Source organism: Methylobacterium persicinum (genome assembly GCF_022179525.1).
GTDB classification, from domain to species: domain Bacteria; phylum Pseudomonadota; class Alphaproteobacteria; order Rhizobiales; family Beijerinckiaceae; genus Methylobacterium; species Methylobacterium persicinum.
In genome coordinates, this window is the sequence record NZ_BPQX01000015.1 from 57,672 (window position 1) to 113,619 (window position 55,948).

Genomic DNA, 55,948 nt, shown 5'->3' on the forward strand with positions numbered 1-55,948 from the left:
TGCCGCACGCCATCCTCTGCGACCGCGACGGACACTCAGCGCGAATCAGGGAGTGACTCCATGGCCGGTGATCCGGGCGCCATCGATGCGACGGCGCAGTCGCGTCTGGGCGCCATCTTCCGCGCCACGAGCGGCAACTTCCTGGAGATGTTCGACTTCTTCCTGTTCGGGTTCTACGCGAGCGCGATTTCGAAGGCGTTCTTCCCGGCGGGCAACGAGAACACCGAACTGCTGCTCACCTTTACGACGTTCTGGCTCGGCGCTTTGATGCGGCCGCTGGGCGCCATCGTCCTCGGCGCATATATCGACCGGATTGGCCGCCGGAAGGGCCTCATCGTCACCCTGGCGATCATGGCCAGCGGCACGGTGCTGATCGCGTTCTGCCCCACCTATGCAACGCTGGGCCTCGCCGCGCCGATCATCGTCCTCATCGGCCGCCTGCTGCAGGGTTTCTCCGCGGGCGTCGAGATCGGCGGCGTGTCGATCTACCTGTTCGAGATCGCCACGCCGGGCCGGCGGGGATTCTACACCTCGTTCCAGTCCGCGAGCCAGCAGGTGGCGATCATGTTCGCGGCCCTGATCGGCTACGTCCTTAATGCGATGCTGACGAAGGCGCAGATCGCCGATTTCGGATGGCGGATCCCGTTCTTCATCGGCTGCCTGATCGTGCCGTTCATCTTCCTGATCCGCCGGTCGCTGCAGGAGACCCAGGCCTTCGCGCAGCGGCGCCACCATCCGACCACGCGGGAGATCCTGACCACCGTGGCGGCGAACTGGAAGATCGTGCTGCTCGGCATGATGCTGACCACCATGACCACGGTGACTTTCTACATGATCACCGTCTACACCCCGACCTTCGGCAAGACCGTCCTGAAGCTGAGCGAGACCGACAGCCTGATCGTCACCCTGTGCGTGGCCCTCACCAACTTCATCTGGCTCCCGGTTGGTGGGGCGCTGTCCGATGCCATTGGCCGGAAGCCGGTGCTTCTGACGATCTCGATCCTGTCGCTGGTGACCACCTACCCGGCTCTGAACTGGCTGACCGCGGACGCCACCTTCGCCAAGATGCTGATCGTCGAACTGTGGCTGTCGTTCTTCTTCGGCGTCTACAATGGCGCGATGGTCGTCAGCCTGTCCGAGGTCGTGCCGGCCCATGTGCGGGCGAGCGGATTCTCCCTGGCCTACAGCCTCGCCACAGCCCTGTTCGGAACGGCGACGCCCCTCGTCTCGACCTACCTCATTGACGTCACCAAGGATCGGGCGGCACCGAGCTACTGGCTGATGTTCGCGGCCGCCTGCGGCATCCTCGCGACCCTCGGCCTGTTCCGGGGCGGCGGCCAACCGGCCGCAGTCACGGACGCGGCGCGGGCCTAAGCCCGCCTCTCATACCTCCTGCAGCATCATGATCCGCGCCTTGAAGGCCGCGCGGATATGGCCGCGAGCCGCCGCCTCAGCAGCGTCCCCGTCATGGGCGCGGATGCCGGCGACGATCCGCTGGTGCTCGTCGAGGGCCTCCCGGGCACGCTCGGGCGCCGCAAGAGTCGTCGTTCCCGGGAGAAGGACGAGGGACAGGCGCATCGTCTCCAGCATGCCCTGCAGGAACCGGTTTCGGGCGCAGGCGTGGATCTGCCGGTGGAACTGGCGATTGGTGCGGGCCAGCAGGATCGCGTCGCCGACATGGGGGCGATCCCGGGCGACCATCTCTTCCAACACCTCGACCTCGACTTCGCTGGCATAGATCGCCGCGAGCCGGGCCGCCGTCCCCTCCAGCACCTCCCGCAGGTCGTAAAGTTCGCTGACCTGCCCGTAGTCGAGTTGCGCGACGCTCGCACCCCGGTGCGGTTCGTGCACCACGAGACCCTGGGTCTCGAGCCGCCCGAGGGCCTCCCGAACCGGCGTGCGGCTCATCGCGAAGCGCTCAGCCAGTTCCGCCTCGCGGAGGCGGCTGCCGGGCGGGATCTCGCCCTCCTCGATGGCCCGCAGGAGCCGCTCGTAGGCGCCCGTCGCGCTCGATCGCTCGGCCTCCAGGTTCCGCATGGCTCGCCCCCTCCGTCGCGCATGGCCCGAGCCATTCCCAAGCGGAAAACCGAAGACGGTGCAACAAGGGCGAACCCTTGAACATCATTGCATGCGCTAGTATACAAACTTGAAGATCAGATGGGAGGATGGCGGTGGCGAAGCAGCATGATGTGATCGTGGTCGGCTCCGGCAACGCCGCGATGAGCGCCGCCCTCGCCGCCCTTGAGCGCGGGGCCTCGGTGCTCGTCATCGAGAAGGCGGGGGAAGATCTCGCTGGAGGGAACACCGCCTACACGGCGGGTGCCATGCGCTTCGTCTATGAAGGCAACGACGACCTCGTGCCGCTTCTCGCCGACCCGGGCGATCCGCGCCTGCCGCGTACGGATTTCGGCGCCTACACCGCGGCGCAGTTCGAGTCCGATCTGCTCGGCTTCAACGATGGCCGGCCGCTTTCGCGGGAGCAGCGCATCCTCATCGACGAATCTGCGCCGGCCCTCCGGTGGCTCTCGGCGCAGGGCGTGAAGTTCGAGCCCATCTACTCCCGGCAATCCTTCGAGAAGGATGGCCGCTTCGTCTTCTGGGGCGGCCTCACCCTCGCGACCCATGACGAAGGTTTTGGGCTGGCGCGGGCCGAACTGGAGGCCCTGACGCGGGCCGGCGGCGAGATCCGTTACAATTGCCCGGCCACCGGCCTGATCGTGGAGGACGGCGCGGTCGTGGGCGTCGAGACGCCGGATGGGCCCCTGCGGGCCAAAGCGGTGGTGCTGGCCTGCGGCGGCTTCGAGGCCAATGCCGACATGCGCACCCGCTACATCGGCGAGGGATGGGACAAGGCCCGGGTGCGCGGGACGCCGCACAACCAGGGCGACGGTCTGAGCATGGCCCTGGCGCTGGGCGCCAAGGCGCACGGCTTCTTCGGCGGCTGCCACGCCACGCCCATGGACCGGCAGATGCCGGAATACGGCAACCTCGACCTGCCCCACGGGGAGCGGAAGCATTACCGGAAGATCTGCTACTTCCTCGGCGTCATGCTGAATGCGGAAGGGCGCCGCTTCGTCGACGAGGGCAAGGATTTCCGCAACTACACCTACGCCCAGTTCGGCCGGGCGATCATGGAACAGCCCGGCCACGTGGCGTGGCAGATCTTCGACGCGAAGGTCGATCACCTGCTCTACAGCGAGTATCGCTTCCACGACGCGCATTTCGTGCAGGCCGACACCCTGGACGGATTGCTCGATGAACTCGACGGGATCGACCGCGCGGCGGCGCGGGCGACCCTCGCGACGTTCAATGCGGCGGTGGACGCTGACGTGCCCTTCGACCCCACCGTCCGCGACGGGCGCGGCACGAGGGGGCTGCCCCTGCCGAAATCGAACTGGGCGCAGGCGATCGATACCGGCCCGTTCAAGGCCTATCCGGTGACGGGCGGCATCACCTTCACCTATGGCGGCGTGGAAGTTGGTGAGGCCGGCGGCGTCCGGCGCGAGGATGGCGGTGAGATCCCCGGCCTCTTCGCCTGCGGCGAGATGGTCGGCGGGGTGTTCTTCAACGGCTATCCGGGCGGGTCGGGCCTCACCTCCGGCGTGGTCTTCGGCCGCCGGGCGGGCTACGGCGCCGCGGCGGCCGCCGGGAGGGGCTGACCCCCCTCCCCGCCCCTCACGCGACGCTGCGCTCGATCTCCTCCTCGTCGCAGATCACGCCGGCATTGCCTTCGAATTCGGCCGCGAGATCGACGGGGGCCTGGGCCGGCGGAGCAGAGGCGCGATGCTTGGCGAAGGTGGACAGGAACAGCCGCATCACGTGGCGCACGCCGGCATCGTTGATGGTGCGCTGGTCGTCATTGTAGTAGCGCCCCGCATTCACGTTACTGGTGACGATGTCGTAGGCCGGGAAATACACCGCCCGGGGATCGTTGCGCGCCACGACCTCCCCTGCCGCCACCCGCAAGACCGACTTGGAGTAGCTGTTCGACTCCATGACGTGCCGGTCCATGTAGGTCGCGATCATCGGCACCGGGGAAACGGTGAAGATCACCCGCGCCTTCGGGTTCACGCTCCAGAGCCGGTCTAGGAAGCCGTTCAGGTCGGCGAGCACCTCGGCCGCCCCCGCGTTGACGCATTCGTACAGGTCCGGGTCGAAGGTTCCCCCCGCGACGCCCGGCGCCAGGGGCAGGGCCGCCCCGTCCGCCCGCCAGCGCCAGCCCTCCGTGAGCCCGAGGGTCAGCACGAACACGTCGAGGGTCTCGAAGAGGTGCCGGACGGCGGCCAGATGCGCGTCGCGGGCGGCGATCACCTCCGCCTCGCTGGCGAAGCCCTCCGGCTCGACCGTGGGACGGAACGGATCGACGTAGCGCCCGTCATCCCGCAACCACGCCTTCAACTCCGGCTCGAACCGGCAATAGGCCCTGTCGAAGAGCTGCACGAACTGGCGCGTGTAGTAGAGGTTGCCGTATCGGGCGGAAAAGGTCCCGAACTGCCGGGCCGCCGCCTGCGCCTCGGTCATGCCGGGGAGCGGCGGCTCGGTCAGATAGTAGTTGAAGCCCGCACCGCGCACCGCCTCGGCCACCCGCTGCGCGAAACACGAGCCCCCCGTCGCGACCCGATCGCCGGGGGCGATGGTGAAGGCGCCCTTGGGATGAGGATCGACCGCAAAGGGCGGTACGTTCGTCACGACCTTGCGCCAGAATCGCTCGGCCGGTAGACCGGTATACGGATTTGTCGCCATCGCCGACCCTTCTCAACGCGGTGGCGGACTACGCCTCCACTGCCTTCCGCTCAAGACCAGCGCGCATCGTGGCCCTGACCGATCTGCCGAGGCGCGCCCGCCAAGCCTTCTCCCTGTCGGCCCCTTCCTGGGCGACAGCGTGGCGGGACAGGTCCCGTCGAGCCCCCCCGCGCACCGGACCCTCCATCGCCGTCATCGGGAACTGCCAGGCGAGGGTCCTCGCCCAGGCCATGCGGCTGCTCGCGCCTGAGAGCCCCGTCCGGTACCTGTCGATGGGGACGCTGAAGCGTGACCACGGTCATCTTGACGGTCTCGCCCGCCTGCTGCGCGGCCATGATCACGTCTTCAGCCAAGCATTCCCGGCCGGGCTCATCCCGGGCGGCGACAGCGCGCAGCTTCGGGAAGCAGTGCCGCGCCTGACGCTGGTGCCCTCGATCGTCTTTTCCGCCTTCCATCCCGACATGGTCTACGCGGGCGCTGCCTCCGACCTCGCGGCTCTCAAGCTCGCGCCCTCCCCCCTCGGGCAGTATCACTCGGCCATCGCCCTCTTCGCCCACAGGCTCGGTCTCGATGCCGGGAAGACGGTGGCACTCTTCCGAGAGGAGGTGTTCGGCCGCCTCGGCTATCTCGACCACTGGGATCCCGCGGTCCGGGAACTGGCGGCGGCGGCGGCGCAGGTCGGCTTCCCCCTCGACCGGGAATTGACGCGCTGGGCCCGGCGAGGCGCGTTCATGCACCTCATGAACCACCCGAAGGCCTTCGTGCTTGGCGATATCGCCAAGCGGCTCCTGCGGGAGGGCGGCCTGAGCCCGGAGCCCGTCGAGGTCGAGGATTACCTCGGCGACGAACTCACGCAGGATGTGGTCTGGCCGATCTATCCGCCCATCGCCGAGCAGTTCGGCCTCACCGGATCGTACCTGTTCAAGGCGAGGGCGACGGCGGGTCACTTCCCGGTCCTCTACGACCTCCCGGGTTTCATCGCGGCGAGCTTCGCGATGTACGACGGCCTGTCGGCGGGGGATCTGCATTGCCCGCGGGTCGAAGCGTGGCTTTCGGCGCCCGACATCGTCGCGATGTTCCGGGCTGGCTAGGGCCGAACCGAAGCCGGGCAGACGGTCAGCCCACGGCGTGCAGCGGCATCGCGCCGAGGCCGGCAACGACCGATTGCACCATCGCATCGACCTCGCGGACCTGGAACGGCTTGCGCAGGAACAGGCCGCCGGGAACCCCGCTGCGTCGCATGGACATCTCGGTCGAGGTGTAGACCACCGGCCGATCAGCATGGATGGCCCGGAACGCCTCGGCCACCGTCCATCCGTCGATCAGGCCCGGCAGGTGGATGTCGGTGAACAGCCAGTCGATCTCGGCGCCCCGAGCCCGCAGAAGCGTGAGGGCGGCCTCGCCGCTCGAAGCCTCCAGGACCCGGACGCCCCGGGTCTCGCACAGGCTCGCGATGATCTCGAGCAGAAGATAGCTGTCCTCGACGATCAGGACGCTTTTGGCGCGGGGCATGGCGGGCGACCTGGTGAACGCGAAGGCTCAGACTTGGCCGGGGGTATTAACAACCTGTTAAGCACGATTACGATGCTTGGAGACTTCCTGCCGGCGTGTTGCCGAACTGCCACCGCTGCCGCGAAATCATTAGCACCGTGCTCGTCCGCCGTGCCCGAGCCTCATTCGGGGCGCCTGAGCGGGAATGGGTGCGGCGGCGCACCCGGCGACGGGACCGGACGGTCGAAGGCCCCGTCCGGCGTGCCGCGCTGAACCCCCGCTTAACCATCGCAAGCTTAATGGGACGCAGGCAAACGGCCGCGATCCAGCCTCGAAGACCCAAGCCGGCCTTCGGCACCGCGCGAGGAGTTTTTGTACACGATGTCCGCGATCCTTACCCGGCGCCTGCGCGCCGCCGCCCTCGGTCTCTCGGTCTGCGCCGCCCTCGGCCTCGGCGCCTGCAGCAAGGACAGCGACCTTGCCGACGCCTCGGCCTTCGGGGCCGGTGCCGCGACGCCGGGCAGCGCCCAGGACTTCGTGGTCAACGTCGGCGACCGGGTGTTCTTCGAATCGGATTCCACCGATCTGACGCCCACCGCCACGGCCACCCTCGACAAGCAGGCGGCATGGCTCCAGCGCTATCCGCGCTACACGTTCATCGTGGAAGGCCATGCCGACGAGCGCGGCACCCGCGAGTACAACTTCTCCCTCGGCGCCCGCCGCGCCCAGTCGGTGTTCGACTACCTCACGACCCGCGGCGTCGCCGCCGGGCGGATGCGGACCGTCTCCTATGGCAAGGAGCGCCCCGTGGCGGTGTGCAACGACATCTCCTGCTGGTCGCAGAATCGCCGGGCGGTGATCGTCCTCGACAAGGGCGCGGGGGCCTGATCGACCGGTCCGGCCGTCTTTTTGCCGCGGACGGGGGGTTCTGATACGGCGCTCCCCGCCCGCAGACCGCAAGTCGAGCACCATGCAGCCCCGCCTTCTCAGACGACTTCTCGCCGCATCCATGATCCTGCCGGCCCTGTTCGGGCCCGCGGCGGCACAGGAGGATGCCTCCGACATGGTCGTCAGGCTGGGCCGGCTTGAAAGCCAGTCCCGGACGATGTCGGGGCAAATCGAAACGCTCCAGTACGAGAATCGCCAGCTCAAGGAGCAGCTGCGCAAGTTCCAGGAGGACGTCGAGTTCCGCCTGAACGAGGCAAAGGGGGGCGGCAAGCCGGCCCGCGGCGCGTCGCCTGCACCCGCCGTATCCCCCGCCCCGGCAGCGCCGGGCTCGATCAATGGCGGCAATCCCGGCTTCAACCCGGCGCCGTTTCGTCCGCAAAAGCGCGGGGACGCCTTCGACCCCTCAGACAACCCCGATGCGCCCGGCGCACCCATGCGCCTCGGCGCCGCCGAACCCTCGGCCCCCCTGCCGCAGAGGGAGACCGCCGAGGCGGCTCCCCTCCCCCGGGCGGCGATCGATGACAATGCCGACGGCGGTTACGACGACCCCGTGGATCTGAACCCTCCCCGGCGCACCGAGGCGATCCCCACGGCACCGCGTCCGAGCGAGAGCGTGGCATCCACCGGCACGCCGAATGCGGCGGCCGATTACGACGCCGCCGTCGAGCTGATCCAGTCCCGCCAGTACGAGCAGGCGGAGATGAGCCTGCGCCAGTTCCTTCAATCGCACCCCCGGGACGGGCGCGTGCCCGGCGCGACCTATTGGCTCGGCGAAAGCTACCTTGCCCGGGGTCGCACCCGCGAGGCGGCCGAGCAGTTCCTGAAGGTGTCCACGGATTACGCCCGCTCGCCCCAGGCGCCGGAAGCGATGCTCAAGCTCAGCGTGTCCCTGAACGCCCTGGGCGCCAAGGAGCAGGCCTGCGCCACCCTGGCGGAGCTCGAGCGCAAATTCCCGAACGCCGGGACTGGCGTGCGCCAGAGCGTGACCCGGGAACAGAAGCGGGCCCGCTGCGCGGCGTGACCGGGCCGGATGATCCGGTCCTCGATGCCCTGCGCCCCTGGCTGCGTCCGGGTCGAGGGAACGTGATTCTGCTGGCCGTCTCCGGGGGCCCGGATTCCACTGCCCTGATGCACGCGGCGGCCGTGCTCCGGTCGGAGACGCCCCTCGCCGTCGCCACCATCGATCATCGTCTGCGCCTGGAGGCGGCCGCCGAAGCCGACGCCGTCGGGCGGGCCGCCGCGTCCCTCGGCTTACCCCATGCGATCCTGCCCTGGGTGGGGGAGAAGCCCCACACGGGCCTTCAGGACGCCGCCCGTGCCGCCCGTTACCGGTTGCTCGCGGCCCATGCCGCTTCCCTCGGGGCCGAACTGATCCTCACCGCCCATACCCGCGACGATCAGGCCGAGACCGTCCTGATGCGGCTCGCTGCGGGAAGCGCCCTCGCCGGTCTCGCCGGCATGCGCCCCGAGCGTCGCCTGGGGCCGGGCCTGAGCCTCGGACGTCCCTTCCTTGGCCTCGACAAAGCGATACTCGTGCATTGGTGCGAGGCGCGGGGGATCCCTTTTGTGCGCGATCCTTCAAACACGGACCCACGCTACTCCCGGGCGCGGCTTAGGGCTGCGGCGGAGATCCTGGCCGCGGAGGGTCTCACCAACGCAAGGCTGGCGCGTCTGGCCGAGCGCGCGGCACGGGACGAGGCTGCCCTCATACAAGCGGCGGAAGACGCCCTCACTGCCATGGCCGTATTGGGCGACGACGGGGCGGTCCGCCTCGATGGGCTGGCGCTATGCGCCCTCCCGGATGCGGTCGCCCTGCGTTGCGTCGATCTGACCATCCGTCGGGCCGGGGGAGCGGGGCATCGCCTCGAACGGCTCGAGCGCCTCGTCCTCACCGGGCTGCTTCCGGCGTTGCGCGCGGGCCTGCCGGTGCGACGAACCCTCGCGGGTCTGATCGTCTCGACGGATGCCCGGGGGCGGATCACCTTGCGGACGGCCCCTCCGCGGAAGAATGCCGGGCCTGCGGCACCCGCGACCGACTTACTTGGCAACGCAGACCCCCCCGCCTACATTGGCGATGCGTGATCGGACGGGCCGGCGCTGCTGCGCGAGGGCTATCTGGGGGACCGCGCGCGCCAAGGATTGATCGATGAACCCGAATTTCCGCAATTTCGCCTTGTGGGTCGTCATCTTCCTGCTTGTGCTGGCCCTCGTCACGCTGTTCCAGAATCCGGGGCATCGCGGCGGCGGCAGCGAGATCGCCTACAGCCAGCTGCTGAACGACGCCGATGCCGGCAAGATCCAGTCGGTGGTGATCTCCGGGCAGGATGTGTCGGGCACCTATGTCGGTGGCGGCAACTTCACCAGTTACGCGCCGAACGACCCGAACCTCGTCACCAAGCTGCAGGGCAAGGGCGTGCAGATCACCGCGCGCCCGCCGTCCGACAACACGCCCTGGTTCATCCAGCTCCTCGTGAGCTGGCTGCCGATCCTCGTGTTCATCGGCGCCTGGATCTTCCTGTCGCGCCAGATGCAGTCCGGTGCCGGACGGGCCATGGGCTTCGGCAAGTCGAAGGCCAAGCTCCTGAACGAGGCGCATGGGCGCGTCTCCTTCGATGACGTCGCCGGCGTCGAGGAGGCCAAGGAGGATCTGCAAGAAATCGTGGAGTTCCTCCGCGACCCGCAGAAGTTCCAACGCCTCGGTGGCCGCATCCCGCGCGGTGTGCTCCTCGTGGGTCCGCCCGGCACGGGTAAGACGCTCATTGCCCGCGCGGTCGCGGGTGAGGCGAACGTGCCGTTCTTCACCATCTCGGGCTCCGACTTCGTGGAGATGTTCGTGGGCGTCGGCGCCAGCCGCGTGCGCGACATGTTCGAGCAGGCCAAGAAGAACGCCCCCTGCATCATCTTCATCGATGAGATCGACGCGGTCGGCCGGCATCGCGGCGCCGGCCTAGGTGGCGGCAACGACGAGCGCGAGCAGACCCTGAACCAGCTCCTCGTGGAAATGGACGGGTTCGAGGCGAACGAGGGCGTGATCATCATCGCGGCCACCAACCGCCCCGATGTCCTCGATCCCGCACTGCTGCGTCCCGGCCGGTTCGACCGTCAGATCATGGTGCCGAACCCGGACGTTACCGGTCGCGAGCGCATCCTGCGCGTGCACGTCCGCAAGGTGCCGCTGGCGCCGGACGTCGACCTCAAGACCATCGCCCGCGGCACGCCCGGCTTCTCGGGCGCTGACCTGATGAACCTCGTCAACGAATCGGCCCTGCTCGCCGCCCGCCGCGGCAAGCGGATCGTGACGATGCACGAGTTCGAGGACGCCAAGGACAAGGTGATGATGGGTGCCGAGCGGCGCACCCTGGTCATGACCGAGGACGAGAAGCGGCTGACCGCCTACCACGAGGGCGGCCACGCCATCGTCGCCCTCAACGTGCCGGCGACCGACCCTGTGCACAAGGCCACGATCATTCCCCGTGGACGGGCACTGGGCATGGTCATGCAGCTGCCCGAGCGCGACAAGCTGTCGATGTCGTTCGAGCAGATGACTTCCCGTCTGGCGATCATGATGGGTGGTCGTATCGCCGAGGAGATGACCTTTGGCCCTGAGAAGGTGACGTCCGGCGCCCAGTCGGACATCGAGCAGGCGACGCGCCTCGCCAAGATGATGGTGACTCGCTGGGGCTTCTCGCCCGAGCTCGGCACCGTCGCCTACGGCGACAACAACGACGAGGTCTTCCTCGGCATGTCGATGGGCCGCCAGCAATCGGTCTCGGAGGCCACTGCCCGGAAGATCGACGCAGAGGTCCGCCGCCTCGTGGAGGCAGGCCTCGAGGAAGCCCGGCGCATCCTCTCCGAGCGCAAGGACGACCTCGAAGCCCTGGCCCAGGGTCTGCTCGAGTACGAAACCCTGTCGGGTGAGGAGATCCGCAACCTCATCAAGGGCCATCCGCCAGTCCGCGACGGCGGCGATACGCCCTCGACGCCAGCCCGCCCCTCCTCGGTTCCCTCCGCCGGCCGCGGCCGTCCGAAGGAGAGCGACGGCGGCCTGGAACCTCAGCCGCAGGCCTGAGTGAGGCAACAGGGTTCAAACGAGATGGGGGGCGCCGAGAGGCGCCCCCTCTTCGTTTGCTCGACGCGCCATACCCCGTCATTGCGAGCGCAGCGAAGCAATCCAGGGATCCGCCTCGTGCTGAAGCGTCCCGCGTCCCCGGGTTGATTCGCTGCGCTCGCAAAGACGGTGGCGGAGCCCGCCCGACCGCGACCGGGCTCTCGGCCGGTGGGCAAAATCTGTTATTGTCGTGGGAATGCGCCCGGTACGGCGCGGGAGATGCGACGTTGCGCAAGTATTTCGGGACCGATGGCATTCGCGGCCGGGCGAACGGAATCATCACGCCGGAACTCGCCCTGAAGGTCGGGCAGGCGGCGGGGCTTGTGTTCCAGCGTGGCGATCATCGTCACCGGGTGGTGATCGGCAAGGATACACGCCTCTCGGGCTACATGATCGAGACCGCCCTCGTGGCGGGCTTCACATCGGTCGGCATGGACGTGCTGCTCCTCGGCCCCGTCCCGACCCCGGCGGTCGCCATGCTCACCCGCTCGATGCGCGCCGATATCGGCGTGATGATCTCCGCTTCTCACAATCCGTTCGAGGACAACGGCATCAAGTTGTTCGGGCCCGACGGCTTCAAGCTGAACGACGAGGTCGAGCGCGAGATCGAGGCGCTGATCGACGCCGAACTGCATAAACGGCTCGCGGCATCCTCCGACCTCGGCCGGGCGAAGCGCATCGAATCGGTCCATGCCCGGTATATCGAGTTCGCCAAGCGGACCCTGCCGCGCTCCGTCACCCTGGAAGGTCTGCGCGTGGTGGTCGATTGCGCCAACGGCGCGGCCTACCGGGTCGCGCCGGAAACGCTCTGGGAACTCGGCGCGGACGTCATCAGCATCGGCGTCGAGCCGGACGGGTTCAACATCAACAAGGCCGTCGGCTCCACCGCGCCGACTGCGCTGGTCGAAATGGTCCGTGAGCGTCGGGCCGACATCGGCATCGCGCTCGATGGCGATGCCGACCGGGTGCTGATCGTGGACGAGAAGGGCCATGTGGTCGATGGCGACCAGCTGATGGCCGTCGTCGCCCGCTCTTGGAAGGAGGACGAGCGCCTCACCCAGCCGGGCATCGTCGCCACGATCATGTCGAATCTCGGCCTCGAGCGCTTCCTCGGCGGTCTCGGCCTCGGACTGGCCCGCACGGCGGTGGGTGACCGGTACGTGCTCGAGCATATGCGCGAGCACGGCTACAATCTCGGCGGTGAGCAATCCGGCCACATCATCATGTCGGACTACACGACCACCGGCGACGGGCTCGTGGCGGCCCTGCAGATCCTGAGCGTCGTCCAGCGCAGCGGGAAGCCGGTGAGCGAGGTCTGCCACTGCTTCGATCCGCTGCCGCAGATCCTCAAGAATGTCCGCTACCGCTCCGGCGAGCCCCTCCGGCATGATGCGGTGGTGACGGTGATCGAGCAGGCCCGAGGCCGTCTCGGGCAGTCCGGTCGCCTCGTCATCCGGCCCTCCGGGACAGAGCCGGTGATCCGCGTCATGGCGGAGGGCGATGACCGCAACCTCGTGGCCGAGGTCGTCGACGAGGTGGTCGAGGCCGTGTCCAAGGCCGCTGCCTAAGAACGGGCGCGGCTCTCACCCCTCGTACTGCGCCACGAGGTCGGTCGGCGCGGTGATGCGCCACGCGGCGAGCAGGGCCTCGCGGAGAGTGTCCTCCTCACACTCGATGAGGTCGAGGTTCGTCCAGCCCCTTCGCCCCCAGGCGCCGTCGAGGGGTTGAAAGAGATCCGGCTCGTCCTCGCAGAAAGCCGCTTGCGCCTCGGGCGTCAGGCGGAGGACCACGCGGTCTTCGTCGATCCAGAACGTGGCAAGCACCCGGCCGCCAACGCGGAAGTCCGGATTACCGCGATGGACCCCTTCGCTGACGCCGGGCAGGAGGCGCGCGAGGCCGCGGAGATCTTCGCCGGTCATCGCCCTCCCCTTTTTCGCGGGTGCAGCCGCCGTCCCGGCGCCATCTTCTGCCGGTCGCGGAAAGCCGCGCGACTTCCTTTACGAGGTGGCAACATTTCGCTGGGGTCTCCAGGCTTTCCACCAATGCTCGCCATAGTCGAAATCTCTGGCAAGGATAAAACTTAACGTTAAGCTCGATTTAAGACGTTCCGGGCATCCTCACGATCGTCTCTCAGCCGGCACTAAGCTTCCGGCACGCGATATGAGTGAAGGAATCCTTATGGCCCGCTCCAAGCTACATGCTGTGGTGCGCGTGGCGACGCTGGTGGCGAGCGTCGGCGCACCCTGTCTCGCCGTCGCCGCGGATCTTCTGCCGCCGCCCCCGCCGCCCATGCCGGAGCCGGTCGATTTCGCCGGCGGCTGGTATCTGCGCGGCGATGTCGGCGCCAGCATCTACACCTCGCCGAAGTACCGGGCTGCCGACCTGCCAAACACGGTGTTCTTCAACGAGAGCCAGTCGGGCGGCTTCTTTGCCGGCGTCGGCGTCGGCTACCAGTTCAACAACTTCCTGCGTGGTGACGTGACGGGCGAGTTCCGGTCCACCGACCTGCGCCTCACGAGCTACAACGATTTCGGCTGTGGCTGTAACAACGAAGTCACCGGCCGCAACTTCAACCTGACGAACGGCCATTACAACGCAGGCGTCGTCCTGGCCAACGGCTACTTCGACCTCGGCACGTGGTACGGCATCACGCCCTTCGTCGGCGGCGGCGTCGGCGTGGCCTTCAACTACCTCGAAGGCTTCACCGACAGCGGCATCACCAACTTCCGCACGCCGTACACCTACAACCAGCCGACCTCGCCGGGTTACTTCAAGGCGAAGATGACGGACAGCTTCGCCTGGGCCCTCCATGCCGGTCTCGCCTACGATGTGACCCCGAACTTCAAGGTCGAATTGGCCTACCGCTACCTCAACATGGGCCACGCCTCGACCGGGTCGCTGACCTGCCTCGATGTCGCGTCCTACGCCTGCACGACGGTGGTCAAGGCCAAGGAGCTCGAGGCGCACGACATCAAGATCGGCCTGCGCTACCTCCTGGGCGCCGCCATCGTCCCCGCGCTGCCGCCGCTCATGCCCGAGCCGCTGGTGCGCAAGTACTGATCGGAACACAGCTTCTTCTGATGACGGACGGCGCGGGTCTCCCGCGCCGTCCGCGTTTGTGAATGGGGCAAAGTCCCCTGCCCCGCCGCGAAAGACGGTCCGACATCGCACTCGATGAGATGCCGCAGATTAGTTCGGCATCGATGACAAGACGCGATTCTGACGGCCGTTTGAGGGCTGTGTTCAAGGCAGGACAGCCGAGGAATGCGTACGGCAACGCTCAATTAAGGTTACTGCGCTATCCCGATGACGTGGCGTGAAGACTCAACTGCTTCGCAGCCCCGGGGATTGTTGGGATGCGTAAGATCATCGTATCGCTGTTCGCCTTGAGCGCAGCCGGGACGGCGCAGGCCGCCGATCTCGATTACGATTACCTCCGCGGCGCGGATTACGACCCGCCGCCGGCCCCGACGATCGACTGGAGCGGCGTCTATGTCGGCGCGCATGGCGGCTATACGTCGGGGGCCTTCTCCCAGCACAACGCGGTCCAGTCGACGCTCGCCAGCTACTTCGCCAACCGGGATATCGAGAGCCAGTACAACGTCTCGAACTGGGTGTCCCTGCCGGGCAGCCGCGGCCGCGGGGCGAGCTACGGCGCCTTCGCCGGCTACAACTTCCAGATCGACGACGTCGTCATCGGCGTTGAGGCGGACTACACCCATACCGGGCTGACCACGGCGTCATTCTACCAGATTGCCCGGAACATGACGACGACGGGCGGCATGCTCGAGAACGTGGCTTTCAACGCCGCCTCGAAGACCGAGATCGAGGATTACGGCACGATCCGCGGCCGGGCGGGCTACGCCATGGGCAACTTCCTGCCCTACGTGACCGGCGGCCTCGCCGTCGGGCAAGTGCGGTTCACCGACAGCGTGGCCGTCCAGAATTACGGCTACAACGCCACGACCTATAGCGCGAACCAAGCGCTCACCACTGGTTTGCCCCAGGCGGTCGTCAACCACGGCTACACGAGCTTCAACCAGAACTACCCGCAGCCTTACACGACCCCGGCGGGCGGTGGCGTGCAGACCGTCCCGGCGGCGGCCACCAACCTCGTCGCCAACAACAGAACGAAGACGGTGGGTGGCTTCGCGGTCGGCTTCGGCCTCGAATACGCCATCACCCCACAGATCCTGCTGCGCGGCGAGTACCAGTTCGTGAAGTTCCAGAGCTTCAATGGCCACGAAGCCGAGCTGAACACCGTTCGCGGCGGCGCCGCAGTCAAGTTCTGACCGTTCGCCGCGATCCGGGAGTGCTCGCCATGTCCGTCCGCAAGCGGGTCCAATGCCTGCCGTTGCTCGCCCTCGCCTTCTGCGCCGGGATCGGCCCGGCCTCGGCGCTGGACGACGCCTTCTCCGACGCACGGCCCCGACGGGTGAATGTGGTGCGGCGCCCGCTGCGGGCGGGCGCTTACGTCCCGCCGCCCGCCCTCATCAGCGGCTACCTGCCCCGCAACAACGCGGTGCCGCTGTACAATGAGCCGCCGGGCCTGCGGGACCGGGGCTATGTCGGCCGCTGATCAGCTCTCCAGCTCGCTGTCCCAGTAGAGATAGTCGAGCCACGTGTGGTGATACTGGCGGTGGTCGAATTCCGGCTGGCGGTGGTGAAGCTCGTACCGGGTCGGACGCCGCGGGGCGTTGATCAGGGGCATCTCCGCCTCGTCCGGAGTGCGGTTCGCCTTGCGCAGGTTGCAGGGCGAACAGGCCGCCACGACGTTTTCCCAACTCGATAGGCCGCCCCGGGAGCGTGGGACCACGTGATCGAAGGTCAGGCCGCCCGAAGGCAGGCGCAGACCGCAATACTGGCATGCAAAGCCATCCCGCAGGTAGATGTTGTAGCGGGTGAATGCCGGGCTGCGGGCCAGGGCGACGTAGTTCTTCAGGGCGACGACACTCGGCACCTTCAGCGATCGTGAAGGCGAGCGGGCCTCGACGTCGTAGCTTGCGACGAGGGTGACCCTGTCGAGGAACAAGGCCGTGAAGGCATCCTTCCAGGACCACAAGGACAACGGATTATAGGAGAGCGGCCGATAATCCGCGTTCAGGACGAGGGTTTGGAGATCCATCATCGGCGCGACTCGCTCACGGCTATCTCTGACGCGTCCAACGCGCGGGAAGTGTCCCGCGCCCCGCCCATCCGCCGCGTTCGCGGCCAGAGACAGGCGAAAGGCCCCACCGGGAGGCCACCCACGGGCGGCTCCCCGCGCAGGCCTGGCGCGGTGTCGGATTGAGGATGAAGGCTGGCGACAGGGCTGGGGACCGGCGGGAAACCACGCCGGGTCTGGCACTCGGATACGGTACGCGGCCGGGCCGTGGCGTCATCACCGCCGGCCGCGCCCCTTCGCTTGATGACGAAAAGGCCCTGTCCATAAGGCGTTCATCTAATCCCACCGTGACACCCTTGTGAAGCTTTCGCTTTCGGGCGCAGGGACGCACCCACAAGGGATCCTTCGCGGCGAGTTCCGGCGGCGGCGTCCGGCCGGGGGTTGGGTCATGCGTGCTTTCGCCTTATTCCTCTGGCGAGACGGGGGCCCACGCCGCCCACCCCACGCGCTCCGCCGCGAATCGCCGGACCCAAGGTCCTGGCCGGCTGCCGAGAGGATTGCTCATGCTGTTTTCGCCAGTGCGCGTAGTCACGCCGCACGGCCCGCGCCGGTTTCATGCCACGCCGCTCGCGTTCCTGGCCGCCGCCGCGGCGGCCCTGTGCCTCGCCTCCCCCCTCCCCGCCCGCGCCCAGACCGCCCCGGCGACGCAGGCCCCCCCGGCAACGGGGGCACCGGCCCCTGCGAAGGCCGCCCCGCCCGCGCCGGGCACCGCCAAGCCGGCTGAAGGGAAGGCCCCGGCCCTGCAGGCCGACGTGCCGGAGCAGTTCAAGATCGTCCGCGGCAAGCTCGAGGAGGCGAAGACCGAACTCGACAAGCACGAGAAGGAGCTCGGCCACGCGGACCTCTCCGCAGCCGATCTCACCGGCATCCGCGATTCCGTGACGGTCGTCACCGACAACGTGCGCGACATCGTCAGCCGCCTCGACGCGCCGCTCGCCGCCGCGCGTGAGCGGCTCTCGCAGCTGGGCCCCAAGCCGAAGGAGGGCGAGGAAAGCCCCGACGTCGCGCAGCAACGCGCCGAGCGCGAAGCCGCGGTCAACCGCATCGACGAGACCCAGCGCCTCGCCCGTTCCCTCGTGGTGCAGGGCGACCAGCTCATCGACCGGGTCTCGAACCGTCGGCGTGCCTCGTTCGCCCGCGATCTGTTTCACCGGACACAGCCGCTCATCAGCCCCGGCCTCTGGGCGAAGGTGATGGCGGATTTCCCCCGGGACATGCGCTCGCTTCAGAGCGCCGTCACCGATATCGGCGTCCTGTTCTCGCGCAACGGCAGCCTCGGCAACCTCCTCCTCCTCGGCCTTGCCTTCGGCGTGTCGGTCGCCCTGTATTTCGGGCGTCGCAACATCGCGCCGCGGGCGGCGCGCCGCGACGAGGGGAAGACCGATCCGTCCCGCCGGGCGACCCTGCTCGGAGCATGGCGGGTGATTCTGGTGGGGACGGTGCCGGCGGTGGCCGGCTCCTACGCAGTGTTCTACGCCCTCGACGAGACCAACCTTCTGCCCTCGCGCCTGCTGCCCGTGGCGGGGGCGATCCTCCTCGGCCTCGCCGTGATCGCCGCCGTCGAGGCCCTGTGCGACGGACTTCTCAGCCCGGACAAACCCGCCTGGCGGCCGGCGCCCGTGAGCGATTCGGCGGCGACGCGCGTCAAGCTCCTGGCCGTGGGCATCGCCACCATCGTCACCGTGGTGAAGTCCGTCGAGGCGCTGAACTCCGGTATCTCCGCGGCCCTCCCGATCTCCATCGCGACACGGGGCATCGGGGCCGTCGCCACGGTCCTGATCCTCGCCATCGGCCTGCATCGCTTTGCGGACACCGAGCAGGAGGAGGAGGCCTGCTTCGGCCCCTACGTACCCACCAAGACCACCACCGGCATCGGCGGACCGGCCCGCCTCGTCGGCTGGGTAGCGGTAGTCATCATCGGCTTCGCGGCGCTCGGCGGCTATGTGGCCCTGGCGACGTTCCTCATCGACCAGCTGATCTGGGTCGTGGCCGTCCTCGTCCTGTTGTACCTGCTGGTCCAGAGCGTCGACACGTTCCTCGGGCGGGCCCTCACCGACGAGAGCCGTCTCGCCACGGCGCTTCAGGCCAATACCGGCCTGCGCAAGCGCTCCCTGAACCAGATCTCCGTGCTGGCGACGGGCGCGGCGCGGGTGGTGCTGATCCTGATCGCCGCCCTGTTGATCCTGGCACCCTGGGGCCTCGATTCCACGGACATCTTCGCGTCGATGCGGTCGGCCTTCTTCGGCTTCCAGGTCGGAGGGGTGACGATCTCGCTCTCCTCAATCGTCCTTGGGATCGGGGTGCTGGTCATCGGCGTCATCGTCACCCGCGCCATCCAGCGCTGGCTCGACCAGACCTACCTCCCCGCCACCGATCTCGATGCGGGTCTGCGCAACTCGATCTCGACGGTCGCGGGCTACGTGGGCTTCCTGCTCTCCCTCGCCCTGGCCTTCTCCTATCTCGGCTTGAGCCTGGAGAAGATCACCATCGTGGCCGGTGCCCTGTCGGTCGGTATCGGTTTCGGTCTGCAGTCCATCGTCAACAACTTCGTCTCCGGTCTGCTGTTGCTCTGGGAGCGGCCGATCCGCGTGGGCGATCAGGTGGTGATCGGCGATTCCGAGGGAATCGTGAAGCGGATCTCCGTCCGCTCGACGGAAATCCAGACCTTCGACCGGTCAGCGGTCATCGTCCCGAACTCGAATTTGATTTCCGGCATCGTGAAGAACCGGGTGCGCGGCGACAGGACGGGCCGGCTCTCGCTCACCGTCAGCGTGCTGCGGAACCAGGACCCGGTGAGGGCCGCGGAAATGATCACCGCCTGCGCCGAGGCGCATCCCGACGTGGTGCGCGAACCGGCGCCGCGGGTGGTCTTCCGCAAGATCGGCGACCCCTTCCTGGAATTCGAGCTGCTGGCCTGGATCAGCGACGTGAGTCTCGGCCTGAAGGTCCAGACCGACCTCAACTTCGCGGTCTTCAAGACCCTTTCCGGCGAGGGCTTCATCCCGCCGCTCGGACCCGGATCCAGCATCGTCACGGTCCAGGGCCTCGACGGAATGCAGAGCGCCATCGGCGAGATCGCCAAGACTTTCGTCAGGCCGACGCAGGAGGTCCCGGAGGAGGTCTCCCGACGCGACCGGGTGCGCAGCGCGGGCGTTTGAGGGCGCGCCCTCCCTGCGGAAAGGGAGGGCGGCAGACGTGAAGCCCGCAGGCAGGCGGATGCGCGGCGGCGGGGCGCTGACTATATGCCGCCCGACAGGGACAACAGGTCGCGAAGGGCGGACGGGATCATGCAGAGCGGACAGGGGGATGTGCGCAGGCAGCGGCAGGTCGGGCTCGGGCTGGTGGCGGCCTTGGCCGGGACGGCCTTGCTCGGGGGCTGCAGCACCGACACCCCGACCACGGGTGCCATCCCGGCACTCTACCTGCCCCTCGCGTCCAACACCGCGCAGATCGATGTCGAGGCGGCCCGGGACATGATCTCGGCCTATCGCAAGAACAACGGCGCGGCGCCTTTGACGGTGGATCCCGAGCTCCAGAAGCTCGCGGAGACCGAAGCGGCCGCGATGGCCGCCGCCGACCGGCCGAGCAAGGCCCAGACGGTCAAGGCGGCCGTGACCCGGCTCGGCTATGCGGACGTGAACGCCAACCTCTCCGCGGGCTATCATACCCTCGCGGAGGCGTTCTCGGGCTGGCGGGAGAGCCCGCCGCACAACGCCACTATGCTGGATCCGAAGGCCGCGCGGATGGGCATCGCCACGGCCTATGCGCCGGGCTCCAAGTACAAGGTGTATTGGGCGCTGCTCACCGCGAAGTAGCGCCGTCGTCACCTGTTAGAGCGTTTTCTGTCATCCTTGGATCACCTCCTCCACGGCCATTGCGAGCGAAGCGGCAACGGAGAGGAGGCGAACCAATGTTTCCCGAAAATGCGCTAGGGCAGGCCTTTCATCACCGGGACCGCAGGCGCTTCCTTCAGCAGCGTGATCGTCACACGACGGTTGGCGGGCATGTAGGGGTCGTCGGGGAAGAGCGGCTCGGTATCGGCCTTGCCGGTGACGGAACTGAACCGATCGTCTGGCACGCCCGCCCCCGCGAGGATTTCCCGCACGCTCAGCGCCCTGTTGGCCGTAAGCTCCCACGGCGGCGCGGCCGACCGGCGACCGGGACGGTCGGACGAGGTGTACCCGGTCACGACGATGCGGTTCGGCATCTTGCGCAGGGCCGGCGCGAGCTTCTCCAGGAGCCTGCGGGTCCTGTCGTTCGGGCGGCTCGACTCGTCTGGAAACATCGACCGCCCATCCTGATCGACGATCGAGACGTCGAGTCCCTTCTCGCTGCGGGCGATGATGACGTTCTTCGAGATCTCGGCGAAATCCGGCATGTCCTGCAGCGCCTGCCTCAAGGATGCGGCGGCAAGGCCGAAGGCCTCCGGATTGCCGATGTCGAGCAACCCGTCCTCGGCGCTCTTCTCCAGGGCGGGGGGCGTGGTCCGGTTGCTGGCCCTTTCAGGCGGGATGTTGCGGAGGTTCTTCAGGTGATCGGCGGCGGGGATGCCATCCGCCTCGGTGATCCCCGCGAAATGGGAATCCTTCGTCTGGCCGAAGGCGTCGCGCATGGAACCGGCGACGAGCTGAAGCTTCTTCTGATCCTGCGTGGAGTAGGCGGCGACCATGACGAAGAAGCTCATCAGGAGCGCCATCAGGTCGGCGAAGGTCACGAACCAGCCGTGACCGCCGTGGGCTCCGCCGCGCTTTTTTCTGGCCATATCAGGCGGCCGCATCCATCACCGCTTCCCGGTGGTGATGCGGCAGGTAGGCCACCAGCATCTCGCGCACGAGTGTCGAGCTCTTCTGATCGCGAATCAGCAGGATGCCGTCGATGATCAGCGAGCGCGACACGTCCTCCTCCTCCAGCTTCACGTGGAGCTTGTCGGCCAGCGGAAGCGTGATCAGGTTGGCGATGACGGCGCCGTAGAGGGTCGCGAGCAGGGCCGTGGCCATGGCCGGACCGAGCTTGGAGGGGTCGGACATGTTGGCGAACATCGCGACCATGCCGAGGATGGTGCCGACCATGCCCCAGGCCGGGGCGCAATCGCCATAGGCGCGATAGACCTTCGACCCCTCATCGAGATGCAAAAGGAAATTGTCGCGGTCCCGCTCCATCGTGTCGCGGATGAATTCGCGGTCGTAGCCGTCCGCGATGTAGCGGGCGCCCTGGGCGAGGAAGGGATCGGAGATCTCGATGTTCTCGAGGGCGATCGGCCCCGACTTGCGCACCACGTCGGCAATTCTGGTGAGTTCCTCGATCAGATCCTGTGGCTTCACCGAGCGCGTCGTGAAGGCGAAGCGCAGCCCCATGGGCACGCCGTGCATAATGGTCGAGAAGGGGAAGCGGATCATCGTCGCCGCGGTGGCGCCGCCGAACACGACGACCGCCGCATGCTCGGAGACGTAGGCCCCGAAATGGCCGCCATCGAGCATGATGAGCCCGACAACGACGCCAGCGCCGGCCAGGAGCCCCAGTGCGGTAGCAAGATCCATGAAATGCGGCCCGACGCGGTTCCGGCGATCCGCGCAACGGAATCGCGGCTCACCCGCCGGTAGCCTGGGGCAGCCATGCTGAACGAACGGTAAAGCTTCCGGCGATCCCGCGCCTTTCCGTCATCGCCCGTTCAGCCGGGAAAGGGAATAAGTCTCTCGTTGCACGGGTTATTGACCCCCAAGGCGGGCGAAGCACGCGCGACGAGATTGAGGGCGGTTCCGGTAACGGCCGGGACCGGCGTGGAGCGTCACGATGGTTCGCCTGTACGGACGGGTTCTGGGTTTCCTGAAGGCTGAGCGGCGCCTTGCGATCTCGCTCGGCATGGCCAACCTGCTCCTGGCGGTGGCGGCGTTCGCCGAGCCGCTGCTCATGGGCCGGATCATCGACGGTCTGACGCACCTGCAACGGGGCGGCAACGCCATGACGCAGATGCTGCCGCTGATCATGGCCTGGGTTGGGTTCGGCTTCTTCACCATCGGTGCGGGCGTGTTCATCGCCCTGCATTCCGACCGCCTGTCCCACCGCAACCGCCTGTCGAGCATGGCGGCCTTCTTCGAGCACGTCCTCGACCTGCCCCTGGCCTTCCACTCGGCCAACCATTCCGGCCGCATCCTCAAGGCGATGCTGGAGGGCACGAACGGCATGGCGTGGCTGTGGCTCGGGTTCTTCCGGGACCATCTGGTGGCGCTGGTGTCGCTTGGCGTGCTCCTGCCGATGACCCTGCTGATCAACTGGCAGCTCGGCTCGATCCTGGTGGTGCTCGTCCTGGCCTTCACCGCCCTGACGACCTTCGTCATGCGCCGGACCGAGACCCTTCAGGGGCAGGTCGAGCACTTCAATTCCGGCCTCGCCGCCCACGCCTCGGACGCCCTCGGCAACGTTGCGGTCATCCAGTCCTTCACCCGCGCCAAGGCCGAGAAGGACGCCATGCGCGACATCATCGCCAAGCTCTTGGACGCGCAGATCCCGGTCCTGTCCTGGTGGGCTCTTGCCAACGTCGCCACCCGCGCCTCGGCGACGATCACCATGACCGCCATCTTCGTGACCGGCATCTCCCTCTATCAGTCCGGCAACACGACGGTGGGTGAGGTCGTGGCCTTCATGAGCCTCGCCACCGCCTTCGTCTCGCGCCTCGACCATGTGGTCGGCTTCGTGAACGGTCTGTTCCAGCAGGCGCCGAAGATCGCCGAGTTCTTCGCGATCTACGACACCGTGCCCAGCGTGGCGGACCGGCCCCATGCGGTGCAGGTGGCGCGTTTTGAGGGCGAGGTCGTCTTCGACGAGGTGGCCTTCTCCTACGACAACCGGCGCCGGGCGCTGGACGGCGTGTCCTTCTCGGCCAAGCCGGGGGAGACCGTGGCCCTGGTCGGCACCACGGGCTCGGGCAAGTCGACGACCCTCGGGCTCCTGCACCGGAGCTTCGACCCCGCTGCCGGCGCGATCCGGATCGACGGGCTCGATGTCCGGGACGTCGCCCTGTCGTCCCTGCGGCACAACATCGGGGTGGTGTTCCAGGAACCGATGCTCTTCGCCCGCTCGATCCGGGAGAACCTGCAGGTTGGACGCCCGGACGCCACGGATGCGGAGATGCTGGAGGCCCTCGAGCGGGCCCAGGCCGGGGAGTTCATGGCCCGTCAGGCCGACGGTCTCGACACGGTGATCGGCGAGCGGGGCCGCTCTCTGTCGGGCGGCGAGCGTCAGCGCCTGTCCATCGCCCGGGCGCTGCTCAAGAACCCGCCGATCCTCATCCTCGACGAGGCGACCTCGGCGCTCGATGCCGCCACGGAGCGCAAGCTCCAGGGCGCCCTCGAAGCGGTGATGGAGGGGCGGACGACCTTCGTGATCGCCCACCGCCTGTCTACGATCCGCAATGCGGACCGGATCCTCGTCTTCCATGAGGGCCGGATCGTGGAGAGCGGTACCTTCGACCAACTGGTCGACCTCGACGGCCGCTTCGCTGAACTCGCCCGGGCGCAGTTCATGGCGGCCCAGGCCGAGGAAGACGAGAGCGCCTACGCCCTGGCGGCCTGACCGGCATGCGCCTTCCGTCCCCGCCCCTCAGGGGCGTGGGACGGTGGCGGCACCGGCATCACCACCCGTTGATGCGCGGCCAGACCGCGGCGGCCCGGCCGTCGCGGTCAAGCACATGGTAGCAATGGTATTGCGCGGCGGTGGCGCAGGCGTGGTTCGGCAGTATCCGCACGAGGGTGCCCACCGGAAGATCGGGGCGCTGAGCCCCAGAGCCCTGCCGCAGGGCGAGAACGCCGTGCTCCTGATTCGCCTGCGCGACGATCAGGTCGTCGTAGGGCTTCCCGGCCCGGTCGCAGACCAGACCGTAGCCCTGGTCCACGGCCTGCGCGGCGGTGCCCCTGTCGCGGGACATGGCCATCCATCCGGCGTCGGTGATGATCCAGCCCTTGTCCGGCCGGTGGCCGATCACGGAAGCGAGCACCGAAACGGCGATATCGCCCACGGCGCAGGAGCCGATGCCGGCCTGCACCAGATCCCCGAACATATAGACGCCGGCCCGGACCTCCGTGATCCCGTCGAGGTGGCGGGCGTGCGAGGCGGTCGGCGTGGAGCCGACGCTGACGACCGGACACGGCAGGCCCGCCGCCATCAGAGTCTCCGCGGCCTGCAACGCGGCGGCACGCTCCCCCTCGGCGGCCTCGGCCAAGGCCTCCGGATCCGACAGGCCGTAGCTCTCCCCCGCATGGAGAAGCACGCCCCGCAGTTCCGCCCCGGCGGCGACACGCTGGCCGATGCCGCGCAGGAGGTCCGCATCGCCGGGCTTCACGCCGGAACGGTGACCGTCGGGATCGACCTCGATGAAGACCGGCAGCCGGTCACCCGTCCGGCGGCTCCATTCCGACACGGCCTCGGCCTGGGCAAGGGAGTCGAGAATCACCGCAAGGTCGGCGCCGAAGCGGCGACGGATGGTACCGACCCGGTCGAGCTTATGCGGGGCGATGCCCACGGCGTAGGTCAGGTCGCGCACGCCGCGCTCGGCGAAATACTCCGCCTCCTTCAAGGTCGAGACGGTGGCCGGGCCGCCGGGGCCGGTCATGGCCATCAGGGCCACGTCGATGGACTTGGCGGTCTTCAGGTGCGGGCGGAAGGCGACGCCGTGGCGCTCGACCTGCGCCCGCATCCCGGAAAGGTTGGCCGCAAGCTTCGCCTCATCGAGGAGAAGGCAGGGGGTCTGCAGGGCGCCGAGCCCGTCCGCCCCGGCATCGAGCCCGTCCTTCGCTGCCGCCATCGTCTTGCCCTTCCCTGTTCGACCGGTGCGTCCGTGTAATCCGTCCAATCGGTCCGCAAAACCGCGGCGGCCATATCAGCGGCCGTGGATTGTTTGGCGCCCCTCGCGGAATCCGGTGGACGGCCCGACTCTGCTTCGTCCATAGAACCGGAAACAACGCGGGGAGGGCCGCTCTTGGGACGGGACGTGATCCTGGCAACTCAAGGGTTGACCATGGAATTCAAGGGATTTCGTGCGGTCAACAATGTTGCGCTCGAAGTCGAGCGTGGGACGATCCACGCGTTGATCGGCCCCAACGGGGCCGGCAAGACGACCTGTTTCAATCTCCTGACCAAGTTCCTGCAGCCCACCGCGGGTTCGATCCGCTACAAGGACCGCGATATTACCGGCCTGAAACCGGCCGACGTCGCGCGGCTCGGCCTCGTCCGGTCTTTCCAGATCTCGGCCGTCTTCCCGCACTTCACGGTGATGGAGAACGTCCGCATCGCCCTGCAGCGGCGCCGCCACGGCGATTCCTTCGATTTCTGGCGGGCGGAGAAGTGCCTGCGCGTCCTCAACGCCGAGGCTCTGGAACTCGTCGAGGCGGTGGGCCTGTCGGACTTCGCTTCGACCCTCGCTGTGGAACTCTCCTACGGCCGCAAGCGCGCCCTGGAAATCGCCACGACCCTGGCGCTGGACCCGGAGATGCTCCTTCTCGACGAACCGATGGCCGGCATGGGCCATGAGGACGTGGACCGCACCGCTGAGCTCATCCGCCGGGTCTCGAAGGCCCGCACGATCCTGATGGTCGAGCATAACCTCTCGGTGGTCGCCTCCCTGTCGGACCGGATCACCGTCCTCGCCCGGGGGCAGGTGCTGGCCGAGGGCGATTACGCCACCGTTTCGAAGGATCCCCGCGTGGTCGAGGCTTATATCGGGGCCGGACATGCCTGAGGCCGCCTTCAAGGCATCGCCGGCGGCGTCCTCCGCCCCCCTCCTGACCGTCCGGGGCCTCGAGGGCTGGTACGGCGAGAGCCACGTCCTCCATGGCATCGACATCGACGTGAAAGCCGGCGAGGTCGTGACGCTCCTCGGCCGCAACGGTGCCGGGAAGACCACGACCCTGCGCGCCATCATCGGCATCCTCGGGCGGCGCTCGGGCTCCATTGTCTACGACGGGGTCGAGACGATCGGCATGGCCTCCCGCAAGATCGCCAAGCTCGGCCTCGGCTACGTGCCCGAGGAGCGCGGGATCTTTTCCAGCCTCACGGTTCAGGAAAACCTGATGCTGCCGCCCCGGGTGAAGCCCGGCGGCATGTCGGTCGCCGAGATCCACACCCTGTTCCCGAACCTCAAGGAGCGGGCGGGAAGCCAGGGCACCAAGCTCTCCGGCGGCGAGCAGCAGATGCTCGCCATCGGGCGGATCCTCCGCACCGGCGCCAAGCTAATCCTGCTCGACGAGCCGACAGAAGGTCTCGCCCCGGTGATCGTGCAGCAGATCGGCCGCACCATTCAGAAGCTGAAAGCGGACGGATATACGATCGTCCTCGTCGAACAGAACTTCCGCTTTGCGCAGACGCTGGCCGACCGGCATTTCGTCATCGAGCAAGGCCGGGTCATCGACCAGATCCACAATGCCGATCTTGACGCGAATATCGACAAGCTCCACGCCTATCTCGGCGTGTGAGCGGGTTTAACCGAACTTCTACTGAACAAATGGGGCCGATTGGCCGCCGAGGAGTGACACCGATGAACGGACGCCTTCCGCTCGCCGCACTCGCTGCCGCCTTCCTGGCAGGCGCAGCGCTGATCTCGCCCGCCTCGGCGCAGACGGCGGTCAAGATCGGCATCCTCGGCGACCGCTCGGGCGCCTATTCGGACATCAGCGGCGAGGGATCGGTGGTTGCCGCCCGCCTCGCCGTGGAGGACTTCAAGCCCGAACAGCACGGGCTGAAGGTCGAGATCGTCTCCGCCGACCACCAGAACAAGCCGGATGTCGGGGCCGCCATCGCCCGGCAATGGTACGACCGCGACAACGTCGACATGATCACGGACGGCGTCACCTCCTCTGTCGCCCTGGCGATCAGCCAGGTGACCAAGGAGAAGAACAAGGTCTTCATCGATACCGGCGCCGGCACCGCGGACCTCACCGGGCCGCAATGCAGCCCGAACACGATCCACTGGGTGTACGACACCGTGGCGCTCGCCAATGGCACCGGTGGCGCGATGGTCAAGCGCGGCGGCAACACCTGGTTCTTCCTCACCGCGGACTACGTGTTCGGCCAGACCCTCCAGCGGGACACCACCGCCGTCATCACCAAGAACGGCGGCAAGGTCGTCGGCTCGGTGAAGACCCCCTTCCCCACCGCTGACTTCTCCTCGTTCCTGCTCCAGGCCCAGAGCTCGGGCGCCAAGGTGATCGGGCTGGCCAACGCGGGCGCCGACACGATCAACTCGATCAAGCAGGCGGGCGAATTCGGCATCACCGAGGGCGGCCAGTCCCTCGCCGGCCTGCTGGTCTTTTCCTCGGACGTGCATTCCCTCGGCACCAAGGTCGCGCAGGGCCTCGTGCTGACCGAGCCCTTCTACTGGGATCTGAACGACCAGACCCGGGCCTTCTCCGACCGCTTCTCCAAGCAGATGAAGGGCTCCAAGCCGACCTCCAACCATGCCGGCGTGTATTCGGACGTGCTCCACTATCTGAAGGCCGTGGCCGAAACGAAGTCGGTTGCGGACGGCGCCGCCACGGTCGCCAAGATGAAGGCGATGCCGACCGACGATCCGCTGTTCGGCAAGGGCGTCATCCGGGCGGACGGCCGCAAGATCCACGACATGTACCTGTTCGAGGTCAAGAAGCCGGCCGAATCGAAGGGTGAGTGGGACCTCTACAAGAAGCTCGAGACCATCCCCGGCGATCAAGTGTTCCGCCCGTTGGGCGAGGGCAACTGCCCGCTGGTGAAGGGCTGATCGGTCGCGGCGTCGGGGAGGCGTGCCATGATGACGATTTTCGGCGTGCCGACCCAGGCGCTGTTCGGCCAATTGCTGCTCGGGCTGATCAACGGATCGTTCTACGCGATCCTGTCGCTCGGGCTGGCGATCATCTTCGGCCTGTTGAACATCATCAACTTTGCCCACGGTGCGCTCTACATGATGGGCGCGTTCGTGGCCTGGATGCTGCTGACCTATCTGGGGCTGGGCTACTGGTTGGCGCTGGGGCTGGCGCCTCTGGCGGTGGGGGTGTTCGGCGTGATCCTGGAGCGGGTGCTGATCGCCCGGCTCTACAAGCTCGACCACCTCTACGGCCTACTCCTGACCTTCGGCCTTGCGCTGATCATCCAGGGCCTGTTCCGCAACGAATACGGCGTGTCCGGCTTGCCCTACGCGATCCCCGCGGAACTGTCGGGCGGCCAGCGCCTGCCGTTCATGTTCCTGCCCAATTACCGAGCCTGGGTGGTGGTAGCCTCCCTCACCGTCTGCCTCGCGACATGGCTGGTCATCGAGAAGACGAAGCTCGGCGCCTACCTCCGGGCCGCCACGGAGAACCCGACCCTGGTCCAGGCCTTCGGCGTGAACGTGCCCCTGTTCCTCACCCTGACCTACGGGTTCGGCGTGGCGCTGGCCGGCTTCGCGGGCGTGCTGGCGGCGCCGATCTACTCGGTGAACCCCAACATGGGCGCCGACATCATCATCGTCGTCTTCGCGGTGGTGGTGATCGGCGGCATGGGCTCGATCATCGGCTCGGTGATCACGGGCTTCGCCCTCGGGCTCGTGGAGGGACTGACCAAGGTGTTCTACCCCGAGGCATCCTCCACCGTGATCTTCGTGATCATGGTCGTGGTACTGCTCGTCAAACCCGCCGGCCTGTTCGGGCGCACGGCCTGACCGCGAACTGAGGCTCGACAATCATGGCCGACACCGCCGCCCTCGACGCTGCCCCGATCGCCGCCTCCCTCCCGGAGAACCGGGACGACAAAGCCCTCCAGCGCAAGATCTTCGTCGGGCTGGCGGTGCTGCTGATAGTAGCGCCTACGGTGCTCTACCCCGTCTACCTGATGAAGGTCCTGTGCTTCGCCCTCTTCGCGCTGGCCTTCAACCTGCTGCTTGGCTACGGCGGCCTCCTCTCCTTCGGCCATGCCGCGTATTTCGGCATGGCGAGCTATCTCTCGGCCTATAGCGCCAAGGTTCTCGGCCTCACGCCGGAGCTCGCCATCCTCACCGGCACGGCGACTGCTGCCCTGCTCGGCCTCGTCTTCGGCGCCCTGGCGATCCGGCGGCAGGGCATCTACTTCTCGATGATCACCCTCGCCCTGGCCCAGATGGCGTTCTTCTTCGCCCTGCAGGCCAAGTTCACCGGGGGCGAGGACGGTATCCAGGCGGTACCCCGGGGCGCCCTGTTCGGCGCGTTCCGCCTCGATGACGACCGGGCGATGTATGCCCTGGTGGCAGTGGTGTTCTTCCTCGGAATGCTCGCGATCTACCGCATCATCCACTCACCCTTCGGGCAGGTGCTGAAGGCGATTCGCGACAACGAGAGCCGGGCCATCTCGCTGGGCTACCGGGTCAACCAGTACAAGCTCGCGGTCTTCGTCCTCTCGGCGACCTTGGCCGGCTTGGCCGGCTCTACCAAGGCGATCGTCTTCCAGCTCGCCTCGTTGACCGACGTCCACTGGTCGATGTCGGGCGAAGTGGTGCTGATGACCCTGGTCGGCGGCATGGGTACGGTGTTCGGCCCCATCGTCGGTGCGCTGGTGATCGTCTCCATGGAGACCTACCTCGCGCAGTTCGGGGCGTGGGTCACGGTGATTCAGGGGTGCGTCTTCGTGCTCTGCGTGCTGCTGTTTCGCGAGGGCGTCGTCGGCCTCATCGCCCGGACGCTGCACAAGCCGCTTTAGCCGGCTGCTGCAAAAGTCCGGCGCGGGAGATCATTCGCTCAGGGTGCAGTGCGTGCATACCGCCGCCGCCGTCTTTGCGAGCGCAGCGAAGCAATTCAGGGACGCGGAACATCGACAATCGTGGCGCTTGCCCTGGATTGCTTCGCCTTGCTCGCAAAGACGGTGAGGATGTCTTCGATGGTTTAGAAACCTCGTCTCCTCCGAGGGACATGCTCTCAAGCCTGCTAGGACCGCCATGCTCATCGCCGATCGCGTCATCCTCGTCACCGGCGCCGCCTCCGGCCTAGGGCGCGGCGTCGCGGAGTTGCTGTCGGAGAAAGGCGCGAAGCTCGTCCTGGCCGATCTCGCCCCCCGGGGCGCCGACGTTGCCGACCTTTTGGGCGCGACCTTCGTGCGCACTGACGTAGCCGACGACGCGGAGGGTCGCCGGGCGGTCGAGGCCGCAGTGTCCACGCATGGGGGGCTGCACGGTCTCGTCAATTGTGCCGGCATCGTCTCCGGCGGCCGGGTGGTGGGCCGGGATGGGCCGCACGATCTCGATGCCTTCGCCCGGACGGTGCGCGTCAACCTGATCGGCACCTTCAACATGATCCGCCTCGCAGCGCAGGCCATGGCGGCGGGCGAGCCCGACGGCGAAGGGGAGCGAGGGGTGATCGTCTCCACCGCCTCCATCGCAGCGTTCGACGGACAGATCGGGCAAGCCGCCTATGCCGCCTCGAAGGGCGGCGTGGCGAGCCTGACGCTGCCCCTGGCCCGGGAGCTGGCGCAGCACGGCATCCGCGTGGTCGCCATCGCGCCGGGCGTGTTCGAGACGCCGATGATGGCCGGCTTGCCCGACACGGTGCGCGAGGCCCTCGGCCGGTCTGTGCCCTTCCCCGCGCGCCTCGGCCGTCCGGCGGAATTCGCCGCCCTCGTCGCCCACGTCATCGGAAACCCGATGCTCAACGGCGAGGTCATCCGGCTCGATGGAGCCCTGCGCATGGCGCCGCGGTGAGCGCGGTGCCTGTAATCTAAACAGCGCTTGTGAATAGGGCAGCCAAGTGCCTTGGCAAGGCGGCCCCGGGATCGGCCCGACTTGTGTGGCATTCACGCATCGAAGACACCGGCAATGTGGCGCCAAAGCTGGATTCGCTCACGCGATGACAAGTGAAGACCGCCCGCTTAACGGCCACGCTACGTTTCGTTAACCACTCCATCGACATCCTACATTGCATCACCCGATGAGTGCAGCGATGTCCCAGACCCGCTCTCGCAGTTTCGACGACCCCACCCTCGATTGTCCCGTCTCGCCGGAAACGGTGGGGCGCCTCGCCAAGGCCGATCCCGGCGCCCTCCCAGACCTCGTGGACAGCATCCCCGAGTCGACCCGGGCGCGGCTCGCGGTCTGGCTCTACGGGCGCAGCCATACCCACGAGATCGGCGTGCGCATCGCTGCGACCTGCGATGGCTCCAGCCTGCGCCGGGCTGGCGGCCTCATCGGGAACGCCCTGTACGACCTGTCGCGCCGGCCCTACGCGGCGCCGACCCACGGGACGCGCACGAGCGGATCGGCCCGGATCAGCCTCGGCGGATCGAGCCGCTACGCCTGAGGGGGCGGCGCCAGCCCATCTGGAGCGCAAGCTCCGGAGGGGCTATCGTCGGCTGGCATGTCCGCCACCGCCCCCATCCGCCGCCTCGACCCGATCCTCGTCGACCGCATCGCCGCGGGCGAGGTGGTCGAGCGCCCGGCCTCGGCGGTGAAGGAACTCGTTGAGAACGCCATCGATGCCGGTGCCCGCTCGGTGGAGATCACCATCGAGGGCGGCGGCCGGCGCCTCATCCGCGTGGTCGATGACGGGCGCGGGATGGCACCCGCCGACCTCGCCCTGGCGGTGGAACGCCACGCGACATCAAAATTACCGGACGGCGACCTCGGCGCCATCGCCACCCTCGGCTTCCGCGGCGAGGCCCTGCCGTCGATCGGTGCGGTGTCGCGCCTGTCGATCACGAGCCGGCCCGAGGGGGCCGAGGCCGGGGCGAGCCTCGTGGTCGATGCCGGCCGCAAGGGTGAGGTGACCCCCGCCGCGGCCTCCCGGGGCACCCGGATCGAGGTGACGGACCTCTTCGCCGCCACCCCTGCCCGCCTCAAGTTCCTGAAATCCGACCGGGCCGAGAACGCGGCCATCGGCGAGATCGTACGCCGCCTCGCCGCGGCGCAGCCCGGCATCCGCCTCACCCTTCGGACCGAGGCGGGAAGCCCCCTCGTCCTTCCCGCCGAGACCGGCGACGGGGCGATGCTTCGGCGGCTCGGGGCGGTCCTGGGCCCGGACTTTCCGGCGAATGCCCTGCCGGTCAATTTGGAGCGGGAAGGCTTCGCCGTTGCCGGCCATGTGGGGCTGCCGACCTACCACCGGGGTTCCGCCGGCCATATCCACCTCGTGGTGAATGGGCGGCCCGTGCGCGACCGGCTGCTTCTCGGGGCCGTACGCGGTGCCTACGCCGACACCCTGTTCTCGGACCGGCACCCGGTCCTCGGGCTGATCGTCACGTGCTCGCCGGACCTCGTGGACGTGAATGTCCACCCCGCGAAGACTGAGGTGCGCTTCCGCGAACCGGGCCTCGTCCGGGCTCTGGTCGTCAGCGCGATCCACGACGCCCTCGGGCGGGGCGGCGCGCGCTCCTCCACGACCGGCGGCCTGCGGACCCTGGAGGCCCTTCGCCCGGCCGCTCCGCGCCTGATCGCGCATACGGGCTATGCGGCACCGAGCCTATTCCGACCGACGGCGCCCGCGCCGATCCCCCGGGACCTGCCCTCATTCGGCGCTCCGGCCGGCTATACGACGCCCTTCTACTCACCGACGCCGGGCCTCGCCGAGGCGACACAGGCCCTCCTCGAACCCCTCCCCGACCTGCCGCCCCAGGCCGAGACCGCCGCCGAGGTCGATCCCTTCGGTGAGGATCATCCCCTCGGCGCGGCACGGGCGCAGATCCACGGAACCTACATCCTGGCGCAGACCCGGGATGGCCTCGTCATCGTGGACCAGCACGCGGCGCATGAGCGGCTCGTCTACGAACGGCTGAAGGCGCAGCGGGCGTCCGGCGGCATCGCCCGGCAGGGCCTGCTCATCCCGGACGTGATCGAGATGGAGCCGGAAGCCGCCGAGCGGCTGGCCGCCTGTGCCGAAGAACTCGAACGCCTGGGGCTCAGCCTGGAACCCTTCGGACCGGGCGCTGTGCTGGTGCGGGAGATCCCGGCGCTCCTCGTGGGCGCGAGCATCCGCGATCTCGTGACCGATATCCTCGACGCCCTCGATGCCAGCGGGCTCGAGGACGGGGCCGCTCCGGCCACGGAGACCGGCCCCCTCGGCCGGAGCCTCGACGCCGTGCTATCGCGGATGAGCTGCCACGGCTCCGTCCGGGCCGGGCGCCGCCTGCGGCCCGAGGAAATGAACGCCCTCCTCCGGGAGATGGAGGCGACGCCGAATTCCGGCCAGTGCAACCACGGCCGTCCGACCTCGGTGGAACTCAAGCTCGCGGATATCGAGAGGCTGTTCGGGCGGCGGTGACGTCATCCTCCCCCGTCATGATGAACTCAGCGCGCTAGCAGGCTGCTGCAAAAGTTCGGCGAGGGAGATCATTCGCTCAGGGTGCCGGACGTCCGCCGCCGTCATTGCGAGCAAAGCGAAGCAATCCAGGGCCGCCGGACTTCTCAGAACTGAGCGGATCCCTGGGTTGCTTTGCGTTGCTCGCAATGACCGTGGTGATGACGTGATCCAAGTGTCCGGGAAGATGCCTTAACGAGCGAGGGCGCTCCTATTTCTCGTACTTGATGTACGCGAAGCGCGGATCCGTCGGCGTGCCTTCGAGCCCCTGGCCCTCGAGACCCGGCTGCCAGGAGACGACCTCCTCGATCTTCTTCGCCAGGGCGAAATCCTTGTCGGTGATGCCCTTGGCCGCGTGGTTCATCAGCCGGACCTCGACCCAGGCATATGAGGCGGTGATGTCGGGGTGGTGCCACGCGGCCTCGGCGAGGTGCCCCACCGTGTTGATCACCATGAGGGTGCTCTTCCAGCCGGACGTCTTGTAGGTGCGCCGGATCCACCCATCCTCGAGGCGCCAGGTCGGCAACTCGGCCTTCAGCCGGGCCTCCACCGCCGCGTCGTCCATCTTGGCCTCGCGCCGTTCCGTCATCGTGCCGCTCCCCGGTTGATCTCCCACAAGGGTGCCCGGCCTGCGTGCGCGGTGCAAGGTCACCCCACCGCAGGTGGACGAGCCCGGCCGGGCGCCCTATGACCATTTGGCAATGGCGTTCGCCAGAGGCGGCGCCCAAGGCTGCGTGACAAGCCTGCATGATCGAGGTCTCGATCGTTCGCAGGCTTGCCGTCGAGGGCCGGTCCCTGCATCGGAACCGCCGGAACACCGGAGGAGGAACGGCTCATGCTGTCTCGGCGTGCGATGATCGCCGCCGGCCTGCTCGGCGGCCTCGCGGCCCGCCCGGCGCAGGCGGGCGACCTCCCCGTGATCCGGCTCGGCAGCCTGCCTTTCGGCACCTCGACCTGGGAGGCGGCGGTCATCAAGGCCCGCAACCTCGATACCGCCAACGGCTTCACCCTCGAGGCGACGAAGCTCGCCGGCAACGACGCGGCGCGGATCAGCTTCGTCGGCGGACAGGTCGACACGATCATCGGCGACCTTCTCTGGGCGGCCCGCCTCGGCAACGAGGGCCAGGGCCTGCGCTTCATCCCCTACTCGACCTCCGAGGGTGCCGTGATGGTGCCCGACGATAGCCCGATCAAGAGCCTGAAGGATCTCGCCGGGAAGCGGTTCGGCGTGGCGGGCGGCCCCCTGGACAAGAACTGGCTTCTCCTGAAGGCGCAGGCCAGGGACGCGGCGGGCATCGACATCGAGAAGCAGGCCGAGATCGCCTACGGTGCACCTCCGCTCATCACCCTGAAGCTCGAACAGGGCGCCCTGGACGCCGCCCTGACCTACTGGACCTATTGCGCGCGCCTTCAGCCGAAGGGGTTCCGCCGGCTGGTCCGGGCGGAGGACATCATGCGGGCCCTTGGGGTCAGCGGCGACGTCTCCCTCATCGGCTACCTGTTCCATGCCGCCACCGTGGCCGAGAAGCCTGCGGCGGTGGGGGGGTTCTACCGGGCATCCCGGGCGGCCAAGGACATGCTAGCCTCCGACCCTTCGACCTGGGACATCGTCCGCCCCCTGATGGATGCCCACGACGACGCGACGTTCGAAGCGCTGAAACGCGAGTTTCTGGCCGGCATTCCCCGCCGGACCGTGGCAGCGGAACGGGCCGACGCCGACAAGCTCTACGCCATCCTGTCCAAGCTCGGCGGCGAGCGCCTCGTGGGGACGGGCAGCGGTTTGCCGCCGGACTTCTACTACGACGGATCACGTGATGGCTGACAACGCCACCGTCGAGCGAGCGTCCGTGCCGGCGTGCTGACCCGTCTCGTTTCCGTCGCTGTCCTTCTCGCCGCGTGGCAGGCCACCGCGTGGGAGGCCCATTCGCGCCTCCTTCCGGCCCCCCTCGCCGTGCTCGACTTCATCATCGCGGAAGCCCGGCGGGGCGATCTCCAGCACAATGTGGGGATCACGCTGCTGCGGGTGACGATCGCCTTCGTCATCGCGATGGTCCTGGGCATCGCCCTCGGCGTCGCCCTTGGCCGCTCGCGCAAGGCGGACCTCGCCCTCGATACGCCGCTCCTCGTGCTGCTCAACACCCCGGCGCTGGTCATCACCGTGCTGGCCTACGTCTGGGTCGGACTGACGGAATCGGCGGCGATCCTCGCCGTCGTCCTGAATAAGCTCCCGAACGTCGCGGTCATCGTCCGCGAGGGGGCGCGCAACCTCGACCCAGGGCTCGAGGAGATGGCCCGCGCCTATCGTCTGGACCGCTGGACCTGGGCCAGGGACGTGCTCGTGCCCCAGCTTCAGCCCTACGTGGTGACGGCGGCCCGCTCCGGCCTGTCGCTGGCCTGGAAGATCGTCCTCGTCGTCGAACTTCTGGGCCGGCCGGACGGCGTCGGCTTCGCGATCAACTTCTACTTCATCCAGAGCACCGATGTGGCGGCGATCATCGGTTACAGCCTCGTCTTCATGGCGGTGATGATCGGGATCGACGTGCTTCTACTCCAGCGGCTCGAAGCCCATGTCCGACGCTGGCGCTGACCCGGCCACGGTCCTGCGGGTCGCCGTTGCGGGCAAGACCTATCGGCCGAAGGGCGCGGAGCCCGTGGAGGCGGTACGCGACCTGCGGTTCTCGATCCGCGAAGGCGAGATCGCGTGCCTGATCGGCCCGTCCGGGGCCGGCAAGACCACGACCCTGCGCATCCTGCTGGGGCTCGACATGGAGTTCACCGGTGAGGTGTGGGGGGCCGAGCAGGCCAGCATCGTGTTCCAGGAGCCGCGCCTGCTGCCGTGGCGCAGCGTGGAGCACAACGTCCGCCTCGGGCTCACCAGGGGCGAGCGCCGCCGGGACCTCGACGCCCTGTTCGAACGTCTGGGCCTGACGCCGTGGCGGGGACGCTTTCCCGGCGCCCTGTCGCTCGGGATGCAGCGGCGCGTGGCCCTCGCCCGGGCCCTGGCCGGGGGGCCGCGCGTCCTGGTCCTCGACGAGCCCTTCGTCTCCCTCGACGACAACGCCGCTGCGGAGCTGCGCGCCCTGGTGGTCGACACCGTCGACGCGGCGGGGATGAGCGTGCTGATGGTGACGCACAACGTCGCCGAGGCGATCCAGATTGCCGACCGGTTGTTGCTCGTATCCAAGCGGCCGGCGACGCTGGTGGCCGACATCACCCTGGACCGTCCGCGACGCGACCGCGACCGCGCCTGGGCCGACGCCACCCGCACCGCCCTGGCTGGCAAGCACCCCGAGGTGATCGCGGATTAGTCGGTGTCGCACTCGCTCGTCATTGCGAGCGCAGCGAAGCAACCCAGGGATGCGCCTCGTTCTGAAGCGACCCGCTGCCCTGGGTCGCTTCGCTGCGCTCGCGAAGACGGTGTGAGGCGGGGCGCCCGCACCCGCTACCGACAGAGCAATCGGCTCAGTTCGCCTTCGCCTCGACGTCGAGCTGGTCGAGGACTGCGCCGGGGGAACGCGCGGTGCCGAGTTCCACGAAGCCGATGCCTGCGGGCTCCTTCGCCTTGGCGCGGAGCGTCAGCTTGCCGGGGTTCATCACGAACTGGCCCATCGCCGCGCCGATATTCTTCGCTGCCGGGCCGTTGCCGAGGATCACCGGCACGCCGAGCACGCTCGCCGTGACGTATTCCTTACGCAGCTCATCGGGCTTGAGGCTCAGCTCCTTCGCCTGCGCCGCCAGAAAGCGTTCGAACAAGCCACTGTTTTCGATAGTCAGGTCGAGGCTGCGGGCATTCCCGGCGAACATCAGCATCGTCTGCGCCGGCACGCTGCCGGAGAAGAGCTCGGGCCCGATCCCGCCGAACAAAGCCGCGAGCTTCACGGTGCCGATATCCTTGCCGGAGACAGTCACGTCGCGCAGGGCGACGGTCCGGGCGGCGTCGTCCCAAACGGCATCGGCCGTCAGGTCGAAGGTCAGGTCGCCATAGCCATAGGCCGGAAGGACCCCCACCAGCGGCAGGCCGGAAGCGAGGGATGCCGGCACCTCAAGGCCGGTGAGGGCGAGCCGGGTCGAGGCCGGAGCCCCGTCGGCGGCTGGGCCCATGCCGAATACGCCCTGTCGCAGCGCGATTCGGTTGGACTTCACGGGGATCGCCACGAGGGGATCGCCCGCCTTCGCGTCCGGCGGGCGGGCTTCCGCCACGCGGGCGCGGGCGGGTGTCCCGGAATTCTGCGCCTGCTTCTGCCGCGGGGTGTCGACGGCACCGCGCTTCTGAACCGGCGGCTCGGGGGGAAGATCGACCGTTAGGTCGGAGAGGGTGAGGGTCCCAAGGGCGACCGCAAGGCGGCGGCTCTCCTCCGGCCCGGGGGGCACGTCGGGCGTCTCGGCGATCCGGCGCAATTCGGTGACGAACGGGCCGAGGGAGGCCCCCGCGAGGTTGAGCTTGCCGAGGCGAGTGCGCGTCGCGCCGCTCGCAACCCCCAATCCCTCGACGACGACCCCGGCATCCGGCCCCGTCGCCGCGAAGCTCAACCGGTCGATCTCCATCAGCATGGGCGTGTCGAGGGAGGTGTCGCTGACGCTCACCCCCCCGATCTCCATGCGGCCGATCGATTGCGCCTCGATCAAGTCGGCGGTCGTCAGGAGGGCCCGGCGCTTATCTGCGGCGGCATCGTAGCCGGCGGCCATGGTATCGACGGCTTTGCTCCAGCCGTTCGCCACCTGCCGGCCCCCGAGGTCCGTCACTTCGAACCGGGCAAACTTGAACGTGATGCCCTGCTCGCTGGAAAACGCCATGTCGGCGACCCGGAGGGCTCCGTAGACCGTCTGAAGCGGCCCCTTGCCGTCGCCGGGTTCGATGGCGAGCCGGGCGAGCGCCGTCAGGTCCAGGCCGCTGGCGCGGATGGCCCCGTAGGTGCCGGCCCCGTTCTGGGCCGGTTTATCGCCCTTGGAGCTGATCGTGGCGCCGGCGATGGTGAGTTCCCCGATCTTCCCCGCCCGGACGTCACGGGCGACGATGTCCCGGTAGGTCGTGCTCTGGCGCAGATTGCCCGGGCCTGCCTGCTCGGCGAGAAACACCGGGGCCGTCAGGCTCGCCGCGTCCAGCCGGGCGAGACGTGTTTGCCAGGGCTCCGGCGAATCAGCCCTGAAGATCGCGGCGAGATCGTCCTTGGACAGCCGCGTGCCGCTCGCCGTCAGCTTCGGCACCTTCACCAGGGTGGCGCCGAGGGGAAGCTGCACGTCGGTCAGGGTCACATCCTGGACGGCGGCGGCGCCTTCCTGAGCGGAGGCTGGGTGCGGAACGGTGATCGCGAGGGCCAGCGCCGCGGCGCAGGCGACGATGGCCGACCGGAAACGGCGAGCCGCCGGGAGCTTCATGGACAGGTCCAAATCACGAGGCGCGGGCGCACATCGAGGGGTGCCGCGTTTCCGAACGCGACACAATCCCGCGATGGTGGCGCGAGCGTGGCGGACCGACCCTGTCACTCCGGCGCAACGGCGCCGGATAGGGGCGTCAGAGGGAGAAAGACGTCCCGCAGCCGCAGGACGCGGTGGCCAGGGGATTCTCGATCTTGAAAGACTGGCCGATCAGGTCGTTCACGAAGTCGATGGTCGAGCCGGCCATGTATTGCACCGAGACGGGATCGACGACGACGGTGGCGCCGTCCCGCTCGATGACGAGGTCTTGGTCCTCCCGGTCCCGCGCAATGTCGAACGAGTAGGAGAAGCCCGAGCAGCCGCCGCCGTTGACGCTGATGCGCAGCAGCGATCCGGGGGGCTCGTCGCCCATGATCTCGGTGATGCGCTTGGCGGCGCGGGGCGTCAGGATAATCTCGGACATGGGTTCAGCCACAGGCAAATCCGCGGCGGGGCGGGACGGTGATTGCCCCGCGCCCTCGGACCACCAAGATATGGGGCTCGGGTCCGCGCTGCAATGCGGGCGGCGGGGGAACAGTCGTGCAGGATACGAAACGCGGCCACGGTGAGCGCTGGCGGGCGCCCTACGCGACGGATCCCGCCCTGACGCGGGGCCGCCTCATCGCGGAACCGGTCTCGCCGACCCGCAGCGACTTTCAGCGGGACCGGGACCGGATCATCCATTCCACCGCCTTCCGGCGGCTGAAGCACAAGACGCAGGTCTTCGTGCACCACGAGGGTGACCATTACCGCACCCGGCTGACCCACTCCCTGGAAGTGTCGCAGATCGCCCGTGCCCTAGCGCGGGCTTTGGGCCTCGACGAGGATCTGGCGGAAGCCCTCGCCCTGTCGCACGACCTCGGCCACACCTGTTTCGGGCATACCGGCGAGGATGCCTTGGATGCCTGCATGGCGCCCTATGGCGGGTTCGACCACAACGCGCAGACGCTCCGGATCGTGACCCGGCTGGAGCGCCGCTATGCCGGCTTCGACGGTCTGAACCTGACCTGGGAAACCTTGGAAGGGCTCGTGAAGCACAACGGGCCCCTCCTCGACGTGTCGGGAAAGCCGACCCCGCGCTACGCCGAGCACGGTATTCCGGCGGCGATCCTGGAATACGACGCGGTGAACCCCCTCGACCTCGCGCTCCATGCCGGGCCTGAAGCGCAGGCCGCGGCCCTGGCCGACGACATCGCCTACGCCGCCCACGATCTGGACGACGGTCTGCGCGCGGGGCTCTTCGAGCTGTCGGATCTTGCCGCCGTCCCCTTCCTCGCCGGCCTCCTCGATGAGATCGAGGACCTGCATCCCGGCCTCGAACCGGCGAGGGTGGTCCACGAACTGGCCCGGAGGCTGATCACGCGATTCGTCGAGGATGTGATCCGCGAGAGCGGAAGGCGGATCGCGGCCTTGAACCCCGACAGCGTCGCCGACATCCATGCCGCCGGAGCGCCGGTCGTGGCCTTCTCCCCCGCGATCGAGGCGGCGGACGCGGAGGTGATGCGGTTCCTGTGGAAGCGGATGTACCGTGACGCGGGCGTGGTCGCCGTACGCGAAAAGGCCGCCGCCATCGTCTCTGACCTCTTCACCGCCTTCCAGGCTGACCCGACGCGGATGCCGGAGGAGTGGAGCGCCGGCCTGTCCGGCGCGCCGGAGGCCCGGATCGCCCGGCGCATCGCCGACTACATCGCCGGGATGACCGACACCTACGCGGTGCTGGCCCACCGTAAGCTCTACGATGTCACGCCGGAACTCCAGCCCTCGCCTCCGAGCCGGGGGTTGCCGCTGGCGGAGACCTGAGGGACGGGGACGTCTCTTCGGTCAGGTGTCGTGCCGTCCCGGATGGCTGCGCGGCGCGGTGTATTACGGGCAGGGAAGCGATGTGTCCCGCTCCCCCTGCCCGCATGAGTGCTCGCCTTACTCGCCGTCCTCCGGCGACCGGCGGTTGGCGCTGTGGTCCTGGTACTGGTCCGTCTGGACCCCCTTACCGTCGAGGCCGCGGGTCTGATCGTGCTGGGACTTGTCGCGGTTCGACAGCACGTCGTTCTCTCCGAGCACGCCTTCGGGCAGGTCCGTCATGCCGCCGCTGCCGGAGCCCTTACCCTGGCTGCCCGGGCCCATGTGGTGCTTGTCGGCCTTGGCCATGATTCACTCCTGGGATCGCTCGAAGCGCGGAAGATGGAGTCGCCGTCCCCGCCGACAACCGGACAGAGGGACGCCCCTGCTTCACGTCAGGGCGGCGATGGTGTAGCGCGATCCGTTTCCGGACAGCCGAACGCCTCACCCCATGCCGTTACCCTCGCCGAGCCGCATCGACACCACCTTCGCCAAGGCCCGCGCCGAAAACCGTGCGGTGCTGGTGACCTACGTCATGGCGGGGGATCCGGATCCGGAGACCTCCCTGGAGGTGCTGCGGGCGCTCCCCGCCGCCGGGGCGGACATCCTCGAATTCGGCATGCCCTTCACCGATCCCATGGCGGACGGCCCGGCGATCCAGGCCGCGGGGCTGCGTGCCCTGAAGGCTGGGCAGGATGTGGCAGGCACGCTTGCCCTGGTGCGCCGCTTCCGCGCCGAGGACACCACGACGCCGATCGTGCTGATGGGGTACTACAACCCGGTCCACACCTATGGCGTCGATCGCTTCCTGGCGGATGCCGTCGAGGCCGGGATCGACGGGCTGATCGTGGTCGATTGCCCGCCGGAGGAGGATTCGGAACTCTGCCTGCCGGCACTTGAGCAGGGCATTGCCTTCATCCGGCTGGCGACACCGACCACCGACGAACGGCGCCTGCCGGCGGTGCTCGCGAACACGGCGGGCTTCGTCTACTATGTGTCGATCACCGGCATCACCGGCACCGCGACCCCCGATTTCGGGCGCGTCGCCGAGGCGGTCGGACGGATCCGCAAGCATACCGATCTGCCCGTGGTGGTCGGGTTCGGCGTGAAGACCGGCGCCCATGCCGCCGCCATCGCCAAGGGCGCGGACGGCGTCGTCGTGGGTTCGGCGCTGGTCGACGCCCTTCACCGCTCCCTCGACGGCGAGGGCCGCGCGGGGGACAACACCGTCGCGGCCGTCACGAACCTCGTGAAGGAACTGGCCGAGGGCGTGCGGTCCGCCGGCCGGACCGCGTAAGCCGCTTCAATCCTCCATCGGCGCTCCGGCGCCGCATCGAACGACACGGGCGTTTCAGCATGGTCGAACCGATGAACTGGATCTCGGAGGTCGTGCGGCCCCGGATCAAGACGCTGTTCAAGCGCGAAACCCCGGAGAACCTCTGGGTCAAATGCCCCGATACCGGCCAGATGGTCTTCCACAAGGAAGTCGAGGCGAACCATTGGGTCATCCCGGGCTCCGAGCATCACCTCAAGATGAGCGCCGCGGCGCGCCTGAAGATGATGTTCGACGGCGGGACGTGGATCGACGTGGCGCTCCCCGAGGTCGCCACCGACCCGCTCAAGTTCCGGGACGAGAAGCGCTACATCGACCGTCTGAAGGATGCCCGGGGTAAGACCGGCCTGCAGGACGCCTTCAAGATCGGCTTCGGCCGGTTGGGCGGCATCCCGATGACCGTCGCCGTGCAGGAATTCGGCTTCATGGCCGGTTCCCTCGGCATGGCGGCGGGCGAGGCCTTCGTCCGGGGCGCGGAAAAGGCCCTGGAGAAGCGGACCCCCTACATCCTGTTCTCGGCATCCGGCGGCGCGCGGATGCAAGAGGGCATCCTCTCCCTCATGCAGATGCCGCGCACCACCGTGGCGGTGCGGCGGCTCCGGGATGCCCGGCTGCCCTACATCGTGGTGCTCACCAACCCGACCACGGGGGGCGTCACCGCCTCCTACGCCATGCTCGGCGACGTCCACCTCGCCGAGCCGGGGGCCCTGATCTGCTTCGCCGGCCCGCGGGTGATCGAGCAGACCATCCGCGAGAAACTGCCCGATGGCTTCCAGCGGGCCGAGTACCTGCGGGATCACGGAATGGTCGATCAGGTAGTTCACCGTCACCAGCTCAAGGAGACGATCGCGCGCCTTTGCGGCCTCCTCTTGAAACTGCCCGCCAGCGCGTTGGCCGAACCGGCCGCCGAACCCATCCCTGAAATGGCCTGAGGGCCGATGGACTCCTCCGACGCCCTCCTGGCGCGCTTCCTGGCGCTGCATCCCCGCACGATCGATCTGTCCCTCGGGCGGATCAAGCGTCTGCTCGCGCGGCTGAACCATCCCGAGCGGCGGTTGCCCCCGGTCATCCACGTGGCCGGTACCAACGGCAAGGGATCGACCATCGCCTTCATGCGCGCGATTTTGGAAGCCGGGGGTCTGGCGGCCCACGTCTACACCTCGCCCCATCTGGTCCGGTTCCATGAGAGGATCCGGCTCGGCGCCATCGGTGGCGGACGTTTTGTCGACGAGGAGACGTTGGCCGACGCGTTCCGCCGCTGTGAGGCGGCCAATGCCGGCGAGCCGATCACCGTGTTCGAGATCACCACGGCGGCGGCTCTGCTGCTGTTCTCGGAGTATCCGGCCGACGTGCTGCTGCTCGAGGTGGGCCTCGGCGGCCGGGTGGACGCCACGAACGTCATCGACCAGCCGGCCTGCGCGGTGGTCACGCCGATCGGCCGGGATCACGCGGAATATCTCGGCGACACCGTCGAGTCGGTGGCGACGGAGAAGGCTGGCATCTTCAAGCGCGGCTGTCCTGCGGTGATCGCGGCACAGGACTACGCCGAGGCCGACACGGTGCTCTGCCGGCAGGCCGAGCGTGTCGGCGCCGATCCGATTATTATCGGCAACCAGGACTTCTCGGTGCACGAGGAACGCGGCCGGCTCGTCTACCAGGACGAGACCGACCTGTTCGACCTGCCGAAGCCGCGCCTCGCCGGGCGGCATCAGCTTGTGAACGCCAGCACGGCCATCGCCGCCCTGCGCGCCGCGGGCTTCGGCGACATCGGCACGGCCGCCCTCGAGCGCGGCCTGACGGGGGTCGAATGGCCGGGCCGCCTCCAGCGCCTTGGCAAGGGGCGGCTCGCGGCCCTCGTCGCCAACGGTGCGGAGCTGTGGCTCGACGGCGGCCACAACATGGATGGCGGCCGCATCCTCGCCGCGGCGATGGGCGACCTCGGCGAGCGCAGCGACGCACCCCTGGTTCTGATCGTCGGCCTGCTCGGCACCAAGGATGCGGATGGCTTCCTCCGCCACTTCGTCGGCCTCGCCCGGGCGCTGATCGCCGTGCCAATCTCCGGCCAAGTCGCCGCCCGCCCACCGGAGGAGGTCGCCGAGATCGCAGAGCGCGCCGGGCTGTCGGCCCGAGTCTCCCCGAGCGTCGAAGCGGCCCTGGCGGCGGTGGCTGACATCGCGTTCGAGCGCCCGCCCCGGGTCCTCATCTGCGGATCGCTCTACCTCGCCGGGCAGGTGCTCGCGGCCAACGGCACCCCGCCGACCTGAGGCAGGTGACGATGAGGTCAGGCCTGCCCAACACTCCGCCTCATCCTGAGGTGCCCGCCTCGGCGGGCCTCGAAGGAGGGATCCAGAGATCTGTGTGATGCCTGGAACCCTCCTTCGAGGCCGTCGCGATGCGACGGCACCTCAGGATGAGGGCGAGGGTGGGAATAAGATGCGGCGTCACTCGGCCGCGCGCATCTCCGGCAAGGCCTCGGTGCTCCAGGCGCGGACATGGGCGTCGATGGCGAGCGCCTCTTCCACGTCGGCCGGGGCCGAAGGGTAGATCGGCGCGAAGTGATCGCAGGCCCGTTCGACCAGTTCAGCGATGCCGTAGAAGCCGATGCGCCCGGCGATGAAGGCCGCGACGGCCACCTCGTTGGCGGCGTTCATCACCGTCGGCGCCCCCCCGCCCTCGGCCATGGCGGCCCGGGCGATGCGCAGGCAGGGGAAACGATCCTCGTCGGCGGCTTCGAAGGTGATCGACCCGAGCTTCACGAGGTCGAGGGGTCGCCCCCGCTCGATCGTGAGGCGTTCGCCGAGGCCGAGGCAATGGCTAATCGGCACGCGCATGTCGGGGAGTGCGAGTTCCGCCGTCACCGCGCCGTCGATCCAGTAGACCAGCCCGTGGATCACCGATTGCGGATGCACCACCACGTCAAGCCGCGCCGGCTCGATGCCGAACAGATGGTGCGCTTCGATCAGTTCCAGCCCCTTGTTCATCAGGGAGGCGGAATCGATGTTGATCTTCATGCCCATCGACCAGGTCGGGTGGGCGGCGGCCTCGGTGGGAGAGGCGGCGGCGATTCGCTCCTTGGTCCAGGTGCGGAACGGACCGCCCGAGGCGGTGATCATCAGGGTGCGCACGTCGTCCAACGGGCGGCCGTGAAGGGCCTGGGCCAGGGCGTCGTGCTCGGAATCCATCGGCCAGATGGTCGCGCCGTAGCGCTTGGCGTCGCGCATGAAGGCGTCGCCCGCGCAGACCAAGCTCTCCTTGTTGGCGAGCGCCACCGTCCGCCCAAGGCGGAGGGCGGCATGGGTCGGCTTGAGGCCGGCGGCCCCGCTGACGGCCGCGACGACAATGTCGGCCTCGCGGGCGACGGCCTCCATCACGGCCCCCTCCCCCGCTCCGTTCGGAATGCCCGATCCGGCGAGCGCCTCGGCCAGCGCCGGGCCGCCGGCCGGATCGGCCAGCGCCGCGAAGCTGGCGTTCAGCTCCCGGGCGACCTTGGCCAGGGCGACCGCGTCCCGCCCACCGACCACCGCGCCTGTGCGGAAGCGGTCGCGGTGCTGGAGGAGGAGGTCGGCTGTGGAACGGCCGATGGAGCCGGTGGCCCCGAGGACGGTGACGGTCTGCGTCACGGGCGGAACTCCTGCATTGTCAGCCGATCAGACCCTGCCCGCGCAGGATGAGATAGAGCCCGGCCAACACGGCCACGGCGAAAAACCCATCGAGCCGGTCCATCACCCCACCGTGGCCGGGGATGATGTGGCTCGAATCCTTCACGCCGTGACGGCGCTTCAGCCACGATTCGAACAGATCCCCCCCCTGGCTGAGGACGGAGGCCAGGGCGCTCGCACCCGCCACGGCCGGCAGGGAGGCACCCCGGGGCAGGCTCAGCCCCATCAGGTCGGCGCCCACCGCCACAAGGGTTCCGGCGGCCACGGCCCCGATCAGGCCGCCGAGGGCACCGGACCACGTCTTGTTGGGTGACACACGCCGCATCAGCTTCGGCCCGCCGATCCGGCGGCCGGCGAAATAGGCAGTGATGTCCGTCGCCCACACCACGGCGAACATCCAGACCGGCCCGAGGAAGGCCAGGGTCGCGTCCTCCCGCAGGGTGGTGGGGACCCAGGCGATGATGCCTGCGCAGAGCAAGCCGACGAGGGCCCGCCAGCGGCCGGCGCCGGTCCGTGCGACGGTGGCGCAGGCGGCCGCGCCGAGGGCCAGCACCGCGAAGCAGGCCAGGGCCGGAGCGCCCTGCCGGAGGGCCAGCACCAGGGCGGCCAGAGTCGCCGCGCCAAGCGCGATCAACACCTCCCGGGGCTCGACCCGGCTCATGACGATCCACTCGCCGAAGCCGACGATGCCGGCGGCCAGCCACAGGGCCGCGAAGGCCCAGCCGCCATAGACCAGGGCCGCCACCACGCCGGCTGCCATGACGACACCGGAGGCGACGCGGAGCCACAATTCCCGCCGCGACCGCCGCGGGGGAGTGGCAGCCGCGGCCGAGGCCGCCTCGGCCGGAGCGGCGGACACGCCGGCCTCAGACCTGCATGATTTCCTTTTCCTTCGACGCCAGCACGCCGTCGATCTCGGCGATATGGGAGTCCGTCACCTTCTGCACGTCGCCGGCCTGACGCTTCTCGTCGTCCTCGGAGATGAGGCTGTCCTTCAGGAGCTTCTTCAGGTGATCGAGCCCGTCGCGGCGGACATGGCGCACGGCGACGCGGGCTTCCTCCGCGTATTTGTGGGCGACCTTCACCATCTCCTTGCGGCGCTGCTCATTCATCTCGGGGATGCGCAGGCGGATCGTCTGACCCTCGGTCTGCGGGTTTAGTCCGAGATCGGATTCACGGATCGCCTTCTCGACGGCGCTGACCATGCTGCGGTCCCAGACCGAGATGGAAAGCAGGCGCGGCTCGGGCACGCTGACGGTGGCCACCTGGGACATCGGCATCATGGAGCCGTAGGCATCGATATGGATCGGCTCGACCAAGCCCGGCGTGGCACGGCCGGTCCGCAGGGATCCCAGATCCTTCGAGAGGGAGGAGACGGCGCCCTGCATGCGGCGCTTGATGTCGTTGAGGTCGAAATCCGGAGTGGCCATGGCGTCAGGTCCCGACGGGCGTTGATGAAAAGGGGCGCAGCGCGGGGCGCGCGGGTCGCGGCCTCAATGGACGAATTCTGTCCCGCTCGCAAACGCCTGATTGCGGCGTCGCGCGCTTAGGCCGTCAGGGCACCACATGGGTGCAGGGAACCGTCCCGGCGAGGATCGCCGCGATCGAACTCGGGGCATGCATCGAACCCACCACGATGGACAACCTGCTCTCCCGGGCCAGGGCGAAGGCGGCGGTGTCCATCACCTTGAGGTCGCGGGCGATGGCCTCATCGTGGGTGATGCGGTCGTAGCGGGTGGCGGTGGGGTCCTTCTTTGGATCGGCCGAATACACACCGTCCACCTGCGTGGCCTTCAGCACGGCATCGCAGCGCAGCTCGGCGGCCCGCAGGACGGCGGCGGTGTCTGTGGTGAAGTACGGGTTGCCGGTGCCGCCGGCGAGGACGACCACCTGCCCCTTGTCGAGGTGGTGCAGGGCCGGCTGGCGGGCATAGGTCTCGCAGATCGTCGGCATCGACACGGCGGACATGGTCCGCGCCTGGACGCCTGCGGCATTGAGCGCCGTCTCGATGGCCAGCGAGTTCATCACCGTGGCCATCATACCGAGCGAATCGCCCGTGGCCCGGTCGATCCAGCCGGCGGCCGAGATGCGGGCACCGCGGATCATGTTGCCCCCACCGACGACGATGGCGATCTCCATGCCCTGCTCGATCGTCGCCGCGATATCCTCGGCGAGGCCGGCCAGCGTCGGCGGATGGAGCCAGTAGCCATCCGGCGCGGCGAGAGCCTCCCCCGAGAGTTTCACGAGCACACGTCGGAAGGGCGTCGATCCGGGCATCTCGAGTCCTCGTGCCAGCCCGGAACGCCGGGCGGCAGCTTCTACGTCAGACGCCGCCTTGGCGTCGAGGGTCGTTCGCGCCATGCACAGGCGCTTCGGCGCAGAAGGGCGACACGCGACCGACGTGCAAGCGTGCGAGGGAGGGGACCATGCGCGTCGCCCTCGTCGTCAACACCGCCTCAGGTTCCGCTTCGGCCGAGCTGACCCCCGGGGCGATCCGCGCCCGGATCGAGGCGACCGGGATCTCGGTCGTCCCTGAGCCCACGCCGGATGCAGCGCTGCCGGCCCGCCTCGCCGCCGCGGCGGACCTTCCGGGAATCGATGCCGTGGTGGTGGCGGGGGGCGACGGCACCATCGGCTGCGCGGCCGCCACGCTGGTCGGTCGGGATATCGCCCTCGCCCTGCTGCCGCTGGGCACCATGAATCTGCTGGCGAAGGATCTCGGCATCCCCCTCGACCTCGACGGCGCGGTGGCCTGCCTCGTGGCGAACCGCCAGACGCGGATCGATGTCGGCGAGGTCAACGGATCGGTGTTCCTGATCAACTCTGTCCTCGGCATGGCCGCGCGAGTCGCCCGGCACCGGGAGGCGCAGCGGCACGGTTTCAGCCCCCGCGCCCTGCTCCGCTGGGCCTTCGGGATGGTCCGGCATCTCGGCCGCTACCCGCGCCTGACCGTCACCGGCACCGTGGATGGGCAACGGCGCCAGCTCCGGTTCCGCCTGCTGGCGGTGGTGGTGGGGGATTACGTCACCCGCCCCGGCGAGGGCCTGCTGCGGGCACCGCTGGATGGCGGCCGGCTGACGCTCTACGTGATCCGGAAGCTGTCGCTCCGGCGCGGCCTGCGCCTCGCCCTTGGCTTCGCGATCGGCGACTGGCGGCAGTTGCCGGAGGTGGAGCGGGCAGAGATCGGGGATTTGACCATCGCCTCCCAACGCCGGGCCCTGCGGGTCATGAACGACGGCGAGGTCCGCCTGCTGGCCTCGCCGCTGCACTACCGTATCCGCCCGCGTGCCCTCGCCGTCATCGTGCCCGAGGAGCGGCCGTGAGGCGCGTCAGTCATATCTCCGACCTCCATTTCGGCCGGACCGACCCCGCCGTGGTCGAAGGGCTGATCGCCGAACTGAACTACGACGCCCCCGACCTGATCGTCGCCTCGGGGGATTTCACGATGGCGGCCCGGCGGCCTGAATACGAGGCTGCGAGGGACTTCCTGGCGCGCCTGCGCTCCCCATGGATCGCCGTCCCCGGTAACCACGACATCTCGCCCTACCACCTCGTGGAGCGGTTCGCGGTGCCCTTCGCCCGCTACCGGCGCTTCATCGCCCTGGACACGGAGCCGGTCTTTCAGGACGCGGAGATCGGCGTCCTCTGCCTTAACACCGTTCGGACCTGGGCGCCTGAACGGAACTGGTCCCACGGGCGGATCTCACAGGGGCAGATCGCCCGGGCCGAGGCACGGCTTGCGGCGATGCCGACGGGGCTGTTCAGGATCGTCGTGGGACACCACCCGTTCCTTCCACCCCCCTGGGACGAGGAGGCCCGCCTTGTGGGCCGGGCCGACCTCGCATTGGCAGCGTTCCGGCGGCAGGGCGTGGGGCTGACGCTCGCGGGGCACCTGCACCGGCACTACGCGCGCTTTGCCGAGGATGGCGGCGGCCCGGCGACGGTGGATGAGGGAGCAATCCGGGGGTGCGCTGGGCGGCTGCTCGCGGTCCAGGCCGGCTCGGCGACCTCGACCCGTCTGAGGGGGAGCGAACCCAACGCCTACAACCGGATCACCATCGCAAATGGGTGTGCTACGGTGGAGGTGCGTTTGTGGAACGGACAGAACTGGATCGGAGTGACGGAGTCACCACCGGGCCAAGCTGGCCCGGTGGTTCTGGCTGGTTAAGTCAGTGAGTGGCGAAGAGATCGACGACGCCCGCGGCCGTCATGAGGAGACCCGAGGCGAACACGCCGATCATGAGGTAGCTGAAGGTTTTCGTCATTCTCGGAAGGTAGCGCATCGGCCCCGGCCACGCCGTGCGTCGCGGCACAAGCCAGCCGGGATTATTGCACTGCACACATCGTGGGGCCGGGCCTTGCGGCCTCTTTCGTCCCCGCAATCGTCTTTGCGAGGGGAGCGAAGCAACCCAGGGCGGCGCTCCGGTGGGATACGGCCCGCCACCCCTGGATTGCTTTGCTCGCAATGAAGAGGTGGCGAAGTCATGATCATAAAAAAACCCGCCGGGTTGCCCCGGCGGGTTGATCAGGCAATCCGCTGAGGCGGAAGGATCAGGCGCGACCGGCCTGCTGGGCGACCTCGGTCGCGAAGTCCGGGCCCTCTTCCTTCTCGATACCCTCGCCGAGGGCGTAGCGGACGAAGCCCTTCAGGGTCACCGGGCCGCCGACCTTGCCGGCAGCTTCCTTCAGCACCTGGGAGACGGTCTTCGATCCATCGTGGACGAAGGGCTGCTCGAGGAGGGTGACCTCCTTGTAGTAAGACTTCAGGCCGCTCTCGATGATCTTCTGCATGACATGATCCGGCTTGCCGGCATTCTTCTCACGCAGGATGTTCGACTCGCGCTCCACCGTGGCGGTATCGACGCCCGAGGCATCGAGGGCGACGGGGTTCGTCGCCGCCACGTGCATGGCGATCTGGCGGCCGAGCGTCGAGAGCGCGTCCACGTCACCCTCGGACTCGAGGGCCACGAGCACACCGATCTTGCCGAGGCCCTCGGAGATCTGGTTGTGCACGTAGGAGGCGATCACGCCCTTGGTCACGTCGAGCTTGGAGACCCGGCGCAGGTTCATGTTCTCGCCGATCGTGGCGATCAGGTTCTGCAAGTGGGTCTGGACGGTCTCGGACGAGCCCGGGAACGACGCGTTCTGCAGCCCTTCGAGGGTGCCGTCGGTGTTCAGGGCGATCTTGGCGGCCTCGCGGGCGAAGGCCTGGAAGGCATCGTTGCGGGCGACGAAGTCGGTCTCCGAGTTGACCTCCACCACCGCGGCGTGATGGCCGGCGGACTCGACGGCCACGAGGCCCTCGGCGGCGACGCGGCCGGCCTTCTTCGCGGCCTTGGCGAGACCCTTCTTGCGCAGCCAATCGACGGCCGCCTCGATGTCGCCCTGCGTCTCGGCGAGGGCGCCCTTGCAATCCATCATGCCGGCGCCGGTCTTCTCGCGCAGCTCCTTCACCATCGCGGCGGTGATGTTGGCCATGGCCGGATCCTTTCGTGCAGTTGAGGGCGGTTCGATGAGAGAGGCCCGGCGCTCAGGGCGAGCGGCCGGGCCCGGTATGCTGGGGAGTGCGACCGCCCGATGACGGCCGGTCCACGATCCGTCCGGATCAGGCCGCGGCGGCGGCCTCGACGAAGCCACGGGCCTGCGAAACCCAGGAGTCGCGGTCGATGCGGCCGTTGAGCTTCAGGTCAGCATCGACCTTGGCCACCTCGTCCGGCGTCATCGCGGCGATCTGCCAGTAGTGGTAGATGCCGGCATCGTTCAGCTTCTGGACGATCTGCGGACCGGCGCCGTTGAGCTTGGTCAGGTCGTCGGGAGCGCCGCGGGGGGCGGCGAGAAGCTCGAAATGCTCCGTCGACTCGGCGAGCATCGCCACATCCGCCGGATCGAGGGCATCGGTGTCGACGGAAGCCGGCGCGGCATCGTCGTTGGCCGGCAGCTCTTCGGCCATCGGCTCCTCGGAGGCACCGAGATCGACGCCCGACGAACCCTGGGCGCGGGAGATGCCGTCGATAGCGGCACGGGCGATCAGGTCGCAGTAGAGGGCGATGGCGCGGCCCGCGTCATCGTTGGCCGGCACGACGTAGGTGATGCCGTCGGGGTTGCAGTTGGTGTCCACCACGGCCGCAACCGGGATGCCAAGGCGGTTCGCCTCCTTGATCGCCAGCTGCTCCTTGTTGGTGTCGATCACGAACAGCAGGTCCGGGACGCCGCCCATATCCTTGATGCCGCCGAGCGCCTTCTCCAGCTTGTCCTTCTCACGGGACAGCATCAGGCGCTCCTTCTTGGTGAGGCCCGGACCGCCGGTCTCCAGGGTCTCGGACACCTTGCGGAGGCGCGAGATCGAGCCCGAAATCGTCTTCCAGTTGGTCAGCGTGCCGCCGAGCCAGCGGGAGTTCACGTAGTACTGGGCCGAGCGGCGGGCAGCCTCGGCGATCGTGTCGGCGGCCTGGCGCTTGGTGCCGACGAACAGCACGCGGCCACCCCGGGCCACGGTGTCGCTCACGGCCTGGAGCGCCTGATGCATCGCCGGAACGGTCTGGGCGAGGTCGATGATGTGGATGTTGTTGCGGGTGCCGAAGATGTAGGGCTGCATCTTCGGGTTCCAGCGGTGCGACTGGTGTCCGAAGTGAGCGCCTGCTTCGAGCAGCTGACGCATGGAAAAGTCGACGGCCATCGTATGTACTTTCTCCGGTTGGATCCGCCGCGGAGGGTTGCGACCGGCATCAAGCCGGCCACCGGAAGACGCCCCATTGAATCATGGGGCCGGCTCCGCGTGTGGGATGGGTCGGGCGGTTAGCAGAACCCCGGGGCGGTGGCAAGTCTGCGGAGGATTCACACGGCTTCGCGTGGAGCAATCCCGGGCGCTCGCAAGCAGTCTTGCAGCCCGTGGGTTCGGCAGCCCATAGCAAGGCATCATGACCGCCGTCGCCTTCGACACCCTCCGCTTTGTTCGCGCCCTTCGTGATAAGGCGAAGCTTCCGCCTGAGCAGGCCGAGGGCTTGGCCGACGCCATGTCGGAAGCCTTGCAAGGCGATCTCGTTACCAAGTCCGATCTACTCGCCGAACTGGCCGAAACCCGCTCGGAGATCATCCGCTGGGTCGCGGGCCTCATCGGCTTCCAGACGCTGGCGATTCTCGGTGCTGTGCTCGCCTTCGTCAAAGTCCTGCACTGAACAGCGCGGAAATATCTGGCTCCGCGAGGATGCGGAAATCCCCCGCCGGCAGGTCGGCCGGGAGGTCGAGGCCGCCGACCCGGTCCCGGTGCAACGCCTCCACATGGTTGCCGAGCGCCGCGAACATCCGGCGGACCTGATGATAGCGCCCCTCGGTGAGGGTGACGGCGCAGTGGGTCGCATCCTGCGCCTCCATCGCCACCGGCAGGAGGGGCCTGTCCTCCCCGTCGAGCATCAGCGTGCCGGAGGCGAGCGCGGCTTCCTCGCTGCCGTCGAGGGCCCGCGCCAGGGTTACCTGATAGCGCTTCGCGACGTTGGCCTTGGGCGAGATGATCCGGTGCAGCAGGCTGCCGTCGTCGGTGAGAAGGAGCAGGCCGGACGTGTCCTTGTCGAGGCGTCCGACCGTCGAGAGCGGCGGCTCCCGGCGACGCCAGCGTTCCGGCAGGAGGCCGTAGACCAGCGGCCCGGCTTCCTTGTGTGAGCAGGTGACGCCCACCGGCTTGTGCAGCATGAGGCAGAGGCCCGGGAGGGGATCGATGGGCTCGCCCTCCACGGTCAGGCGGCCCGGCAGGTCCGGCGCGAGTGTGATGCGGGCACCGGCATCGGAGAGGCCCTCGCCGTCGAGGCGGATCTCGCCCATGCGGGCCAGCGCCTGGATCTCCCGCCGGGAGCCGTAACCCAGATTGGCGAGGAGCTTGTCGAGGCGGACGGCCTTGGCGCTCACTTGCGCGCCTCGAACACCTTGTAGCCGCCCTCCTGCGCCACCGTCGTCACCGAGCGGAACAGTTCGCGCAGGGTCGCCTCGTAGGGCAGGTGCGCGTTGGCTACGAGCCACAGGGCGCCACCCGGCCGAAGGGCCTCGGCGGCCCGCTGGATGAAGCTCTTGCCGAGCGCCTGATCCTCTGCGCCCCCGTCGTGGAAAGGCGGGTTGCTCACCGCGAAGTCGAGCCCCGACGGTATCGCCTTCCCGCGGAGGTCGCCCCAGACGATCCGTGCGCGCGGATCAGACACGTTTCGCCGGGCCATCTCGATCGCCCGGCGGTCGAGGTCGATCAGGGTGATCTCCGTGACCGCGGCCGAGGCGAGCACCGCCCGCCCAAGCAGCCCGAGGCCGGAGCCGAGATCCGCCCCCTTCCCCTTGAGAGCCGGTAGGCGGCTCATCAGCAGGGCGGTACCGGGATCGAGCCGGTCCCAGGAGAAGACACCCGGCTGCGTGCACAGGGCGAGGTTGTCGATATGGCGCGGGCCGCCCTCATCGATGGCCGCTTCCAGGCCGGTCACCCCGGCGGGGCGCGTGGCGGTGCAGATCCGGTGGTGGCGACGGGGCTGGTCGGAGGCCGGGCAGCCGAAACCGGCCAGTTCCTTGCCGAGCCGGGTCCCGCCCCGGTCCTTCGGCGCGAGGGCGATCAACCGGGCGCCCGGCGCCAGCGCCCGCAGCACATGGGCCAAAATGTAGCGCCGCTCGATGGTGCCGGCGGGGGCAAAGACGGTCGCACCGTCCAGGGTGGCGTCGGCGATGTCCTCGATCCGCGCCGAATCGACGACGAGGGGCGAAAATTGCACCGCGTCATGGGGGGCTTCGGCGAGGTCAACGGGCGGGTGGCCGTAGACGGCGTGGGGCATCATTTGGTGGCAGTCGAGCGAGCGTTGAAGAAAGCCGATTCCCTCACGCAGCCCGGCAGCGCGTGCGCCAAACTCAGAATCGGGGAATGGCTTCTGATACACCGGCGGCGTCCCCCCGCCCAGCCTTGCCGGGTCATGGCGGCTATCGCCCCAGGGCAGTTTGTTTGCCGCCTTCGTCAGCGCATCGGCCCTCGCGACGGCTCTTGTCGTCATTGCGAGCGGAGCGAAGCAATCTAGGGCGGCGCGACCCTTCCGGATGGGTCGCGCCCCGGATTGCTTCGGCATCGCCTCGCAATGACGGAGGTGGGTGGGGCGATGACGGTGATAAGTTCTCGAAGCCTCACCCCCGCGGGAATTCCAGGCCCATCTCCCGGTAGCGGGCTGGGTCGTCGGCCCAGTTCTCGCGCACCTTCACATGCAGGAACAGGTGGACCGTCGCCTCCGCGGCTTCGGCGATCTCGAGGCGGGCGGCCTGTCCGATGGACCGGATGGTCTGGCCGTTGCGGCCGAGGACGATGGCCCGCTGGCTCTCCCGCTCCACGAAGATCGTCTGCTCGATCCGAACGGAGCCGTCGGCCTTCACCAACCACTGATCCGTCTCGACCGTCGAGCGATAGGGCAGTTCCTCGTGCAGGCGGTCGTAGATCTTCTCGCGGGTAATCTCGGCGGCGAGCATCCTCAGGGGGGCGTCGGAGACCTGATCCTCCGGGTAGAGCCAGTGGCCGGCGGGCATCCGGGCGGCCAGCGCCCGGCGCAGGTCGCCGATTCCATCGCCCTTCAGCGCAGAGATCATGAACGTTTCCGCGAAGGGCGCGGCTTCATTCAGTTGCGCGGCCAAGGCGAGCAGCTTCTCCCGGGGAATCAGATCAATCTTGTTGAGAATCAGAAGCTTCTCGCGCCGCACCTCGCCAAGCCGGGAGAGGATCGCCTGAACCTCCTCGTCCACGCCCTTGCGGGCATCGACCAGCAGACAGACGGCGTCGGCATCGGCGGCCCCGCTCCAGGCGGAATGGACCATGGCCCGGTCCAGGCGGCGCTTGGGCGCAAAGATGCCGGGGGTGTCGACGAGGACGATCTGGGCCGCCCCTTCGATCACGATGCCCCGGACCAGGGCGCGCGTGGTCTGCACCTTCCGCGAGACGATCGAGACCTTCGTCCCGACCAAGCTGTTGAGGAGGGTCGACTTGCCCGCATTCGGCACGCC

The 55,948-nt window shown here is 68.4% G+C and carries 53 protein-coding genes (1 of these 53 running past the window's edge); 32 read left to right on the forward strand and 21 right to left on the reverse strand.

Annotated features, from left to right (window positions below):
- The first annotated feature begins 60 nt into the window (after positions 1-60).
- Positions 61-1,374: an MFS transporter gene (locus MFF22_RS06070; RefSeq protein WP_238248083.1), complete on the forward strand. Its 1,314-nt coding sequence runs from the start codon at positions 61-63 to the stop codon at positions 1,372-1,374.
- Positions 1,375-1,383: 9 nt separating this feature from the next.
- On the opposite strand, the gene MFF22_RS06075 is transcribed toward MFF22_RS06070, so the two are convergent.
- A complete protein-coding gene (locus tag MFF22_RS06075) occupies positions 1,384-2,037 on the reverse strand; it encodes a GntR family transcriptional regulator (protein ID WP_238248084.1) in 654 nt (217 codons plus the stop codon).
- A 134-nt stretch (positions 2,038-2,171) separates the two neighbouring features.
- Between MFF22_RS06075 and tcuA the strand changes: the two genes are divergently transcribed.
- Positions 2,172-3,659, forward strand: a complete 1,488-nt coding sequence (tcuA, locus tag MFF22_RS06080) for an FAD-dependent tricarballylate dehydrogenase TcuA (protein WP_283206155.1) — start codon at positions 2,172-2,174, stop codon at positions 3,657-3,659.
- Positions 3,660-3,675: 16 nt separating this feature from the next.
- Here the strand turns inward: tcuA and MFF22_RS06085 are convergent, their stop codons facing one another.
- Positions 3,676-4,743 carry a GSCFA domain-containing protein gene (locus MFF22_RS06085; protein ID WP_238248085.1) on the reverse strand — a complete coding sequence of 356 codons (1,068 nt, stop codon included), beginning with the start codon at positions 4,741-4,743 and terminating at the stop codon, positions 3,676-3,678.
- Here MFF22_RS06085 and MFF22_RS06090 point away from each other — a divergent pair.
- Complete coding sequence (locus MFF22_RS06090; protein ID WP_238248086.1) at positions 4,734-5,834, forward strand: WcbI family polysaccharide biosynthesis putative acetyltransferase; 1,101 nt, start codon at positions 4,734-4,736, stop codon at positions 5,832-5,834. The genes MFF22_RS06085 and MFF22_RS06090 overlap by 10 nt on opposite strands.
- 25 nt (positions 5,835-5,859) lie before the next feature.
- Here MFF22_RS06090 and MFF22_RS06095 read toward each other — a convergent pair whose 3' ends face one another.
- A complete protein-coding gene (locus tag MFF22_RS06095; protein WP_238248087.1) occupies positions 5,860-6,255 on the reverse strand; it encodes a response regulator in 396 nt (131 codons plus the stop codon).
- Positions 6,256-6,615: 360 nt separating this feature from the next.
- On the opposite strand from MFF22_RS06095, the gene pal reads away from it, so the two are divergent.
- From pal to glmM, 5 genes are all read left to right on the forward strand, one after another.
- The gene (pal, locus tag MFF22_RS06100) at positions 6,616-7,122 is read left to right on the forward strand and encodes a peptidoglycan-associated lipoprotein Pal (protein ID WP_238248088.1); all 507 of its coding nucleotides are present in this window, start codon (positions 6,616-6,618) and stop codon (positions 7,120-7,122) included.
- A gap of 82 nt (positions 7,123-7,204) precedes the next feature.
- Complete coding sequence (gene ybgF / locus MFF22_RS06105; RefSeq protein WP_370877537.1) at positions 7,205-8,203, forward strand: tol-pal system protein YbgF; 999 nt, start codon at positions 7,205-7,207, stop codon at positions 8,201-8,203.
- A 65-nt stretch (positions 8,204-8,268) separates the two neighbouring features.
- Positions 8,269-9,264: a tRNA lysidine(34) synthetase TilS gene (gene tilS, locus MFF22_RS06110; RefSeq protein WP_370877545.1), complete on the forward strand. Its 996-nt coding sequence runs from the start codon at positions 8,269-8,271 to the stop codon at positions 9,262-9,264.
- A gap of 64 nt (positions 9,265-9,328) precedes the next feature.
- Complete coding sequence (gene ftsH / locus MFF22_RS06115) at positions 9,329-11,251, forward strand: ATP-dependent zinc metalloprotease FtsH (protein WP_238248090.1); 1,923 nt, start codon at positions 9,329-9,331, stop codon at positions 11,249-11,251.
- Positions 11,252-11,517: 266 nt separating this feature from the next.
- Positions 11,518-12,858, forward strand: a complete 1,341-nt coding sequence (gene glmM, locus MFF22_RS06120; protein ID WP_238248091.1) for a phosphoglucosamine mutase — start codon at positions 11,518-11,520, stop codon at positions 12,856-12,858.
- Between the two features lie 15 nt (positions 12,859-12,873).
- Here the strand turns inward: glmM and MFF22_RS06125 are convergent, their stop codons facing one another.
- Positions 12,874-13,209 carry an MmcQ/YjbR family DNA-binding protein gene (locus MFF22_RS06125; RefSeq protein ID WP_238248092.1) on the reverse strand — a complete coding sequence of 112 codons (336 nt, stop codon included), beginning with the start codon at positions 13,207-13,209 and terminating at the stop codon, positions 12,874-12,876.
- A gap of 259 nt (positions 13,210-13,468) precedes the next feature.
- Here MFF22_RS06125 and MFF22_RS06130 point away from each other — a divergent pair, with 259 nt between their 5' ends.
- From MFF22_RS06130 to MFF22_RS06140, 3 genes are all read left to right on the forward strand, one after another.
- Positions 13,469-14,350: an outer membrane protein gene (locus MFF22_RS06130; RefSeq protein WP_238248093.1), complete on the forward strand. Its 882-nt coding sequence runs from the start codon at positions 13,469-13,471 to the stop codon at positions 14,348-14,350.
- A gap of 296 nt (positions 14,351-14,646) precedes the next feature.
- Complete coding sequence (locus tag MFF22_RS06135) at positions 14,647-15,582, forward strand: outer membrane protein (RefSeq protein WP_238248094.1); 936 nt, start codon at positions 14,647-14,649, stop codon at positions 15,580-15,582.
- Positions 15,583-15,611: 29 nt separating this feature from the next.
- Positions 15,612-15,869 (forward strand): hypothetical protein, encoded by a 258-nt coding sequence (locus MFF22_RS06140; RefSeq protein ID WP_238248095.1) that lies wholly within the window; start codon positions 15,612-15,614, stop codon positions 15,867-15,869.
- Here MFF22_RS06140 and MFF22_RS06145 read toward each other — a convergent pair whose 3' ends face one another.
- The gene (locus tag MFF22_RS06145) at positions 15,870-16,418 is read right to left on the reverse strand and encodes an HNH endonuclease (protein ID WP_238248096.1); all 549 of its coding nucleotides are present in this window, start codon (positions 16,416-16,418) and stop codon (positions 15,870-15,872) included.
- A 539-nt stretch (positions 16,419-16,957) separates the two neighbouring features.
- Between MFF22_RS06145 and MFF22_RS06150 the strand changes: the two genes are divergently transcribed.
- Both MFF22_RS06150 and MFF22_RS06155 read left to right on the forward strand, forming a co-directional pair.
- Positions 16,958-19,612 carry a DUF3772 domain-containing protein gene (locus tag MFF22_RS06150; RefSeq protein ID WP_238248097.1) on the forward strand — a complete coding sequence of 885 codons (2,655 nt, stop codon included), beginning with the start codon at positions 16,958-16,960 and terminating at the stop codon, positions 19,610-19,612.
- A 129-nt stretch (positions 19,613-19,741) separates the two neighbouring features.
- Positions 19,742-20,269: a CAP domain-containing protein gene (locus MFF22_RS06155; protein ID WP_238248098.1), complete on the forward strand. Its 528-nt coding sequence runs from the start codon at positions 19,742-19,744 to the stop codon at positions 20,267-20,269.
- Positions 20,270-20,382: 113 nt separating this feature from the next.
- Here the strand turns inward: MFF22_RS06155 and MFF22_RS06160 are convergent, their stop codons facing one another.
- Together MFF22_RS06160 and MFF22_RS06165 are read right to left on the reverse strand one after the other, a co-directional pair.
- Entirely contained in the window at positions 20,383-21,216 is an 834-nt protein-coding gene (locus tag MFF22_RS06160; RefSeq protein ID WP_238248099.1) for an OmpA/MotB family protein, read from the reverse strand.
- A 1-nt stretch (position 21,217) separates the two neighbouring features.
- A complete protein-coding gene (locus MFF22_RS06165) occupies positions 21,218-21,991 on the reverse strand; it encodes a motility protein A (protein WP_238248100.1) in 774 nt (257 codons plus the stop codon).
- 253 nt (positions 21,992-22,244) lie between these two features.
- Here MFF22_RS06165 and MFF22_RS06170 point away from each other — a divergent pair, with 253 nt between their 5' ends.
- Entirely contained in the window at positions 22,245-24,023 is a 1,779-nt protein-coding gene (locus tag MFF22_RS06170) for a glucan ABC transporter ATP-binding protein/ permease (protein ID WP_238248101.1), read from the forward strand.
- Between the two features lie 58 nt (positions 24,024-24,081).
- On the opposite strand, the gene MFF22_RS06175 is transcribed toward MFF22_RS06170, so the two are convergent.
- A complete protein-coding gene (locus MFF22_RS06175; protein WP_238248102.1) occupies positions 24,082-25,251 on the reverse strand; it encodes an alanine racemase in 1,170 nt (389 codons plus the stop codon).
- A 213-nt stretch (positions 25,252-25,464) separates the two neighbouring features.
- On the opposite strand from MFF22_RS06175, the gene MFF22_RS06180 reads away from it, so the two are divergent.
- The 8 genes from MFF22_RS06180 to mutL all read left to right on the forward strand — a co-directional run bounded on the left by MFF22_RS06180 (position 25,465) and on the right by mutL (position 33,667).
- Positions 25,465-26,184, forward strand: a complete 720-nt coding sequence (locus MFF22_RS06180) for an ABC transporter ATP-binding protein (RefSeq protein WP_370877544.1) — start codon at positions 25,465-25,467, stop codon at positions 26,182-26,184.
- A complete protein-coding gene (locus MFF22_RS06185; RefSeq protein WP_238248104.1) occupies positions 26,177-26,917 on the forward strand; it encodes an ABC transporter ATP-binding protein in 741 nt (246 codons plus the stop codon). Before MFF22_RS06180 ends, MFF22_RS06185 begins: the two co-directional genes overlap by 8 nt.
- A 62-nt stretch (positions 26,918-26,979) precedes the next feature.
- Entirely contained in the window at positions 26,980-28,197 is a 1,218-nt protein-coding gene (locus MFF22_RS06190; RefSeq protein WP_238248105.1) for an ABC transporter substrate-binding protein, read from the forward strand.
- 27 nt (positions 28,198-28,224) lie between these two features.
- Positions 28,225-29,112 carry a branched-chain amino acid ABC transporter permease gene (locus tag MFF22_RS06195; protein WP_238248106.1) on the forward strand — a complete coding sequence of 296 codons (888 nt, stop codon included), beginning with the start codon at positions 28,225-28,227 and terminating at the stop codon, positions 29,110-29,112.
- Between the two features lie 23 nt (positions 29,113-29,135).
- A complete protein-coding gene (locus MFF22_RS06200; RefSeq protein WP_238248107.1) occupies positions 29,136-30,122 on the forward strand; it encodes a branched-chain amino acid ABC transporter permease in 987 nt (328 codons plus the stop codon).
- A 235-nt stretch (positions 30,123-30,357) separates the two neighbouring features.
- Complete coding sequence (locus tag MFF22_RS06205; RefSeq protein WP_238248108.1) at positions 30,358-31,116, forward strand: SDR family NAD(P)-dependent oxidoreductase; 759 nt, start codon at positions 30,358-30,360, stop codon at positions 31,114-31,116.
- Between the two features lie 238 nt (positions 31,117-31,354).
- Entirely contained in the window at positions 31,355-31,711 is a 357-nt protein-coding gene (locus tag MFF22_RS06210; RefSeq protein ID WP_238248109.1) for a hypothetical protein, read from the forward strand.
- 57 nt (positions 31,712-31,768) lie between these two features.
- The gene (gene mutL / locus MFF22_RS06215) at positions 31,769-33,667 is read left to right on the forward strand and encodes a DNA mismatch repair endonuclease MutL (protein ID WP_238248110.1); all 1,899 of its coding nucleotides are present in this window, start codon (positions 31,769-31,771) and stop codon (positions 33,665-33,667) included.
- A 247-nt stretch (positions 33,668-33,914) separates the two neighbouring features.
- On the opposite strand, the gene MFF22_RS06220 is transcribed toward mutL, so the two are convergent.
- Positions 33,915-34,292 carry a 4a-hydroxytetrahydrobiopterin dehydratase gene (locus tag MFF22_RS06220; RefSeq protein ID WP_238248111.1) on the reverse strand — a complete coding sequence of 126 codons (378 nt, stop codon included), beginning with the start codon at positions 34,290-34,292 and terminating at the stop codon, positions 33,915-33,917.
- 246 nt (positions 34,293-34,538) lie between these two features.
- Here MFF22_RS06220 and MFF22_RS06225 point away from each other — a divergent pair, with 246 nt between their 5' ends.
- Genes MFF22_RS06225 through MFF22_RS06235 form a run of 3 tightly spaced genes read left to right on the forward strand, consistent with a single transcriptional unit; the run spans position 34,539 to position 37,011 of the window.
- Positions 34,539-35,525 carry an ABC transporter substrate-binding protein gene (locus MFF22_RS06225; protein WP_238248112.1) on the forward strand — a complete coding sequence of 329 codons (987 nt, stop codon included), beginning with the start codon at positions 34,539-34,541 and terminating at the stop codon, positions 35,523-35,525.
- 33 nt (positions 35,526-35,558) lie between these two features.
- Positions 35,559-36,290, forward strand: a complete 732-nt coding sequence (locus tag MFF22_RS06230) for an ABC transporter permease (RefSeq protein WP_238248113.1) — start codon at positions 35,559-35,561, stop codon at positions 36,288-36,290.
- The gene (locus MFF22_RS06235; protein ID WP_238248114.1) at positions 36,271-37,011 is read left to right on the forward strand and encodes an ABC transporter ATP-binding protein; all 741 of its coding nucleotides are present in this window, start codon (positions 36,271-36,273) and stop codon (positions 37,009-37,011) included. The genes MFF22_RS06230 and MFF22_RS06235 overlap by 20 nt, the downstream gene beginning before the upstream one ends.
- Before the next feature lie 154 nt (positions 37,012-37,165).
- Here the strand turns inward: MFF22_RS06235 and MFF22_RS06240 are convergent, their stop codons facing one another.
- Both MFF22_RS06240 and MFF22_RS06245 read right to left on the reverse strand, forming a co-directional pair.
- Complete coding sequence (locus MFF22_RS06240; RefSeq protein WP_238248115.1) at positions 37,166-39,079, reverse strand: aq_1923 C-terminal domain; 1,914 nt, start codon at positions 39,077-39,079, stop codon at positions 37,166-37,168.
- Positions 39,080-39,215: 136 nt separating this feature from the next.
- Positions 39,216-39,542: a HesB/IscA family protein gene (locus MFF22_RS06245; protein WP_238248116.1), complete on the reverse strand. Its 327-nt coding sequence runs from the start codon at positions 39,540-39,542 to the stop codon at positions 39,216-39,218.
- A 116-nt stretch (positions 39,543-39,658) separates the two neighbouring features.
- Between MFF22_RS06245 and MFF22_RS06250 the strand changes: the two genes are divergently transcribed.
- Positions 39,659-40,918 carry a deoxyguanosinetriphosphate triphosphohydrolase gene (locus MFF22_RS06250; RefSeq protein ID WP_238248117.1) on the forward strand — a complete coding sequence of 420 codons (1,260 nt, stop codon included), beginning with the start codon at positions 39,659-39,661 and terminating at the stop codon, positions 40,916-40,918.
- A 117-nt stretch (positions 40,919-41,035) separates the two neighbouring features.
- On the opposite strand, the gene MFF22_RS06255 is transcribed toward MFF22_RS06250, so the two are convergent.
- Positions 41,036-41,263 (reverse strand): hypothetical protein, encoded by a 228-nt coding sequence (locus MFF22_RS06255; RefSeq protein ID WP_238248118.1) that lies wholly within the window; start codon positions 41,261-41,263, stop codon positions 41,036-41,038.
- 142 nt (positions 41,264-41,405) lie between these two features.
- Here MFF22_RS06255 and trpA point away from each other — a divergent pair, with 142 nt between their 5' ends.
- Genes trpA through MFF22_RS06270 form a run of 3 tightly spaced genes read left to right on the forward strand, consistent with a single transcriptional unit; the run spans position 41,406 to position 44,551 of the window.
- A complete protein-coding gene (gene trpA, locus MFF22_RS06260; protein ID WP_238248119.1) occupies positions 41,406-42,251 on the forward strand; it encodes a tryptophan synthase subunit alpha in 846 nt (281 codons plus the stop codon).
- Positions 42,252-42,310: 59 nt separating this feature from the next.
- On the forward strand, positions 42,311-43,219 hold the full coding sequence (gene accD, locus MFF22_RS06265; protein ID WP_238248120.1) for an acetyl-CoA carboxylase, carboxyltransferase subunit beta: 909 nt from the start codon (positions 42,311-42,313) through the stop codon (positions 43,217-43,219).
- Positions 43,220-43,225: 6 nt separating this feature from the next.
- A complete protein-coding gene (locus MFF22_RS06270) occupies positions 43,226-44,551 on the forward strand; it encodes a bifunctional folylpolyglutamate synthase/dihydrofolate synthase (RefSeq protein WP_238248121.1) in 1,326 nt (441 codons plus the stop codon).
- Positions 44,552-44,728: 177 nt separating this feature from the next.
- On the opposite strand, the gene dxr is transcribed toward MFF22_RS06270, so the two are convergent.
- The 4 genes from dxr to pyrH all read right to left on the reverse strand — a co-directional run bounded on the left by dxr (position 44,729) and on the right by pyrH (position 48,223).
- Positions 44,729-45,907: a 1-deoxy-D-xylulose-5-phosphate reductoisomerase gene (gene dxr, locus MFF22_RS06275; protein ID WP_238248122.1), complete on the reverse strand. Its 1,179-nt coding sequence runs from the start codon at positions 45,905-45,907 to the stop codon at positions 44,729-44,731.
- Positions 45,908-45,926: 19 nt separating this feature from the next.
- Positions 45,927-46,805 (reverse strand): phosphatidate cytidylyltransferase, encoded by an 879-nt coding sequence (locus MFF22_RS06280; RefSeq protein WP_238248123.1) that lies wholly within the window; start codon positions 46,803-46,805, stop codon positions 45,927-45,929.
- A gap of 7 nt (positions 46,806-46,812) precedes the next feature.
- Positions 46,813-47,376, reverse strand: coding sequence for a ribosome recycling factor (gene frr, locus MFF22_RS06285; protein WP_238248124.1), 564 nt, complete (start codon positions 47,374-47,376; stop codon positions 46,813-46,815).
- 124 nt (positions 47,377-47,500) lie between these two features.
- Positions 47,501-48,223 carry a UMP kinase gene (gene pyrH / locus MFF22_RS06290; RefSeq protein ID WP_238248125.1) on the reverse strand — a complete coding sequence of 241 codons (723 nt, stop codon included), beginning with the start codon at positions 48,221-48,223 and terminating at the stop codon, positions 47,501-47,503.
- Positions 48,224-48,372: 149 nt separating this feature from the next.
- Between pyrH and MFF22_RS06295 the strand changes: the two genes are divergently transcribed.
- Positions 48,373-49,269, forward strand: coding sequence for a diacylglycerol/lipid kinase family protein (locus MFF22_RS06295; RefSeq protein WP_238248126.1), 897 nt, complete (start codon positions 48,373-48,375; stop codon positions 49,267-49,269).
- Positions 49,266-50,114, forward strand: a complete 849-nt coding sequence (locus MFF22_RS06300; RefSeq protein ID WP_238248127.1) for a metallophosphoesterase family protein — start codon at positions 49,266-49,268, stop codon at positions 50,112-50,114. Before MFF22_RS06295 ends, MFF22_RS06300 begins: the two co-directional genes overlap by 4 nt.
- A gap of 383 nt (positions 50,115-50,497) precedes the next feature.
- Here the strand turns inward: MFF22_RS06300 and tsf are convergent, their stop codons facing one another.
- Positions 50,498-51,424: a translation elongation factor Ts gene (gene tsf, locus MFF22_RS06305; protein WP_238248128.1), complete on the reverse strand. Its 927-nt coding sequence runs from the start codon at positions 51,422-51,424 to the stop codon at positions 50,498-50,500.
- 127 nt (positions 51,425-51,551) lie between these two features.
- A complete protein-coding gene (locus MFF22_RS06310) occupies positions 51,552-52,622 on the reverse strand; it encodes a 30S ribosomal protein S2 (protein WP_238248129.1) in 1,071 nt (356 codons plus the stop codon).
- A gap of 241 nt (positions 52,623-52,863) precedes the next feature.
- Between MFF22_RS06310 and MFF22_RS06315 the strand changes: the two genes are divergently transcribed.
- Positions 52,864-53,121, forward strand: coding sequence for a CCDC90 family protein (locus MFF22_RS06315; protein ID WP_238248130.1), 258 nt, complete (start codon positions 52,864-52,866; stop codon positions 53,119-53,121).
- Here MFF22_RS06315 and MFF22_RS06320 read toward each other — a convergent pair.
- The 3 genes from MFF22_RS06320 to era all read right to left on the reverse strand — a co-directional run.
- Positions 53,105-53,845, reverse strand: coding sequence for a pseudouridine synthase (locus tag MFF22_RS06320; protein ID WP_238248131.1), 741 nt, complete (start codon positions 53,843-53,845; stop codon positions 53,105-53,107). The genes MFF22_RS06315 and MFF22_RS06320 overlap by 17 nt on opposite strands.
- Entirely contained in the window at positions 53,842-54,744 is a 903-nt protein-coding gene (locus tag MFF22_RS06325) for a class I SAM-dependent methyltransferase (RefSeq protein WP_238248200.1), read from the reverse strand. Before MFF22_RS06325 ends, MFF22_RS06320 begins: the two co-directional genes overlap by 4 nt.
- Positions 54,745-55,084: 340 nt before the next feature.
- A protein-coding gene (gene era, locus MFF22_RS06330) for a GTPase Era (protein WP_238248132.1) crosses the window boundary here: on the reverse strand, positions 55,085-55,948 show its 3' portion. It continues 117 nt past the right edge of the window; 864 of the gene's 981 nt are visible here — the last part of the coding sequence; its start codon lies off the right edge, out of view; the stop codon is at positions 55,085-55,087.

Excerpts from the sequence above, each read along its gene's own strand:
- MFF22_RS06070 (WP_238248083.1), top strand. The coding sequence starts at position 61 with ATGGCCGGTGATCCGGGCGCCATCGATGCGACGGCGCAGTCGCGTCTG.
- MFF22_RS06075 (WP_238248084.1), bottom strand. The coding sequence starts at position 2,037 with ATGCGGAACCTGGAGGCCGAGCGATCGAGCGCGACGGGCGCCTACGAG.
- MFF22_RS06085 (WP_238248085.1), bottom strand. The coding sequence starts at position 4,743 with ATGGCGACAAATCCGTATACCGGTCTACCGGCCGAGCGATTCTGGCGC.
- MFF22_RS06095 (WP_238248087.1), bottom strand. The coding sequence starts at position 6,255 with ATGCCCCGCGCCAAAAGCGTCCTGATCGTCGAGGACAGCTATCTTCTG.
- pal (WP_238248088.1), top strand. The coding sequence starts at position 6,616 with ATGTCCGCGATCCTTACCCGGCGCCTGCGCGCCGCCGCCCTCGGTCTC.
- ybgF (WP_370877537.1), top strand. The coding sequence starts at position 7,205 with ATGCAGCCCCGCCTTCTCAGACGACTTCTCGCCGCATCCATGATCCTG.
- ftsH (WP_238248090.1), top strand. The coding sequence starts at position 9,329 with ATGAACCCGAATTTCCGCAATTTCGCCTTGTGGGTCGTCATCTTCCTG.
- MFF22_RS06125 (WP_238248092.1), bottom strand. The coding sequence starts at position 13,209 with ATGACCGGCGAAGATCTCCGCGGCCTCGCGCGCCTCCTGCCCGGCGTC.
- MFF22_RS06130 (WP_238248093.1), top strand. The coding sequence starts at position 13,469 with ATGGCCCGCTCCAAGCTACATGCTGTGGTGCGCGTGGCGACGCTGGTG.
- MFF22_RS06135 (WP_238248094.1), top strand. The coding sequence starts at position 14,647 with ATGCGTAAGATCATCGTATCGCTGTTCGCCTTGAGCGCAGCCGGGACG.
- MFF22_RS06140 (WP_238248095.1), top strand. The coding sequence starts at position 15,612 with ATGTCCGTCCGCAAGCGGGTCCAATGCCTGCCGTTGCTCGCCCTCGCC.
- MFF22_RS06145 (WP_238248096.1), bottom strand. The coding sequence starts at position 16,418 with ATGATGGATCTCCAAACCCTCGTCCTGAACGCGGATTATCGGCCGCTC.
- MFF22_RS06150 (WP_238248097.1), top strand. The coding sequence starts at position 16,958 with ATGCTGTTTTCGCCAGTGCGCGTAGTCACGCCGCACGGCCCGCGCCGG.
- MFF22_RS06155 (WP_238248098.1), top strand. The coding sequence starts at position 19,742 with ATGCAGAGCGGACAGGGGGATGTGCGCAGGCAGCGGCAGGTCGGGCTC.
- MFF22_RS06160 (WP_238248099.1), bottom strand. The coding sequence starts at position 21,216 with ATGGCCAGAAAAAAGCGCGGCGGAGCCCACGGCGGTCACGGCTGGTTC.
- MFF22_RS06165 (WP_238248100.1), bottom strand. The coding sequence starts at position 21,991 with ATGGATCTTGCTACCGCACTGGGGCTCCTGGCCGGCGCTGGCGTCGTT.
- MFF22_RS06170 (WP_238248101.1), top strand. The coding sequence starts at position 22,245 with ATGGTTCGCCTGTACGGACGGGTTCTGGGTTTCCTGAAGGCTGAGCGG.
- MFF22_RS06175 (WP_238248102.1), bottom strand. The coding sequence starts at position 25,251 with ATGGCGGCAGCGAAGGACGGGCTCGATGCCGGGGCGGACGGGCTCGGC.
- MFF22_RS06180 (WP_370877544.1), top strand. The coding sequence starts at position 25,465 with ATGGAATTCAAGGGATTTCGTGCGGTCAACAATGTTGCGCTCGAAGTC.
- MFF22_RS06185 (WP_238248104.1), top strand. The coding sequence starts at position 26,177 with ATGCCTGAGGCCGCCTTCAAGGCATCGCCGGCGGCGTCCTCCGCCCCC.
- MFF22_RS06190 (WP_238248105.1), top strand. The coding sequence starts at position 26,980 with ATGAACGGACGCCTTCCGCTCGCCGCACTCGCTGCCGCCTTCCTGGCA.
- MFF22_RS06195 (WP_238248106.1), top strand. The coding sequence starts at position 28,225 with ATGATGACGATTTTCGGCGTGCCGACCCAGGCGCTGTTCGGCCAATTG.
- MFF22_RS06200 (WP_238248107.1), top strand. The coding sequence starts at position 29,136 with ATGGCCGACACCGCCGCCCTCGACGCTGCCCCGATCGCCGCCTCCCTC.
- MFF22_RS06205 (WP_238248108.1), top strand. The coding sequence starts at position 30,358 with ATGCTCATCGCCGATCGCGTCATCCTCGTCACCGGCGCCGCCTCCGGC.
- MFF22_RS06210 (WP_238248109.1), top strand. The coding sequence starts at position 31,355 with ATGTCCCAGACCCGCTCTCGCAGTTTCGACGACCCCACCCTCGATTGT.
- mutL (WP_238248110.1), top strand. The coding sequence starts at position 31,769 with ATGTCCGCCACCGCCCCCATCCGCCGCCTCGACCCGATCCTCGTCGAC.
- MFF22_RS06220 (WP_238248111.1), bottom strand. The coding sequence starts at position 34,292 with ATGACGGAACGGCGCGAGGCCAAGATGGACGACGCGGCGGTGGAGGCC.
- MFF22_RS06225 (WP_238248112.1), top strand. The coding sequence starts at position 34,539 with ATGCTGTCTCGGCGTGCGATGATCGCCGCCGGCCTGCTCGGCGGCCTC.
- MFF22_RS06235 (WP_238248114.1), top strand. The coding sequence starts at position 36,271 with ATGTCCGACGCTGGCGCTGACCCGGCCACGGTCCTGCGGGTCGCCGTT.
- MFF22_RS06240 (WP_238248115.1), bottom strand. The coding sequence starts at position 39,079 with ATGAAGCTCCCGGCGGCTCGCCGTTTCCGGTCGGCCATCGTCGCCTGC.
- MFF22_RS06245 (WP_238248116.1), bottom strand. The coding sequence starts at position 39,542 with ATGTCCGAGATTATCCTGACGCCCCGCGCCGCCAAGCGCATCACCGAG.
- MFF22_RS06255 (WP_238248118.1), bottom strand. The coding sequence starts at position 41,263 with ATGGCCAAGGCCGACAAGCACCACATGGGCCCGGGCAGCCAGGGTAAG.
- trpA (WP_238248119.1), top strand. The coding sequence starts at position 41,406 with ATGCCGTTACCCTCGCCGAGCCGCATCGACACCACCTTCGCCAAGGCC.
- accD (WP_238248120.1), top strand. The coding sequence starts at position 42,311 with ATGGTCGAACCGATGAACTGGATCTCGGAGGTCGTGCGGCCCCGGATC.
- MFF22_RS06270 (WP_238248121.1), top strand. The coding sequence starts at position 43,226 with ATGGACTCCTCCGACGCCCTCCTGGCGCGCTTCCTGGCGCTGCATCCC.
- frr (WP_238248124.1), bottom strand. The coding sequence starts at position 47,376 with ATGGCCACTCCGGATTTCGACCTCAACGACATCAAGCGCCGCATGCAG.
- pyrH (WP_238248125.1), bottom strand. The coding sequence starts at position 48,223 with ATGCCCGGATCGACGCCCTTCCGACGTGTGCTCGTGAAACTCTCGGGG.
- MFF22_RS06295 (WP_238248126.1), top strand. The coding sequence starts at position 48,373 with ATGCGCGTCGCCCTCGTCGTCAACACCGCCTCAGGTTCCGCTTCGGCC.
- tsf (WP_238248128.1), bottom strand. The coding sequence starts at position 51,424 with ATGGCCAACATCACCGCCGCGATGGTGAAGGAGCTGCGCGAGAAGACC.
- MFF22_RS06310 (WP_238248129.1), bottom strand. The coding sequence starts at position 52,622 with ATGGCCGTCGACTTTTCCATGCGTCAGCTGCTCGAAGCAGGCGCTCAC.
- MFF22_RS06315 (WP_238248130.1), top strand. The coding sequence starts at position 52,864 with ATGACCGCCGTCGCCTTCGACACCCTCCGCTTTGTTCGCGCCCTTCGT.
- MFF22_RS06325 (WP_238248200.1), bottom strand. The coding sequence starts at position 54,744 with ATGCCCCACGCCGTCTACGGCCACCCGCCCGTTGACCTCGCCGAAGCC.